Source organism: Paracoccus sp. 22332 (assembly GCF_052045125.1).
GTDB lineage: Bacteria > Pseudomonadota > Alphaproteobacteria > Rhodobacterales > Rhodobacteraceae > Paracoccus > Paracoccus haematequi_A.
This window is the reverse complement of record NZ_JBQEOI010000019.1, coordinates 1-55,393: the sequence shown is the minus strand read 5'-3', so window position 1 is coordinate 55,393 and position 55,393 is coordinate 1. Positions and strand designations below refer to the sequence as shown.

Annotated in this window: 53 protein-coding genes and 1 pseudogene (1 of these 54 cut by a window edge); 20 read left to right on the top strand and 34 right to left on the bottom strand. The window is 67.5% G+C overall.

Annotated elements, in window-relative coordinates; translation table 11 throughout:
* Nucleotides 1-85, top strand: partial view of an MgtC/SapB family protein gene (locus ACTJI6_RS16300; RefSeq protein WP_126155515.1) — the 3' portion only. 431 nt of this gene lie to the left of the window's left edge; the window shows 85 of its 516 coding nt (coding positions 432-516); its start codon lies beyond the left edge, outside the window; it ends in the stop codon at nt 83-85.
* Here ACTJI6_RS16300 and ACTJI6_RS16295 read toward each other — a convergent pair.
* The 3 genes from ACTJI6_RS16295 to ACTJI6_RS16285 form a co-directional block, all read right to left on the bottom strand.
* Nucleotides 79-2,628, bottom strand: a complete 2,550-nt coding sequence (locus tag ACTJI6_RS16295) for a penicillin-binding protein 1A (RefSeq protein WP_440802112.1) — start codon at nt 2,626-2,628, stop codon at nt 79-81. The two genes, ACTJI6_RS16300 and ACTJI6_RS16295, sit on opposite strands and share 7 nt — an antisense overlap.
* A gap of 82 nt (nt 2,629-2,710) precedes the next feature.
* Nucleotides 2,711-3,907: an N-acetylmuramoyl-L-alanine amidase gene (locus ACTJI6_RS16290; protein ID WP_440802110.1), complete on the bottom strand. Its 1,197-nt coding sequence runs from the start codon at nt 3,905-3,907 to the stop codon at nt 2,711-2,713.
* A complete protein-coding gene (locus ACTJI6_RS16285; RefSeq protein WP_440802107.1) occupies nt 3,904-5,040 on the bottom strand; it encodes a pyridoxal phosphate-dependent aminotransferase in 1,137 nt (378 codons plus the stop codon). Before ACTJI6_RS16285 ends, ACTJI6_RS16290 begins: the two co-directional genes overlap by 4 nt.
* Nucleotides 5,041-5,202: 162 nt before the next feature.
* Here ACTJI6_RS16285 and ACTJI6_RS16280 point away from each other — a divergent pair, with 162 nt between their 5' ends.
* The gene (locus tag ACTJI6_RS16280) at nt 5,203-5,943 is read left to right on the top strand and encodes a DsbA family protein (protein WP_126155519.1); all 741 of its coding nucleotides are present in this window, start codon (nt 5,203-5,205) and stop codon (nt 5,941-5,943) included.
* A gap of 5 nt (nt 5,944-5,948) precedes the next feature.
* Here ACTJI6_RS16280 and ACTJI6_RS16275 read toward each other — a convergent pair whose 3' ends face one another.
* Entirely contained in the window at nt 5,949-6,791 is an 843-nt protein-coding gene (locus ACTJI6_RS16275) for an SDR family oxidoreductase (protein ID WP_440802105.1), read from the bottom strand.
* 87 nt (nt 6,792-6,878) lie between these two features.
* On the opposite strand from ACTJI6_RS16275, the gene ACTJI6_RS16270 reads away from it, so the two are divergent.
* Entirely contained in the window at nt 6,879-7,268 is a 390-nt protein-coding gene (locus ACTJI6_RS16270) for a winged helix-turn-helix transcriptional regulator (protein WP_440802103.1), read from the top strand.
* Between the two features lie 57 nt (nt 7,269-7,325).
* Here ACTJI6_RS16270 and betA read toward each other — a convergent pair whose 3' ends face one another.
* Genes betA through betI form a run of 3 tightly spaced genes read right to left on the bottom strand, consistent with a single transcriptional unit; the run spans nt 7,326 to nt 10,965 of the window.
* A complete protein-coding gene (betA, locus tag ACTJI6_RS16265; protein WP_440802101.1) occupies nt 7,326-8,945 on the bottom strand; it encodes a choline dehydrogenase in 1,620 nt (539 codons plus the stop codon).
* Between the two features lie 11 nt (nt 8,946-8,956).
* Nucleotides 8,957-10,396, bottom strand: coding sequence for a betaine-aldehyde dehydrogenase (betB, locus tag ACTJI6_RS16260; protein WP_440802120.1), 1,440 nt, complete (start codon nt 10,394-10,396; stop codon nt 8,957-8,959).
* Between the two features lie 2 nt (nt 10,397-10,398).
* Nucleotides 10,399-10,965, bottom strand: coding sequence for a choline-binding transcriptional repressor BetI (betI, locus tag ACTJI6_RS16255; protein WP_126155524.1), 567 nt, complete (start codon nt 10,963-10,965; stop codon nt 10,399-10,401).
* A gap of 85 nt (nt 10,966-11,050) precedes the next feature.
* Between betI and choX the strand changes: the two genes are divergently transcribed.
* The 4 genes from choX to ACTJI6_RS16235 all read left to right on the top strand — a co-directional run bounded on the left by choX (nt 11,051) and on the right by ACTJI6_RS16235 (nt 15,170).
* The gene (gene choX, locus ACTJI6_RS16250) at nt 11,051-11,992 is read left to right on the top strand and encodes a choline ABC transporter substrate-binding protein (RefSeq protein ID WP_440802100.1); all 942 of its coding nucleotides are present in this window, start codon (nt 11,051-11,053) and stop codon (nt 11,990-11,992) included.
* A gap of 43 nt (nt 11,993-12,035) precedes the next feature.
* On the top strand, nt 12,036-12,884 hold the full coding sequence (choW, locus tag ACTJI6_RS16245) for a choline ABC transporter permease subunit (RefSeq protein ID WP_440802098.1): 849 nt from the start codon (nt 12,036-12,038) through the stop codon (nt 12,882-12,884).
* Nucleotides 12,881-13,897, top strand: coding sequence for a choline ABC transporter ATP-binding protein (choV, locus tag ACTJI6_RS16240; protein WP_440802097.1), 1,017 nt, complete (start codon nt 12,881-12,883; stop codon nt 13,895-13,897). The genes choW and choV overlap by 4 nt, the downstream gene beginning before the upstream one ends.
* 109 nt (nt 13,898-14,006) lie before the next feature.
* Nucleotides 14,007-15,170: an NAD-dependent epimerase/dehydratase family protein gene (locus tag ACTJI6_RS16235; RefSeq protein WP_126155528.1), complete on the top strand. Its 1,164-nt coding sequence runs from the start codon at nt 14,007-14,009 to the stop codon at nt 15,168-15,170.
* A 69-nt stretch (nt 15,171-15,239) separates the two neighbouring features.
* Here ACTJI6_RS16235 and ACTJI6_RS16230 read toward each other — a convergent pair whose 3' ends face one another.
* Nucleotides 15,240-15,623, bottom strand: a complete 384-nt coding sequence (locus tag ACTJI6_RS16230) for a DUF2147 domain-containing protein (RefSeq protein WP_440802095.1) — start codon at nt 15,621-15,623, stop codon at nt 15,240-15,242.
* Nucleotides 15,624-15,760: 137 nt separating this feature from the next.
* On the opposite strand from ACTJI6_RS16230, the gene hisA reads away from it, so the two are divergent.
* Nucleotides 15,761-16,480, top strand: coding sequence for a 1-(5-phosphoribosyl)-5-[(5-phosphoribosylamino)methylideneamino]imidazole-4-carboxamide isomerase (gene hisA, locus ACTJI6_RS16225; protein ID WP_126155530.1), 720 nt, complete (start codon nt 15,761-15,763; stop codon nt 16,478-16,480).
* On the opposite strand, the gene ACTJI6_RS16220 is transcribed toward hisA, so the two are convergent.
* The 9 genes from ACTJI6_RS16220 to gmk form a co-directional block, all read right to left on the bottom strand.
* Entirely contained in the window at nt 16,481-16,804 is a 324-nt protein-coding gene (locus tag ACTJI6_RS16220; RefSeq protein WP_126155531.1) for a 2Fe-2S iron-sulfur cluster-binding protein, read from the bottom strand.
* 103 nt (nt 16,805-16,907) lie between these two features.
* A complete protein-coding gene (locus ACTJI6_RS16215; protein ID WP_440802094.1) occupies nt 16,908-18,464 on the bottom strand; it encodes a Do family serine endopeptidase in 1,557 nt (518 codons plus the stop codon).
* A 176-nt stretch (nt 18,465-18,640) separates the two neighbouring features.
* A complete protein-coding gene (hflC, locus tag ACTJI6_RS16210; protein WP_440802092.1) occupies nt 18,641-19,849 on the bottom strand; it encodes a protease modulator HflC in 1,209 nt (402 codons plus the stop codon).
* On the bottom strand, nt 19,849-21,045 hold the full coding sequence (gene hflK, locus ACTJI6_RS16205; RefSeq protein WP_440802090.1) for an FtsH protease activity modulator HflK: 1,197 nt from the start codon (nt 21,043-21,045) through the stop codon (nt 19,849-19,851). Before hflK ends, hflC begins: the two co-directional genes overlap by 1 nt.
* 104 nt (nt 21,046-21,149) lie before the next feature.
* Nucleotides 21,150-22,547 carry a glutathione-disulfide reductase gene (gorA, locus tag ACTJI6_RS16200; protein ID WP_440802088.1) on the bottom strand — a complete coding sequence of 466 codons (1,398 nt, stop codon included), beginning with the start codon at nt 22,545-22,547 and terminating at the stop codon, nt 21,150-21,152.
* Between the two features lie 3 nt (nt 22,548-22,550).
* Entirely contained in the window at nt 22,551-23,303 is a 753-nt protein-coding gene (gene rpiA / locus ACTJI6_RS16195; RefSeq protein ID WP_440802087.1) for a ribose-5-phosphate isomerase RpiA, read from the bottom strand.
* A gap of 72 nt (nt 23,304-23,375) precedes the next feature.
* Nucleotides 23,376-24,491, bottom strand: a complete 1,116-nt coding sequence (locus ACTJI6_RS16190; protein WP_440802086.1) for a sensor histidine kinase — start codon at nt 24,489-24,491, stop codon at nt 23,376-23,378.
* Entirely contained in the window at nt 24,488-25,009 is a 522-nt protein-coding gene (locus ACTJI6_RS16185) for a gamma carbonic anhydrase family protein (protein WP_440802085.1), read from the bottom strand. The genes ACTJI6_RS16190 and ACTJI6_RS16185 overlap by 4 nt, the downstream gene beginning before the upstream one ends.
* Nucleotides 25,006-25,635, bottom strand: a complete 630-nt coding sequence (gene gmk / locus ACTJI6_RS16180) for a guanylate kinase (protein WP_440802083.1) — start codon at nt 25,633-25,635, stop codon at nt 25,006-25,008. Before gmk ends, ACTJI6_RS16185 begins: the two co-directional genes overlap by 4 nt.
* Nucleotides 25,636-25,964: 329 nt before the next feature.
* On the opposite strand from gmk, the gene ACTJI6_RS16175 reads away from it, so the two are divergent.
* Nucleotides 25,965-26,621, top strand: a complete 657-nt coding sequence (locus tag ACTJI6_RS16175) for a PAS domain-containing protein (protein ID WP_241232847.1) — start codon at nt 25,965-25,967, stop codon at nt 26,619-26,621.
* 45 nt (nt 26,622-26,666) lie between these two features.
* Here the strand turns inward: ACTJI6_RS16175 and rnd are convergent, their stop codons facing one another.
* Entirely contained in the window at nt 26,667-27,836 is a 1,170-nt protein-coding gene (gene rnd / locus ACTJI6_RS16170; protein WP_126155588.1) for a ribonuclease D, read from the bottom strand.
* Nucleotides 27,837-27,945: 109 nt separating this feature from the next.
* Entirely contained in the window at nt 27,946-29,076 is a 1,131-nt protein-coding gene (tgt, locus tag ACTJI6_RS16165; protein WP_440802081.1) for a tRNA guanosine(34) transglycosylase Tgt, read from the bottom strand.
* A 122-nt stretch (nt 29,077-29,198) separates the two neighbouring features.
* Between tgt and ACTJI6_RS16160 the strand changes: the two genes are divergently transcribed.
* The 3 genes from ACTJI6_RS16160 (at nt 29,199) to tpiA (ending at nt 30,887) form a co-directional block, all read left to right on the top strand.
* Complete coding sequence (locus ACTJI6_RS16160) at nt 29,199-29,552, top strand: SUF system Fe-S cluster assembly protein (protein ID WP_126155541.1); 354 nt, start codon at nt 29,199-29,201, stop codon at nt 29,550-29,552.
* 126 nt (nt 29,553-29,678) lie between these two features.
* Nucleotides 29,679-30,050, top strand: coding sequence for a HesB/IscA family protein (locus ACTJI6_RS16155; RefSeq protein ID WP_440802080.1), 372 nt, complete (start codon nt 29,679-29,681; stop codon nt 30,048-30,050).
* Nucleotides 30,051-30,140: 90 nt separating this feature from the next.
* Complete coding sequence (gene tpiA, locus ACTJI6_RS16150) at nt 30,141-30,887, top strand: triose-phosphate isomerase (RefSeq protein ID WP_440802079.1); 747 nt, start codon at nt 30,141-30,143, stop codon at nt 30,885-30,887.
* On the opposite strand, the gene ACTJI6_RS16145 is transcribed toward tpiA, so the two are convergent.
* From ACTJI6_RS16145 to ACTJI6_RS16135, 3 genes are read right to left on the bottom strand one after another with little or no spacing between them, the layout of a single operon-like run.
* Complete coding sequence (locus tag ACTJI6_RS16145) at nt 30,862-31,872, bottom strand: GGDEF domain-containing protein (protein WP_440802077.1); 1,011 nt, start codon at nt 31,870-31,872, stop codon at nt 30,862-30,864. The genes tpiA and ACTJI6_RS16145 overlap by 26 nt on opposite strands.
* Complete coding sequence (locus ACTJI6_RS16140) at nt 31,869-32,384, bottom strand: heme NO-binding domain-containing protein (protein ID WP_126155545.1); 516 nt, start codon at nt 32,382-32,384, stop codon at nt 31,869-31,871. The genes ACTJI6_RS16145 and ACTJI6_RS16140 overlap by 4 nt, the downstream gene beginning before the upstream one ends.
* A gap of 52 nt (nt 32,385-32,436) precedes the next feature.
* Nucleotides 32,437-32,724, bottom strand: a complete 288-nt coding sequence (locus tag ACTJI6_RS16135; RefSeq protein ID WP_440802076.1) for a DUF3572 domain-containing protein — start codon at nt 32,722-32,724, stop codon at nt 32,437-32,439.
* A gap of 99 nt (nt 32,725-32,823) precedes the next feature.
* Here ACTJI6_RS16135 and ACTJI6_RS16130 point away from each other — a divergent pair, with 99 nt between their 5' ends.
* From ACTJI6_RS16130 to ACTJI6_RS16120, 3 genes are all read left to right on the top strand, one after another.
* On the top strand, nt 32,824-34,209 hold the full coding sequence (locus ACTJI6_RS16130; protein ID WP_126155547.1) for a diguanylate cyclase domain-containing protein: 1,386 nt from the start codon (nt 32,824-32,826) through the stop codon (nt 34,207-34,209).
* Between the two features lie 89 nt (nt 34,210-34,298).
* Nucleotides 34,299-34,712: a DUF983 domain-containing protein gene (locus ACTJI6_RS16125; RefSeq protein WP_126155548.1), complete on the top strand. Its 414-nt coding sequence runs from the start codon at nt 34,299-34,301 to the stop codon at nt 34,710-34,712.
* A complete protein-coding gene (locus ACTJI6_RS16120; RefSeq protein WP_440802073.1) occupies nt 34,655-35,392 on the top strand; it encodes a DNA mismatch repair protein MutT in 738 nt (245 codons plus the stop codon). The genes ACTJI6_RS16125 and ACTJI6_RS16120 overlap by 58 nt, the downstream gene beginning before the upstream one ends.
* On the opposite strand, the gene ACTJI6_RS16115 is transcribed toward ACTJI6_RS16120, so the two are convergent.
* From ACTJI6_RS16115 to ACTJI6_RS16070, 10 genes are all read right to left on the bottom strand, one after another.
* Nucleotides 35,389-36,159, bottom strand: coding sequence for an enoyl-CoA hydratase-related protein (locus ACTJI6_RS16115; protein WP_440802071.1), 771 nt, complete (start codon nt 36,157-36,159; stop codon nt 35,389-35,391). The genes ACTJI6_RS16120 and ACTJI6_RS16115 overlap by 4 nt on opposite strands.
* A gap of 62 nt (nt 36,160-36,221) precedes the next feature.
* Entirely contained in the window at nt 36,222-36,677 is a 456-nt protein-coding gene (locus ACTJI6_RS16110; RefSeq protein WP_126155551.1) for a cytochrome c-type biogenesis protein, read from the bottom strand.
* Nucleotides 36,674-38,635, bottom strand: coding sequence for a heme lyase CcmF/NrfE family subunit (locus ACTJI6_RS16105; protein ID WP_440802069.1), 1,962 nt, complete (start codon nt 38,633-38,635; stop codon nt 36,674-36,676). The genes ACTJI6_RS16110 and ACTJI6_RS16105 overlap by 4 nt, the downstream gene beginning before the upstream one ends.
* Nucleotides 38,636-38,736: 101 nt before the next feature.
* Nucleotides 38,737-39,276 carry a holin family protein gene (locus tag ACTJI6_RS16100; protein WP_440802066.1) on the bottom strand — a complete coding sequence of 180 codons (540 nt, stop codon included), beginning with the start codon at nt 39,274-39,276 and terminating at the stop codon, nt 38,737-38,739.
* Nucleotides 39,267-39,878: a holin-associated N-acetylmuramidase gene (locus tag ACTJI6_RS16095; RefSeq protein WP_440802065.1), complete on the bottom strand. Its 612-nt coding sequence runs from the start codon at nt 39,876-39,878 to the stop codon at nt 39,267-39,269. The genes ACTJI6_RS16100 and ACTJI6_RS16095 overlap by 10 nt, the downstream gene beginning before the upstream one ends.
* A 75-nt stretch (nt 39,879-39,953) precedes the next feature.
* A complete protein-coding gene (locus ACTJI6_RS16090) occupies nt 39,954-40,424 on the bottom strand; it encodes a CinA family protein (protein WP_440802062.1) in 471 nt (156 codons plus the stop codon).
* Complete coding sequence (locus tag ACTJI6_RS16085; RefSeq protein ID WP_440802060.1) at nt 40,421-40,918, bottom strand: phosphatidylglycerophosphatase A family protein; 498 nt, start codon at nt 40,916-40,918, stop codon at nt 40,421-40,423. Before ACTJI6_RS16085 ends, ACTJI6_RS16090 begins: the two co-directional genes overlap by 4 nt.
* Nucleotides 40,919-40,921: 3 nt before the next feature.
* Nucleotides 40,922-42,064: a bifunctional 2-C-methyl-D-erythritol 4-phosphate cytidylyltransferase/2-C-methyl-D-erythritol 2,4-cyclodiphosphate synthase gene (locus tag ACTJI6_RS16080; protein ID WP_440802059.1), complete on the bottom strand. Its 1,143-nt coding sequence runs from the start codon at nt 42,062-42,064 to the stop codon at nt 40,922-40,924.
* Complete coding sequence (purL, locus tag ACTJI6_RS16075; protein ID WP_440802057.1) at nt 42,061-44,241, bottom strand: phosphoribosylformylglycinamidine synthase subunit PurL; 2,181 nt, start codon at nt 44,239-44,241, stop codon at nt 42,061-42,063. The genes ACTJI6_RS16080 and purL overlap by 4 nt, the downstream gene beginning before the upstream one ends.
* A gap of 301 nt (nt 44,242-44,542) precedes the next feature.
* On the bottom strand, nt 44,543-45,469 hold the full coding sequence (locus ACTJI6_RS16070; protein ID WP_126155557.1) for a LysR family transcriptional regulator: 927 nt from the start codon (nt 45,467-45,469) through the stop codon (nt 44,543-44,545).
* 148 nt (nt 45,470-45,617) lie between these two features.
* Between ACTJI6_RS16070 and ACTJI6_RS16065 the strand changes: the two genes are divergently transcribed.
* The 3 genes from ACTJI6_RS16065 to ccmE all read left to right on the top strand — a co-directional run bounded on the left by ACTJI6_RS16065 (nt 45,618) and on the right by ccmE (nt 50,377).
* Nucleotides 45,618-49,007, top strand: coding sequence for an indolepyruvate ferredoxin oxidoreductase family protein (locus ACTJI6_RS16065; RefSeq protein WP_440802054.1), 3,390 nt, complete (start codon nt 45,618-45,620; stop codon nt 49,005-49,007).
* Nucleotides 49,008-49,095: 88 nt separating this feature from the next.
* Nucleotides 49,096-49,908, top strand: coding sequence for a glutamate racemase (locus ACTJI6_RS16060; protein ID WP_440802053.1), 813 nt, complete (start codon nt 49,096-49,098; stop codon nt 49,906-49,908).
* A 19-nt stretch (nt 49,909-49,927) separates the two neighbouring features.
* Complete coding sequence (gene ccmE, locus ACTJI6_RS16055; RefSeq protein WP_440802119.1) at nt 49,928-50,377, top strand: cytochrome c maturation protein CcmE; 450 nt, start codon at nt 49,928-49,930, stop codon at nt 50,375-50,377.
* Nucleotides 50,378-50,473: 96 nt separating this feature from the next.
* On the opposite strand, the gene ACTJI6_RS16050 is transcribed toward ccmE, so the two are convergent.
* A complete protein-coding gene (locus ACTJI6_RS16050) occupies nt 50,474-51,031 on the bottom strand; it encodes a TetR/AcrR family transcriptional regulator (RefSeq protein ID WP_440802051.1) in 558 nt (185 codons plus the stop codon).
* An 85-nt stretch (nt 51,032-51,116) separates the two neighbouring features.
* Here ACTJI6_RS16050 and ACTJI6_RS16045 point away from each other — a divergent pair, with 85 nt between their 5' ends.
* Both ACTJI6_RS16045 and ACTJI6_RS16040 read left to right on the top strand, forming a co-directional pair.
* Complete coding sequence (locus ACTJI6_RS16045; protein ID WP_440802050.1) at nt 51,117-52,604, top strand: MFS transporter; 1,488 nt, start codon at nt 51,117-51,119, stop codon at nt 52,602-52,604.
* A 31-nt stretch (nt 52,605-52,635) separates the two neighbouring features.
* Complete coding sequence (locus ACTJI6_RS16040) at nt 52,636-54,087, top strand: TrkH family potassium uptake protein (protein ID WP_440802049.1); 1,452 nt, start codon at nt 52,636-52,638, stop codon at nt 54,085-54,087.
* A gap of 455 nt (nt 54,088-54,542) precedes the next feature.
* On the opposite strand, the pseudogene ACTJI6_RS16035 reads toward ACTJI6_RS16040, so the two are convergent.
* A pseudogene (locus tag ACTJI6_RS16035) lies at nt 54,543-55,303 on the bottom strand (IS5 family transposase).
* Nucleotides 55,304-55,393 lie beyond the last annotated feature (90 nt).

Sequence of the window (55,393 nt, the reverse complement as noted above, 5' to 3'; positions counted from 1 at the left end):
CCTGTGGATGGTGCGGATCATCGCCACGCCGGTCCATCGCAGGCCGGATCCCGGCGACCATCCCGACCCGGAAGGCCGTCAGTAAAGCCCGCCCGAGGACATGGTGCCGAAATCCGTCTGCCGGGGGATCACCCGGCGCTCTCCGGTCGAGGTGGTGATCGATGTGCCGCTTCCCGATTCGGCGCCTGCCTGCCAAGGCAGCACGACCTCTCCGTCGCCGAATCCCGACACGATCAGCGGCGATCCCCAGTCGGGGTCGGTGCCGTCGCGGAAATATTCGGCGACCACGTTCGGGCCGGAGGCGTCGTCCGACAGCCGCTGGCCGGTGCTGCGGTCGATCTTGACCCAGTAGCCGCCGGGGGGGACCGCGAATTCCGTGCCGCCGAATTCCGCCACCGCCTGGCGCATGAAGGCGTTGAAGACCGGCACGCACAGCGTGCCGCCATAGGCGTTCTCGCCCAGGCTGCGCGGCTGGTCGTAACCCAGGTAACAGCCCGCGACGATATTCGACGAATAGCCGATGAACCACACGTCCTTGGCGTCGTTGGTGGTCCCGGTCTTGCCCGCGATCGGCACCGGCAGATCGACGCCGCTGCCCGATCCGCGTTCCACCGCGCCTTCCAGCATCGAGGTCAGCTGATAGGCCGTCACCGCGTCCATCACCCGTTCGCGGTTGGTGTCGATCACCGGCCCCTGCCCTGCCGGCAGCGCCTGCTGGCCGCAGGTCTCGCAGACCCGCTGATCGTGGCGATAGATGGTGCGCCCGCGCCGGTCCTGCACGCGGTCCACCAGCGTGGGCTCGACCCGCTCGCCGCCATTGGCGAACATGGCATAGGCCGCGACCATCTTGAACAGCGTGGTTTCCTGCGCGCCAAGCGCATTGGCCAGGAACGGCTTCAGGTCGTCATAGACGCCGAAGCGTTCGGCATATTCGGCCACGCGTTCCATGCCGATGTCCTGGGCGATGCGGATCGTCATCAGGTTGCGCGACATCTCGATGCCGGTGCGCAGGGGGGTGGGGCCGTAATGCTTGCCCGACGAGTTCTTGGGTTCCCACAGGCCGAAGGGGGTGTTGATGCTGATCGGCTCGTCCACGACGATGGTGGCGGGGGTATAGTTGTTGTCCAGCGCGGCGGCATAGACGAAGGGCTTGAAGCTGGACCCCGGCTGGCGCTGCGCCTGCGTCGCCCGGTTGAAGACCGAGGACTGATAGCTGAACCCGCCCTGCATCGACAGCACCCGGCCGGTATTCACGTCCATCGCCATGAAGCCGCCCTGGATTTCCGGCACCTGCCGCAGGGTCCAGCGGATGAAGCTGCCGTCGCCGTCCTGCGTCATCGCCCGCACCAGCACCACGTCGCCCACCGTCAGCAGGTCGCCCGCGACCTTGGCGCGCGGGCCAAGCCTGCCGTCGGGGCCGCGCTTGCGCGCCCATTGCACGTCGGCCGCCGGGATCCAGTGGCCGTCGGCGTCCTCCTCGATCCCCTCGATGCCGATGCGGGCGTCGCTGGCGCCGACCTCCAGCACCACGGCGGGATGCCAGCCGGGAATGTCGCGCGGCACCTTGGCTTGCCACAACGCGCCGCGCCAGGCTGCCTCGTCCGTCAGCTGATCCGCCGGGATCGTCTCGCGGGTGCCGCGCCAGACGCCGGTGCCGCGGTCGTATTGCTCCAACGCCTGGCGCAGGGCGTCGGCCGCCGCCGATTGCAGGTCCGGGTCCACGGTCGCGCGGATGGTCAGGCCGCCGCCGAAGAATTCCTCGTTGCCGAACTGCGCGGACAGCTGGCGGCGGATTTCGTCGGTGAAATAGTCGCGCGGCGGCAGTTGCTGGCGAAAGGCCGGGTAATCGCCGTTCTGCACCGATTTCAGCGGCAGCTTCGCCTCGGACTGATAGGTCGCCTCGTCGATATAGCCGTTCTGCCACATTTCCCGCAGCACATAGTTGCGGCGTTCCGTCACCCGCTCCTTGGCGGTGACGGGGTGGTAGCGGCCCGGCGCCTGGGGCATCGCGGCCAGCATCGCGGCCTCGTGCGGGGCCAGTTCGGTCAGGGACTTGTTGAAATAGGTCTGGGCGGCGGCGGCCACGCCGAAACTGTTCTGGCCCAGGAAAATCTCGTTCAGATACAGTTCCAGGATCTGGTCCTTGTCCAGCGTCCGTTCCAGCCGAGAGGCCAGGATCAGTTCCTTGACCTTGCGTTCCACGCTGCGATCCGAGGACAGCAGGAAGTTCTTCATCACCTGCTGCGTGATCGTGGACGCCCCGCGCACCGACGACCCGCGCGATGCGACCGCCTGCCAGGCCGCGCCGACGATGCCGCGCACGTCATAGCCGGGATGGCTGTAGAAATTCTTGTCCTCGGCGCTGATGAAGGCGTGCTTCACCAGGTCGGGGATCTCCTCGATGGGGACGAACAGGCGGCGTTCCTCGGCGAATTCGTCGATCAGGCGGCCCTCGCCCGAATAGATCCGGCTGATGGTTTTCGGGGTGTATTGGGCCAGGGTCTCGTGGCTGGGCAGGTCACGCGAATAGATCCAGAAGATCGCGCCCAAGGTCAGGGCGATGAAAAAACTGGCGGTGACGAACCACGAGAAGATGGCACCGAAAAAGGACAGGACGCTGCGCAGCAAGGAAGGGGCCTTTCAGGGACTCGGCCCCGTCTATAGCGGCGCGGCCGGTTCCGGTCAAAACAACACTGGGGGATCGCAACCCTTATTGGCGCAGCATCGCCGCCCGCGCGGCCTCGTCCCGCGCCCAGCCGACCACGGCCTCGGACACGGCCTTGACCATGCGGTCGCGCCATTGCGGGTTCAGCAGGTTGGCCCGGTCGTCGTGGTCCGAGATGAAGCCCAGTTCCAGCAGGACCGAGGGAATGTCGGGCGATTTCAGCACCGAATAGGTGGCGCGCTGCACCGGCCGGTCATGCATCCCGATCCCCATCAGCGACATCCGCGATGTCAGCCATCGGGCGAAGCTTTCCGACCGAGGCTGGGTATCGGTGCGCGCGAAATCCATCAGCACCCCGGCCAGGGCGTCGTCATGGCCGGTCAGGTCCGCCCCCGCCAGCAGGTCGTCGCGGTCGTGGCGCAGCGTCAACTGGTCCGCCGCGCGGGCATCGGCCGCCGGGTTCCAGACATAGATCGTCGCCCCCGCCGCCTGCCCTTCCGGCAAGGCGTCCGCGTGCAGCGAGATGAACAGGTCGGCCCGCGCCTGCCGCGCCGTGGTCATGCGCCGTTCCAAGGCCACGAAGCTGTCGTCGGTCCGCGTCATCTCGACTGTGACGCCGCGCGCCTGCAAGGCCGCCCGCAGTTCCAGCGAAAAGACCAGGACCAGGTTCGCCTCGCTTTCGCCCTCGGCCAGGGCGCCGGGATCGAAGCCGCCATGACCCGGATCCAGAACGACCGTGAAGGCCTCGTCCGGGGGCGGCCCCGGCACGTCTGCCGGTTCGGGCAGGTCGCGCAGGGCGGCCGTGGCCGATGGCCGGGGCGCGAAGTCCTGGGCCGCGACCGGAGCCAGGGCCACGGTGATCTGCGACAGCGCCGCGCGCGCCCGCTGGCCCGCGCTGTCGATACGGTAAGGGCCGGGCAGTTCGACGACCACGCGCGCCCAGTCCCGCCCATACGGACCCCAGCGGATCGCGGGCGACAGGTCGGCGCCGAACAGATCCTGCGGCAGGGCCAATCCCAAATCGGCGCCCTTCAGATCGACGATCAGGCGGGGCGGACCGTCCACCAGATAGGTCCGATAGGGGACCGCCTTCGTCAGCGACAGCCGCAGTTCCAGCGGCTTCGGCCCGCCCCAGCCGCGCCCGGTCGCCACCAGCGACGATCCGCCCAGATCCAGCCGCGCCGGCTCCTCTGCCCAGGCGGGCAACGACAGCAGCGCCAGGATCAGCAGCAGCCATTTCATCGCGCGGCCATGAATCCTTGCAGACGGCGCAGCCCCTCGGCGATGTCGGCGGTGGCGCGGGCATAGGAAAAGCGCAGCGTCCGCGCGCCACGGTCGGGATCGAAATCCAGCCCCGGCGTCACCGCGACGCCCGCCTTGTCCAGAATCTCGGCCGCGAAGGCCACCGAATCCCCGGTCAGATCCGACACATCGGCATAGATGTAGAACGCCCCTTCCGGCGGCGCGATGCGGTGAAAGCCCGCCTTGGGCAGCCCCTCCAGCATCAGGCGGCGGTTCTCGGCATAGACGGCAAGGTTCGCGTCGGCCTCGGCCGCGCAGCCCAGGGCGGCAAGCGCCGCGACCTGGCTGGCATGAGGCGGGCAGATGAACATGTTCTGCGCCAGCCGTTCCACGGTGCGGACGTGATCGGGGGGCACGACCATCCAGCCGACCCGCCAGCCGGTCATCGAGAAATACTTGCTGAACGAGTTGATGACGAACACGTCGTCCGTCACCTCCAGCGCGGAATGGCAGCGGTCGCCATAGGAAAGGCCGTGATAAATCTCGTCCGAAATCAGGGCCATGCCCCGCGCCTTCGCCGCATCCGACAGCGCCCGCAATTCATCCGTGCGCAGCACCGTGCCCGACGGATTGCCCGGCGACGCGAGGATCAGACCCGCGCAACCGTCCGGCAGGTCGTCTGGGCGGGGCTGATAGCGGTCCTCGGGGCGGGTGGGGATGCCCACGGGGTCCAGCGACATGGCCCGCAGGATCTGGCGATAGCTGGGATAGCCGGGATACCCCATCGCCACCCGGTCGCCCGCATCGAACAGCGCCGAAAAGGCCAGGATGAAGGCCCCGCTGCTGCCCGGCGTCACCACCACGCGGGCCGGATCCAGATCGACGCCGTACCAGCGACGATACAGATCCGCGATCCCCTGCCGCAGCGCGGGCAGGCCCAGGGCCACGGTATAGCCCAGCGGCTGTTCCAGCGCGGCGGCCAGCGCGCGCCGCGCGCCTTCGGGGGCGGGGGTGGACGGCTGGCCGACCTCCATATGGATGATGTGGCGACCCGCTGCCTCGGCGCGGGCGGCGGCTTCCATCACGTCCATGACGATGAAGGGATCGACCTGGCCGCGAACGGATTTCCTCATGGTACTGCTCATCCTTGGTTTTCGTCTTTTTTCCTGTCTTACGCGCGCGGGGACAGCGCGAAAAGCCCCCTGGCGCCTTCCGGTCACGCAGCTTTGTCGGACGCTTCCTTGCCAACGGACCGCGCAGACGCCAAGCTGGCGCGAACCAAGACGAGGATCCCGATGAAACGCCTGATCGCCGCGCTGCTTTTGACCGCGACCCCTGCCATGGCCTTCGACATTTCCGCGATGTCGGACGCCGAAAAGGCCGCCTTCGGGGACGCCGTGCGCGAATACCTGATGGCCAATCCCGAAGTTCTGGTCGAATCCATCAACGTGCTGGAAGAACGCCGCGTCGCGTCCGAGGCGGAAAACGACGTGGCCCTTGTGGCCTCGAACCACGAGGCGATCTTCCAGGACGGCCACAGCTGGGTCGGCGGCAATCCCGATGGCGACGTGACGGTGGTGGAATTCATCGACTATCGCTGCGGCTATTGCCGCAAGTTCAACGACCAGGTTCATGATCTGGTCGAGAGTGACGGAAATATCCGCCTGATCCTAAAGGAATTTCCGATCCTGGGACAGGACAGCGAGACCTCGGCCCGTTTCGCCGTCGCGGCCAAGCAACTGGGCGGGGATCAGGCCTATGTGAAGGCGCATGACGAACTGATGGCGCTGCGCGGCGCGCCCTCGCCCGAGGCGCTGAAATCCATTGCCGCCGCTATCGGCCTGGACGGGGACGAGGTTCTGAACACCATGAACACCGAATCCGTGTCCGCCGTGCTGCGCGAGAACCGGCAACTGGCCGAACGCATGGCGATCATGGGCACGCCGACCTTCGTGATCGGCGATACCCTGCTGCGCGGAATGCCCGCGGCGGGGCTGGAAGCCAGCGTCGCCGCCGCGCGCGAAGCCAAAGGCTGATCCGATCAGGCCAGAGCGGCCTTGACGCTGTCGGCCAGCGGCGTGCTGGGACGCCCGATCAGCCGCGCCAGCGTGGCCCCATCGCCATCCAGCGCGCCTTGGGCCGCGCCCGCGTCGAACCCGGCATAAGCTGCCGCCAGACCGGCGGGCAGGCCCGCGTCTTCCAGCGCCTTGGCATAGTCTGCCTGCGGCAGGTCCACATAGGGAATGTCGCGGCCCGACTGGCGCGAGATCTCGGCGGCCAGATCGGCCAGCGTCCAGGCAGGGCTGCCCGCCAGTTCATAGACCGACCCGTCATGACCCGGCGTGGTCAGCACCGCAACCGCCGCCGCCGCATAGTCGGCCCTCGCCGCCGCCGCGATGCGCCCCTGCCCCGCCGAGCCATGGAAGGCGCCGTTCGCCAGCGCCGCGGGGATCGAGCCGGTGTAATTCTCGGCATACCAGCCGTTGCGCAGGACCGTGACGGCAAGGCCGCTGTCCTTCAGCATCGCCTCGGTCTGGCGGTGTTCCTCGGCCAGCGACAGGGGCGAGCGGTCGGCATTCAGCAGGCTGGTATAGACGATGCGCCCCACGCCAGCAGCCTTGGCGGCGTCGATGACGTTGCGGTGCTGGACCGCGCGCTTGCCGATTTCACTGCCCGAGACCAGCATCAGCGTGTCCACGCCGTCCAGCGCGGCGCCCAGCGTCTCGGGGCGGTCGTAATCGGCGACGCGGGTCGGAATGCCCAGATCGGCGGCCTTGGCGGGGTCGCGGACCAGCCCGACCAGATCGGTCCGGCCCTGCTGTTTCAAACCCTGGATGATCAGGCGGCCCAGATGGCCGGTGGCGCCGGTAATGGCGATGGTCATGGTGATTCTCCTTGAACGAATCCTGTGCGGCCTGTTATGGCGTTATCGCTTACGATTCGTAAGTACGCACAGATTTGTAAGTGTCCGATGACCGTTCATGACAAGCCCCAACCCGAAAGCCTGACCGACCGCCTGCAACGCGGCGACGTGCTGGCGGCCGCCTGCCCGTCCCGCGCGGTGCTGCGTAGCGTCACCAGCCAATGGGGCGTGCTGGTGCTGATGGTGCTGCGCGACGGCACGCATCGGTTCAGCGCCCTGCGCCGCAGGATCGGCGGCGTGTCCGAACGGATGCTGGCCGAGACGTTGAAGCGGCTGGAGGGCCACGGGCTGGTGCGCCGGGTGGCCTTTCCGGTGGTGCCGCCGCAGACGGAATACAGCCTGACCCCGCTGGGGACCGAGGCCGCCGAGCGGGTCGCGGCACTGGCCGATTGGGTGGAAACCGCCCTGCCCCGGATGCTGCCCACCGACCGAGACTGAGGCGCCGACGGCACACTCGGAGCCTCCGGCGGGCGTATTTGGACAAAGAAGAAGCGGCTATTCGGCGGCCAGGCGGTCGTGGTCCGGCCGCGCGATGCGGCCCAGGATATGATCGGCGGCTTTCTCACCGACCATGATCGAGGGGCCGTTCAGGTTGCCGTTGGTGATGCGCGGAAAGATCGAGCTGTCCGCGACGCGCAGGCCTTCGACGCCGATGACCCGCAGGTCGGGATCGACCACCGCCATGGGGTCATGGACCGCGCCCATCCGCGCCGTGCCGCAGGGGTGATAGGCCGATTCGGCGTGGTCGCGGATGAAGGCGTCGATCTGGTCGTCGGTCTGGACCTGCGCGCCCGGCTGGATCTCGTCGCCCCGGTATTCGGCAAAGGCGGGCTGGCTGAAGATCCGGCGCGTCAGGCGCACGCAGGCGCGGAATTCGGCCCAGTCGTCGGCATGGGACATGTAGTTGAAGCGGATCTCGGGCGCGGCGGCCGGATCGGCCGAGGCGAGCCGCACGCTGCCGCGCGATTTCGACCGCATCGGGCCGACATGGGCCTGGAAGCCATGGCCCTGCGCCGCCGCCTTGCCGTCATAACGCACCGCCAGCGGCAGGAAGTGATACTGGATGTCGGGATAGTCCGCCGCGTCCGACGACCGAATGAAGCCGCAGCTTTCGAACTGATTCGATGCGCCCAGCCCGGTCTTTTGCAGCAGCCATTCGACCCCGACCCGGCTTTTGCCCAGCAGGTTGTAATAGGTATACAGCGTGATCGGCTTCAACGCCTTGTATTGCATGTAGATTTCAAGATGGTCCTGCAAATTGGCGCCGACGCCCGGACGGTCGGCCAGCGGCGCGATGCCGTGCTGGCGCAGGTGGTCGGCGGGACCGATTCCCGACAACATCAGCAGCTTGGGCGTGTTGATCGAACTGGCCGAGACGATGATCTCGCGTCCTGCGCCGATGGTCTCGGTCCGGCCCTTGCGTTCTATTTCAACGGCATAGGCGCGCTTTCCTTGAAACAGGATCCGGCGAGCCAGGGCGCGGACCAGCGTCAGCCGCCCGGTCTTCAGCGCCGGGCGCAGATAGGCGTTGGCGGCGGACCAGCGGCGGCCCTTCCAGATGGTCGCCTCCATCGGGCCGAAGCCCTCCTGCTGTTCGCCGTTGTAGTCGGGGGTATAGGGCCAGCCCGCCTGCTGCCCCGCCTGGATGAAGGCGTTGAACAGCGGGTTGCGGCGCCGGCCGCGCGTGACATGCAGCGGGCCGTCGGTGCCGCGCCACGGGGACGCGCCACCGTGCCAGGTCTCCATCCGCTTGAAATAGGGCAGCACGTCCTCATAGCCCCAGCCCTCGGCGCCGCTGTCGCGCCAGTGGTCGTAATCCTTGCGGTGGCCGCGCACGAAGACCATGCCGTTGATCGAGGACGATCCGCCCAGCACCTTGCCGCGCGGCGTGGCCAGCCTGCGACCGCCCAGATGCGGTTCCGGCTGGCTGGCGAAACCCCAGTCGTATCGCGGCATGTTCATCGGGTAGGACAGCGCCCCCGGCATCTGGATGAAGATGCCGATGTCGCTGCCGCCGTATTCGATCAGGGTGACGGAATGCCCCGCCTGCGTCAGGCGATAGGCCAGCGCGCAACCGGCGGAACCGGCGCCGACGATGACGTAATCCGCGGTCATGGCTGGTCCCCCTAATACGGCGCCTCGACGGCGCCCATGCCGACATAGACGGTCTTGAGTTGCGAATAATGCTCGATGGCGGCTGCGGAATTCTCGCGGCCCAGCCCGGACAGCTTGACGCCGCCGAAGGGCATTTCCACCGGCGTCAGGTTATAGGCGTTGATCCAGCAGGTGCCGGCCTCCAACGCGGCGACGACGCGATGGGCGCGGGTCAGATCCTGGGTGAAGACCCCCGCCGCCAGGCCGAAGCCGGTGGCGTTGGCGCGGGCCACGGCCTCGGATTCGTCGGCGAAGGTCAGCGTGGTCATCACCGGGCCGAAGATCTCGTCGCGGGTGATCAGCATGTCGTCGCCCGCATCGGCAAAGACCGTGGGCGGGATGAAGCCCCCCTCGCCCAGCCCGCCGCAGACCAGCCGCGCGCCCGCGTCCTGGCCCGCCGTGATCGCCGCGCGGATCTTGCCCGCCTGCGCGGCGTTGATGATGGGGCCGAATTGCGTGTCCGGGTCCAGCGGATCGCCCATGCGGACCTGTGCCAGCCGTTCGGCCAGCCGGTCCAGGAAGCGTGCGGCGATTCCCCGTTGCAGGAACACGCGCGTGCCGTTGGAACAGATCTGACCCGAGGAATAGAAGTTCGCCAGGATCGCCGCCCCCACGGCATCCTCCAGGCTGGCGTCGTCGAAGACGATCAGCGGCGACTTGCCGCCCAGTTCCATGGTGACATGGCGCATCCCCTCGGCGGCGGCGGCATAGACGCGGCGGCCGGTGGGCACCGATCCGGTCAGCGAGACCTTGGCGACGCAAGGATCGGTGACCAAGGCGGCGCCGACCTGGCCGCGCCCCTGCACCACGTTGAAGATGCCCGGCGGGGCGCCCGCCTCGATCAGGATTTCGGCCAGCTTCAGCGCGCCCAGGGGCGTTTCCTCGGACGGTTTGAAGACCATCGCGTTGCCCATCGCCAGCGCGGGCGCGGCCTTCCAGCAGGCGATCTGGCTGGGATAGTTCCAGGCGCCGATGCCCGCGCAGACGCCCAGGGCCTCGCGCCGGGTATAGGCCCAGTCGCGGCCCAGGGGAATCATCTGGCCGGTGACGGTCGCGGCCAGGCCGCCGAAATATTCCAGCGCGGCAGCCCCGGACGGCCAGTCGGCCACCAGCGTTTCCTGGATCGGCTTGCCGGTATCCAGCGTCTCCAGCCGGGACAGGTCGTCGTTGCGGTCGCGGATGATCGCGGCGGCGCGGGACAGGACGCGGCCCCGGTCCGCGGGCGCCATCGCCGCCCAATCGACCTGCGCGCGGGCGGCGGACTGGCAGGCCAGCGCCACCTGATGGGTCGATGCCTCGCGCAGCGAGGCGATTTCCTGGCCGGTATAGGGATAGAGGACGGGCAGCACGGCGCCCTCGCCCTCGACGAAGGCGCCGTCGATGAACAGGCTGGCGGCGGGTTGGGCGTTCAGGGTCACGTCAGGGCCTCGTCCAGGTAATCGAAGATCAGTTTCTCGGCCGTCACCGCATCGACATCGCCCCGCGTCAGCACCGCGCGCAGATAGACCCCGTCGATCAGCGCGCCCAGGGTTTCGGCGACGCGGGCGGGATCGTCGACCAGCGGCCGCAGCGCCAGGATCAGATTCGACCGCAGGCGGCGGTGATAGACCCGCAGCAGGCGCGCAGCCTCGGGGTTGATCAGCGCCAGGGCATAGAAATTGATCCAGGCGCTGACCGTTTCGCGCTGAAAGTTCTGCGGCGCGAAGCTGGCCCCGACGATGGCGTTCAGCCGGCCGCGCGGGCCGTGGCCCGGCAGGCGTTCGGCGACCGAACGGCCATAGACGCGCAGGATATAGCGCATCGCGGACAGGAAAATCTGTTCCTTGGACCCGAAATAGTGATGCGCCAGGGCGGGCGACATGCCCGCGCGCCGGGCAATCTGGGCCACCGTCACGTCCAGGGATCCCGCACGACCCACCTCGAAGATCGTGGCGTTGATTAATGCGGCTTTTCGGATAGGCTCGGCCCCGATCTTGGGCAAGGTGGCACCTGTTCGCAGAAGACGGTTGCTATTCAGGGCCTGTGTATCTTTAATTGACTGACCAATCAAGAACAGGGAGCCTCGCATGATCCGCAAACGCCTGACCCTTTCCGTGGCGATCGCCACCGCGCTTGCCGGACCTGTCCTGGCCGCGGAACCCGACGACTGCCGCCGGGTGGTGCTGTCCGACGTGGGCTGGACCGACATCACGGCGACGACGGCGCTGGCCTCGACCGTGTTGCAGGCCCTGGGATACGAGACCGAGACGAAGCTGCTGTCGGTGCCCGTCACCTATACGGCGCTGTCCACCGACGACGTGGACATCTTCCTGGGCAACTGGATGCCCACGATGGAGGCCGACATCGCCCCCTATCGCGACGCGGGCACGGTGGACACGGTGCGCACCAACCTGACGGGGGCGAAATACACGCTGGCCACCAACAAGGCGGGCGCGGATCTGGGCATCACCGACTTCGCCAGCATCGCCGAACACAAGGACGCGCTGTCCGGCCAGATCTACGGGATCGAGCCGGGCAACGACGGCAACCGCCTGCTGCTGGAGATGGTGGCCGAGGACAAGTTCGGCCTGGGCACGTTCGAGGTGGTCGAATCCAGCGAACAGGGGATGCTGGCCCAGGTCGCCCGCGCCGACGCGGCGGGCCAGCCGGTCGTGTTCCTGGGCTGGGAACCGCATCCGATGAACGCCCAGTTCGAGATGACCTACCTGACCGGCGGGGACGAGATCTTCGGTCCCGACCTGGGCGGGGCCGAGGTGCGCACGAACACCCGCCACGGCTATGTCGGCGAATGCCCCAACGTGGGCAAGTTCCTGCAAAACCTGGAATTCACCCTGCCTATGGAAAACGAGGTGATGGGCAAAATTCTGAATGACGGGCAGGATCCGATGGCCGCCGCCAAGGACTGGCTGTCGGCCAATCCCGATGCCGCGACCCCCTGGCTGGAGGGCGTGACCACCTTCGACGGCAACGACGCTCAGGCCGCCCTGACCGAGGCGCTGTCCGGCTGATCGCCGGGCCGCCCGCCTTTTCCTGACCAGCAAGGACGCGCGCATGGATCAACTGACGGCCTGGGTGACGGATAACAAGATCCCCGTGGGACGCACCGCCAAGGCGATCTTCGACTGGCTGAACGCCAATGCGGCGGGGCTGTTCAATACGATCTCGGGCGCGTTGGAATGGCTGATCGGCGGTATCCTCGCGGGGTTGGAGGCGCCGCATCCGCTGCTGTTCATCCTGCTGGCCGTGGCGCTGACCTGGGTCTTGCAGCGCAACTGGAAGACCTGTCTGCTGGTCGCGGCGGGCCTGCTGTTCGTGCTGAACCAGGGATATTGGGACGAAATGCAGCAATCGCTGACCCTGGTGCTGGCGGCCTGCCTGGTCTGCATGGCAATCGGCGTTCCGGTGGGCATCGCCGCCGCGCACCGCCCGCGCCTTTACGCCTGGATGCGGCCGGTGCTGGATCTGATGCAGACGCTGCCGACCTTCGTCTATCTGATCCCGGCCATCGTGTTCTTCGGCATCGGCATGGTGCCGGGGCTGCTGGCCACGGTGATCTTCGTGCTGCCCGCGCCGATCCGCCTGACCCAGTTGGGGATCAGTTCCACCCCCCCTGCCCTGGTCGAGGCCGCGACCGCCTTCGGCGCCACGCCGCGCCAGCTTTTGTGGAAGGTCGAACTGCCCAGCGCGCTGCCGCAGATCATGGCCGGGCTGAACCAGACCATCATGCTGTCGCTGTCGATGGTGGTGATCGCCGCGCTTGTCGGCGCCTCGGGCCTGGGGGTTCCGGTGGTCCGGGCGCTGAACAGCGTCAACACCTCGCTGGGCTTCGAATCGGGCTTCGTGATCGTGGTGGTGGCGATTCTTCTGGACCGGATGCTGCGGATGGAGGGCCGGAAATGACCATCGTCCCCAATGCCGTCGAATTCGACCGGGTATCCATCGTCTTCGGCGACCACCCCGAAACCGCCCTGCCGCTGATGGACCAGGGCCGGGAACGCGGAGAGATTCGCGCCGCCACCGGCCAGGTTCTGGGCGTCCACGACTGTTCCCTGAACGTCCGCCAGGGCGAGATCCTGGTGCTGATGGGCCTGTCCGGGTCCGGCAAGTCCACGCTGCTGCGCGCCGTCAACGCGCTGAACCACGTCTGCCGGGGCGAGGTCCGGGTCTGGGACGGCCAGGGCATGATCTCGGTCAGCGGGGCGGGCAAGCGCGCGCTGCGCGACATCCGGCTGCGCCATGTGGCGATGGTGTTCCAGCAATTCGGCCTGCTGCCCTGGCGGACCGTGCGCGAAAACGTGGGCCTGGGGTTGGAGCTTGCGGGCATGTCCCCTGCCCAGCGCAAGGTCCGCGTGGATCACCAGTTGGAAACGGTCGGGCTGAAGGACTGGGCCGAACGCAAGGTGGGCGACCTGTCGGGCGGGATGCAGCAGCGCGTGGGCTTGGCCCGCGCCTTCGCGACCGAGGCGCCGATCCTGCTGATGGACGAACCGTTCAGTGCGTTGGACCCGCTGATCCGGTCGCGCTTGCAGGACGAATTGCTGGAATTGCAGGCCAAGACGCAGCGCACCATCATCTTCGTCAGCCACGACCTTGACGAGGCCTTCAAGCTGGGCAACCGCATCGCCCTGATGGAGGGCGGGCGCATCGTCCAGATCGGCACCGCGCGCGAAATCATCGCCAATCCGGTCAGCGATTACGTCGCGGATTTCGTGGCCCACATGAACCCGCTGGGGGTGTTGACCGCGGCCGATGTGGTCCAGCCGGGCGACGCGCCGGGCGATCCGGTGCCGCGCACCATGCCGGTGCGTAAGGTAATGGGGTTGCTGTCGGACCGCACCGCCCTGCCCGTCGAGGGCGGCGGCTGCATCACCCGCGACGCGGTTCTGGCCCGGCTGATCGACCCGCGCGGCTGATCTTCGCCGTGGTCCGAATGCGACAGGCATGTGTCGGTCGCGTGGCAGCTATGGCATCCGCCCATCCGCGCCAGTAAAAGGCGGCAAAGCGGGTATCAAAGGCAGGTTCATGAAGATCATCGTTCTGGGCGGAGACGGTTTCTGCGGCTGGCCGACGGCGCTGCATCTTTCGGCGCGCGGTCATGACGTGGTGATCGTGGACAACCTGTCGCGCCGCAAGATCGACGTGGAACTGGAAGTCAGCAGCCTGACGCCCATCCGCCCGCTGGGCGAGCGGGTGCGGGCATGGCACGAACTGACCAACCACACCATCCGGGTCGAGAATTTCACCGTGGGCGAACATTACCACCGCCTGCTGACGCTGCTGCGCGACGAACGGCCCGACGCGGTGATCCATTTCGCCGAACAGCGCGCCGCGCCCTATTCGATGAAATCAAGCTGGCACAAGCGCTATACCGTCAGCAACAACCTGAACGCCACCAACGACATCCTGGCCGCCATCGTCGAATCCGGCCAGGACATCCACCTGGTCCATCTGGGCACGATGGGCGTCTATGGCTATGGCACGGCGGGGATGAAGATTCCCGAAGGCTATCTGGACGTGCTGGTAGAAACCGAGAACGGCCCCCATCGGCAGGAAATCCTGTATCCCGCCAATCCGGGGTCGATCTATCACATGACCAAGACCCAGGATCAGCTGTTCTTCTTCTATTACAACAAGAACGACGGCGTGCGGATCACCGACCTGCACCAGGGCATCGTCTGGGGCACCCAGACCGAGGAGACGCGCCTGGACGACCGGCTGATCAACCGCTTCGACTATGACGGCGATTACGGGACGGTGCTGAACCGCTTCCTGATGCAGGCGGCCATCGGCTATCCGCTGACGGTGCATGGCACGGGCGGCCAGACCCGCGCCTTCATCCACATCCAGGACACCTGCCGCTGCATCGAACTGGCCCTGACCAACCCGCCCGCGAAGGGCGACCGGGTCAGCATCCTGAACCAGATGACCGAGACCCATCGCGTCCGCGACCTGGCGCAGATGATCGCCGACCAGACCGGGGTCGAGATCGCCTTCCTGAAGAACCCCCGCAACGAGGCCGACGAAAACGACCTGCACGTCGCCAACGACCGTTTCCTGGGCCTTGGGCTTGATCCCATCAAGCTGGAAGACGGGTTGCTGGCCGAAGTCCAGGAAATCGCCCGCAAATACGCCGACCGCTGCGACCGCGACAAGATCCCCTGCGTGTCGCAATGGCGAACGGCGTAACCGCCGTTCCCGTCATCCGTCCTGCGCGTCCGAACAAGCCCAACTGACGCAGGGGAATTTCCTCTGCTGTTACTGCACCCGCGCCCAGGTCTGGCTTTTGCAGATCAGCCCGCCCGCGACGCATCCCGACAGGCTCATCCGGTCGCCCTCGACCGTGGCCTTGCCGTTGTAGATCTTGTCGTTGGCGGGGCGCCACACCTTGCCCGTGTAGTTGCCGCCGCCCTGCGGGGCCATGTCGATGACAATCTGGCGGCCCAGGTTCGGGGATTGGTATTGCGACTGGCCCTTGTAGGTCCGGGTGATGGTGCCGCAGAAGGCCCCGCCGCAAGGCACGATGGTGACATGGGCGAAGGCGCCGTCGTCGGGCTGGGTCTGCCAGACCCCCTCGATCGGGTCGGCGGCGGCGGCGGTGGCGGCCAGTGCAAGAACGGCGGCGGCGATGATGTGGCGCATGGTTTCCCCCCTGATGCTGGCGCGATGCTGCGGGGCGGCCCCTTGTCTGGCAAGCGTGACGTGAGGTCGCGGCGCGCCCTTCCGTTCCGGGCGCCCGCGTGGCAAAGGAGGCGCGACCCCAACCGCCGGAGCCTGCCATGATCCTCTATCCCGCCATCGACCTGAAGGACGGCAATTGCGTCCGCCTGCTGCGCGGCGAGATGGAGGCCGCGACCGTCTTCGGCACCGACCCGGCGGCGCAGGCGCGCGCCTTCCAGGACGCGGGCGCGGAATGGCTGCACCTGGTCGACCTGAACGGCGCCTTTGCGGGCCGTCCCGTGAACGCCGAGGCGGTCGAGGCGATCCTGGCCGCCATCGACATTCCCGCCCAGCTTGGCGGCGGCATCCGCGACATGGCGACCATCGAGGGCTGGCTGGACAAGGGCCTGTCCCGCGTGATCCTGGGCACCGTCGCGGTGGAAGATCCCGACCTGGTGCGCGAGGCCGCAGCCGCCTTCCCCGGCCGCATCGCTGTGGGCATCGACGCCCGCGCCGGGCGCGTGGCGACCCGCGGCTGGGCCACCGAGACGCAGGTGACGGCGACCGACCTGGCCCGCCAGTTCCAGGACGCGGGCGTCGCCGCGATCATCTATACCGACATCGACCGCGACGGCGCCATGCAGGGCCCCAACATCGCCGCCACCGAGGCTCTGGCCCGCGCAGTCGGCATTCCGGTCATCGCATCCGGGGGCGTGTCGTCGCTGGACGACCTGCGCGCCCTGGCAGAGACGCAGGTGATCGCGGGGGCGATTTCGGGCCGGGCGCTGTATGACGGCGCCATCGACTTGGCCCAGGCCCTGGCGCTGCTGAAGCCGTGATCAGATCTGGCGTTCGGGCAGCTGCACGACCAGCCCGTCCAGCGCGTCCGTCACCTTGATCTGGCAGGTCAGGCGCGACCGTTCGGGGTCGGGCTGATAGGCGAAGTCCAGCATGTCCTCTTCCATCGGGTCTTTGGGGGGGATCTGGTCCACCCAGGCCGGATCGACATAGACATGGCAGGTCGAACAGGCGCAGGCGCCGCCGCAATCGGCGTCGATGCCGGGAATGCCGTTGTCGCGCGCGCCCTCCATCACCGTCATGCCGGGCTTCACGTCCACCTCGTGGCGGGTTCCGTTATGCTCGATATAGGTGATGCGGGCCATGGCTTGGGTGTCCTTTGCTGTGCAGGGGGCAGATAGGCCATCGGCCCCGCAATGAAAAGGGGCGGCCCCGCAGGACCGCCCCCCTTTGCCCCAAGGGGCAGGATCAGGATTCGCCGACCGGCAGGGCGACGAAGCGCGGCTCTCCGGCGCGGCGCACCAGCACCAGCAGGGACTTGCGCCCCGCCTCGCGCGCCTCGTCGATGCGGGCGTTCAGGTCGCCGATGGACGCGACCGGCTGCTGGCCCGCCTCGGTGATGATGTCGCCGGGGGCAAGGCCCTTTTCGGCGGCTTCGCTGGACGGATCGACCTCTTGCACGACCAGGCCGCGCGCGTCGTTGGGCAGTCCCATGTCCTGCGCCATCTGGGGCGTCAGCACGGACAGCGTCATGCCCAGGACATCCTGCTGGCTGGGGCTGCTTTCCGAACCGCCGGGCCGGTCGCCCGCGCCTTCGGCGGTTTCACGGCGGCCCAGCGTCACCGACAGGGTGACCGGCCCGTCGCTGCGCTGCACCACGACATCGACCGGCTCGCCGGACGGCGCCTCGGCGACGCGGCGGACCAGGCTGCGGGTGTCCTTGACCTCGGACCCGTCAAAGCTGGTGATGACGTCGCCCGCCCGCATCCCGGCCTCGCGCGCGGGGCCTTCGGGAACATCCGTCACCATGGCGCCGGATTCGGCGGCAAGGCCAAGCGCCTCGGCCATGTCCGGGGTCACGTCCTGGATCTTCACGCCCAGCCAGCCGCGCCGGGTTTCCCCGAATTCCTGCAACTGCTTCACGACGCTGGAGACGACGTTCGACGCCATGGAAAAACCGATGCCGATGGATCCGCCGTTGGGCGACAGGATCGCGGTGTTGACGCCCACGACCTCGCCTTTCAGGTTGAACAGCGGGCCGCCGGAGTTGCCCCGGTTGATGGCCGCGTCGGTTTGCAGATAGTCGTCATAGGTGCCCGACAATTCGCGGTTGCGCGCCGACACGATCCCCGAACTGGCCGAGAAACCCTGGCCCAGCGGGTTGCCAAGCGCCAGCACCCAGTCGCCCACGCGGGCCTCGTCGGAATTGCCGAATTCCACGAAGGGCAGCGGGTCGCTGCTTTCGACCTTCAGCAGCGCCAGGTCGGTATTCGGGTCGGTGCCGACCACCTTGGCGGGCAGGGTCTCGCCGGAATAGAATTCGATCTCGATCTCGTCCGCGCCCTCGATGACGTGGTTGTTCGTGACGATGAACCCGTCGGCCGAAATCACGAAGCCCGATCCCAGGGCGTTGGACCGCTGCGGCATCCGGGGACCACCCGGACCGGGCTGGCCGGGAATGCCCGGAAAGCCGAAATCGCGGAACAGGTCGGAAAACGGGCTGCCTTCCGGGAAGATCGGCGCGCCCTCGCCGCCGGTCGGCTGGGCCACCACGGCGGTGGTGGTGATGTTGACGACGGCGGGCGCGACCTGCTGGACCAGATCGGCGAAGCTGTCGGGCATGACCTGCGACGAGGCCGTCTCGGGCGCGGTCAGCGGTTCGTTGTTGTTCGCCGCCTCTTGCGCCTGCTGGCTGGCCTCGGGCGAGATGTCGGGCTGCGCGTCCTGCGCCGCCGCGAAACCAAGGCCGACGGTCACGGCCAGCGCCGAGGCGGTCAGGAGATGCCGAGGAGAAAAGGTCTTCATGCGGATGCCCTCATCTTGCGCATTCTGCCCTGGGCCGAAGATGGCCGGGGATCAGGTTGGATATGAAGAAGAAATAGGTCGGCGTTGCAAATAAACCACGCTCTCGGGCAGTGAACTGATCGTGACTTTTATTGCAGAAGGGGCGGATGGTGTCCCACCCGCCCCATTCGCGTCGGTCATTCCTGTGCCGGGGCGTCCTGCGGCGCCGGGTCTGCGGCCGCCCCATCGTCCGCCGGCTGTTCCGCCGCCGGCGCGGCCTCGGGGGCCGTCGCGGGGGCGGTTTCGGCGGGGGCGCCGACGCCTTCGGTCTGCTGCGGCGGGGTCGCCAGCATTTCCGGCACGGGGGTCAGGGTAACGCCCGCGCTTTCGCCCAGCCGGTTGCCTTCGCGGTCGGTCACGGTGGGTGTTATCAGGTCTTCCTCGTCGTCTGCGGCGGCCGGCGGCTGGATGGTGCCCGCCGAATTGCCCGCCGGGACCGGGGTCGGCGACGGGTTCGCGCGGCTGGCGCCGTCATCGCGCAGATAGCTGAAGAATTCCCCGTCCGGCTGCAACACCATGGTGCTGTTCTCGCCCCGGATCGCCCGTTCGTACGAGGTCATCGACCGCGTGAAGGCGAAGAATTCCGGGTCGCGCCCGAAGGCGTCGGCATAGATGGCGTTGCGCTGCGCGTCGGCCTCGCCTCGGACGATCTCGGCGCGCTTGGACGCCTCGGATGTCAGTTCCGTCACCGTCCGGTCGGCTGCGGCGCGGACCCGCTGCGCGGCCTCGCCGCCCCGCGCGATCTCGTCGGCGGCCTCGCGCTGGCGTTCGGCGCGCATCCGGGCATAGGTCGCGTTCAGGTTCTGCTCGGGCAGGTCGGTGCGGGTCAGGCGCACGTCGATGATCTCGACCCCCAGCCCTTCCGAGTTCGAGCGCGCCTCGTCGCGGATCTGGTTCATCAGCGCGGTGCGGTCGTCAGACAGCACGCTGGTGGACGGCACGGTCCCCAGCACCTCGCGGATGGCGTTGCGCACGATGGGTTCCAGGCGGCCCTGCGCCCCCTGGATGCCGCCCGCGCCGACCGCCTGGCGGAAGCGGACCACATCGGTGATCCGCCAGCGGGCGAAGGCGTCCACGATCAGGCGGCGGTCGTCAAGGGGCGTGACCTCCAGCGGGACGGTCGGCAGGCCCAGGATGCGGCCGTCGTATTTTTCGACGTTGTCCAGAAACGGCACCTTGAAATCCAGGCCCGGATCCTCCTTCACGTCGACGACGCGGCCCAGGCGCAGCACCAGGGCCTTTTCGCGTTCGTCGACGATGAACACCGAGGACGCGACCAGCACGCCCACCGCGATCAGGGCGGGAATGGCCAGCGTCGCGGCCGTAATTCTGCGAGCGGTGGCCATCAGTTGTTCCCTCCGGTATTGGCGTTGCCCTGGCCGGACCGGCGCAGTTGGTCAAGCGGCAGATAAGGCACGACGCCCGATCCCTGCCCTTCCACGCCGTCGCCCAGAATCACCTTGTCCACGCCGCCTAGGACGTTCTCCATGGTTTCTAGATACATCCGGCGGCGGGTCACTTCGGGGGCCTTCACATATTCCTCGTAGATCGAATTGAAGCGCGCGGCCTCACCCTGGGCGGTGTTGACCGCCTGGGCGCGATAGGCCTCGGCCTGTTCCAGCGCCTGCGCCGCGTCGCCTCGGGCCTGGGCCAGGACGCGGTTTGCATAGGCGTCGGCTTCCTTCTCAAGCCGGTCGCGTTCCTGCTGGGCGGCCTGCACCTCGCGGAAGGCGTCGATCACCTCGGCCGGGGGGTCGGCGCGGTCCAGGTTGACGCGGACCACGTTGATCCCGGACTGATAGGCGTCCAGCGTTTCCTGGACCGAGGTTTGCAGGTCGTTGGCGATGGTGCCGCGATCCCGGTTCAGGATCGGCGCCAGTTCGCTGCGCGCGATGATGTCGCGCATCGAGGATTCGGCCACGGCGCGCATGGTGTCGGCGGGATCTGCCAGGTTGAACAGGAATTTTTCCGGGTCCGAGATGTTCCAGACGACCTGATATTCCATGTCCACGATGTTCTGGTCGCGGGTCAGCATCAGACCGTTGTCCATCTCTCCCTGGCGGCCGGTGCCGATCTCGGTCACGCGTTCGTTGGTGACGGGGATGACCTCGGCGGTGACGACCGGCCAGGGGGCGAAGTTCAACCCTTCCGTGCCCACGGCCACCGCGCGGCCGAACAGGAATTCGACGCTGCGTTCGTTGGTCTGGACCCGGTAGAAGCTGGCGAAGGCCCAGAGGGCCAGCAGGATCAGCCCGCCGATGGTCAGGGTGGTGCGGTTCATCTGGAACCCCGGCGACTGCGGGCGGCGCGGGCCGCCGCCGACCGGACCATTGCCGCCGCCGCGCCCGCCCATCAGCACGCGCAGCCGTTCCTGGCCCTTCTTCATCAGTTCCTCGATCTCGGGCATCTGCTGCGGGCCGCCGGGCCGTTGCGGCCCTCTTGGCGGCTGCTGCTGTCCCCAGGGGCGGTTCGAGGGGCGCTTGTCGCGATCCTCGTCATCTCCTCCGCCGCTTCCGCCGCCCCATGGGCCCTGACTTGCCATCCCTAATCCTTCTTTCTTCTTCGAAATTCCGTTGCTTGAAACTGGGACGGCAGGGGGAAATGTCAACCCGAACAGCCCCTGTCCGTGCCCATCTGTCGCAATTGTCAGGCGGTTGCAGCCTGTGCAGGAACCTCCAGCCGGTGCCGGCGCGTCGGATTGCGCATCGTCACCAGTTCCTCGGCCGCGGTGGGGTGGACGGCCATGGTCGCATCGAAATCGGCCTTGGTCGCGCCCATGGTGATGGGGATCGCGGCAAGCTGGATCATCTCTCCGGCGTCGGGTCCGAAGATGTGGCAACCCAGAACCTTGTCGGTTTCGGGATCGACCAGCAGCTTCATCATCACCTTGGAATTGCTGCCCGCGAACATCGACCGCATCGGCCGGAACACGGTGTCATAGACATCCACGTCGCCGCGCGCGCAGGCCTGTTCCTCGGTCAGCCCGACCGAGGCGACCTCGTGCGGGCGCAGATAGACCGCGCTGGCGACATTGACATGGCTGACGGTGCGCGCCCGGCCGCCGAAGACCGTATCGGCAAAGGCATGACCCTCGCGGATCGCCACCGGGGTCAGGTTCACCCGGTCGGTCACGTCGCCCACCGCGAAGATCGACGGAACCGCCGTCTGCGACCATTCGTCCACCGCGATCGCGCCGTTCGGACGCAGGTGGACGCCGGTGTTCTCCAGCCCCAGCCCGGCGGTATAGGGCGCGCGGCCGGTGGCCCAGATCACCGCGTCGAAGCCGTCGCGGCTGCCATCAGTGAAGGTGACGCCGATCCCGTCGCCCTGCCGTTCCAGCGCGGTGGGGTTGACGTTCAGGCGCAGGTCGACGCCGATTTCGGACAGTTGCAGCGTCGCCATGTCGCGGGCCTGCCGGTCGAAGCCGCGCAGCACCGCGTCGCCACGATAGGCCTGCACCGTCTCGCAGCCCAGCCCCGCCAGGATCGTCGCGAATTCGCAGGCGATGAAGCCCCCGCCGACCAGCAGCACCCGGCGCGGCAGCGATTCCATCAGGAACAGGTCGTCGGAGATCAGGCCCAGTTCCTCGCCCGGAATGCCGGGCAGCGCGGGACGGCCGCCCACCGCGATCAGGATGTGCTTGGCGGTCTTTTGCGTGCCGTCGGCCAAGGCGACCGTATGGGGATCGACGATGGTGGCGCGCTGATGAAAGATCTGCACGCCCGACTTTTCCAGGTTCGCGGTATAGATCAGCTCCAGCCGGGTCAGTTCCGCGTCCAGCTTCTGGCGGAACACCGTCCAGTCGAACCGCCCCGCCTGTGCGCCCTCCCAGCCATAGCCGCGCATCTCTTGCGCCATCAGCCCGGCCTGCGAGGCGAAGATCATCAGCTTTTTGGGCACGCAGCCCCGGATCACGCAGGTGCCGCCCATGCGGCTTTCCTCGGCCAGGGCGACGCGGGCGCCGTGTTCGCCCGCCGCGATGCGCGCGGCCCGCACGCCGCCGGAGCCGCCGCCGATCACGAACAGGTCATAGTCGAAAGTCACAGCTCAATCTCCTTCGCCGGCCAGCATGTCGGCGTCTATGTCAGCATTGCGGTCAAGCCGGACAACCGTGCCGTCGGGCTTGCCGATGATCGCCAGGTGGCACATGCCCAGGAACAGCCCGTGCTCCACGACACCCGGTATGGCCGACAGCGCGCGCGCAAGCGCCACCGGATCGGGGATCGCGCCCAAGTGCAGATCCAGGATCCAGTTTCCCTCGTCGGTGATCCATGGGTTGCTGCCCTTCAGGCGGTGCAGCACGTCCCGGTCGCCCAGATCCAGGTCGGCCAGGGCGCGGCGGATCAGGGTTCGGGTGGTCTCGAACCCGAACTGCACCACCTCGACCGGCAGGGGAAAGGCGCCCAGCTGTTCCACGACCTTGCCGGGATCGGCGATCACCACCATCCGCTGACTGGCCGCCGCGACGATCTTCTCGCGCAGATGCGCGCCGCCGCCGCCCTTGACCAGATGCAGGTCGGGATCAACCTCGTCGGCGCCGTCGATGGTCATGTCCAGCCAGCCGATGTCATCCAGGCTTTCGATGGACAGGCCCAGGCCTTCCGCCAGTTCGCAAGTCGCCTTCGAGGTTGCGGCGCAGCGCAGCGACAACCCCTCGGCCCGTGCGCGGGCGGCCAGTTCGCGGACCATGACGCTGGCGGTCGATCCGGTGCCCAGGCCCAGTTTCATGCCGTCCTGCACCAGGGCCACGGCGGCGCGCGCGGCGGCCAGCTTGGCGGGATCGGGTTGAGGTTGCGACATGGGCGGTCTCCATCCTGGGGCGTTGCGAAAGGTTATAGGCGACCGGCCTGCCCCCCGCCACCGGCAAAACCCTTATCCCCGGCTGACGCCTTCCGGCAGGATCACCGTGAAGCTGCTGCCCTGCCCCTTGGCGCTGTCGATGCGCAACCGGCCGCGATGGCGGTTGACGATATGCTTGACGATCGCCAGCCCCAGCCCGGTGCCGCCCTGCGCACGGGATCGGTGGGTGTCGACACGGTAAAAGCGTTCGGTCAGACGGGGGATGTGCATCCCCTCGATCCCCTCGCCCTTGTCGCGGATCTCGACGGCCCAGGCCGGGCCGCGCAGCATCGGTTCGTGGTCGATCCGGCGCATTGAGACGCCCAGATAGCCGCCCGACCCGCCGTATTTGATCGCGTTCTCGATCAGGTTCTGGAAGACCTGCACCAGTTGGTCGGGATCGCCCGGCACCGGCTGGCTGCCCGCGATGCCTTGGGTTTCGACCGCGACGCCTGCTTCCCGCGCGGCCTGGTCCATCGTCGCCAGGACGCCGCGCAGCAGCAGGGGCAGGTCCACGCGGCCCGCCGGGCGGCGGCGCTCCTCGGCCTGGACGCGGCTCAGCGACAGCAGGTCGCTGACAAGGCGGTTCATCCGGGCGGCCTCGCGTGCCATGATGTCCAGGAAGCGGTCGCGGGCCTTGGCATCGTCTCGGGCGGGACCGCGCAGCGTCTCGATGAAGCCGATCATGGCGGTCAGCGGCGTCTTCAGTTCGTGGCTGACATTGGCCACGAAATCGCGGCGCATCTGTTCGGCTTCCTCGGTCACGGATCGGTCCAGCACCGCGATCGTCGCCCCGCGGCCCAGGGCCGAGGGCAGCCGCGCCACGGTGATGTCCGCCGCGATGTCGCGCCCGTCGGCCACCACCGCCGCCGACAGCCGCACCACGCCGTCGACCTGCGCGGGACCGGCCATGGGATCGGGCAAGGGCGCGGGATGGTGGTCGGGATCAAGCACCCAGTCGACGGCCTCGACCACGGCGGGATGGCGCAGGACGGTGACGAAGGGCCGGTTCAGCAGATCGCCGCCGCCGAACAGCGCCACCGCCGCGCGGTTGGCACCGATGGTGCGCGCCCGGCCGTCGACCGCCAGCATCGGGACGGGCACGCCCTCCAGCAGGTCCGAGGCCCAGCGATGCCCGTCGCGGATCATCCTGCCTGCCGCAGCCCGGCGCGGAACCGCGCGGCATTGGCGCGGTAGCGTTCGGCCGACCGGCGCAGCCCTTCCAGGGCCGCGTCGTCCAACATCCGCACCACCTTGCCCGGCGCGCCCATGACCAGGGCGCCGGGGGGGATCTCTTTGTTCTCGGCGATCAGCGCCCCGGCGCCGATCAGCGCCCCGGCCCCGATCCGGGCGCCGTTCAGGACCGTCGCGCCCATGCCGATCAGCGCGCCGTCGCCGATGGTGCAGCCGTGCAGGATCGCGCGATGGCCGATGGTGCAGTCCGCGCCGATCGTCAGCGGACAGCCGGGATCGGTGTGCAGGACGCACAGATCCTGGACATTGCTGCCCCGGCCCACGCGAATCTCCTCGGTGTCGCCGCGCAGGACCGCGCCCCACCAGACCGAGGCGCCGTCCTCCAGCACCACCTTGCCGACCAGCTGCGTGTCGGGCGCAACCCACGCATCCGCCGCCAGGCGAGGGGCGTGTCCTTCCAGTTCCCAGATCATGCGTGTTCCTCCATCAGGTTCTTGACGAAGCGGCCCAGCCCCCCCTGCCGGTCGCGGCGCAGCCGTTCGGCGGTCAGGATGGCGCGCAGGTTCAGCTCGGTCCGGTCCAGGTCGTCGTTGATCAGGACGTAATCGTATTCGGCCCAATGGCTGATCTCGGCGCGGCTTTTTGCCATCCGGCTGGCGATCACCGCCTCGCTGTCCTGGCCGCGCGCGCGCAGGCGGCGTTCCAGTTCCGGCAGCGACGGCGGCAGCACGAAGATCGACACCACATGCCCCCCCAGGGCGGATGCGCGGATCTGCTGGCCGCCCTGCCAGTCCACGTCGAACAGCGTGTCGCGCCCGTCGCGCATCGCGGCCTCGACCGGGGCGCTTGGGCTGCCATACAGGTTGCCGAACACCTCGGCATGTTCCAGCATCTGCCCCTGTTCGACCATCTGGTGGAAGGCCCCGGCGGTGGTAAAGTAATAATGCTGCCCGTCCACCTCGCCCGGACGCGGCGGGCGGGTCGTGGCCGAGACCGAGAAACGCAACGAGGGATCCCAGTCCATCAGCCGCCGCGCCAGCGTCGATTTCCCTGCGCCCGATGGCGATGACAGGATGATCAGCAGGCCGGTTCTGTCCATGGGGCGCCTTTCCTTGTGCCTTTGCGCGCGGGATGGACCAGCCTTGCCGGGCGGTCAAGGCCCCGGACCGGGGCGCGCGGCGGCGGGCGCCCTGCAAAGTCTTAACCATTTCTAAGGAAAACGACTCGGCAGGGCGCGAAGTTATGTTTATCATACCGTTGGAGTGTATGGCGTGTCCGTGTTCCAGGATGCGCGCTGGTAACGAGGGAAAGACAGTGTCGGAATGGCAGGAGGACCAACGGCCGCATCCGCCCGGGGCGGATCGAACCGGACAGATTTTGCAGCTCGCGGATTTCAATCCCGCGCAACCGGCCCGGATTCTCGCCGATATGCGTGCCTATTGGGACAGCCTGCGGCGCGGCCGGGCCGTGCCCGCCCGTTCCGACATCCAGCCCCAGGGCATCCATCGCGCCCTTGATTACGCCTTCATCCTGGAACGAATCGCCCCTGGTGCGGCCCGCTTCCGTCTTGCCGGTCAGCACCTGATCGACCTGATGGGGATGGAGGTGCGCGGCATGGCCTTCTGCGCTCTTGCCAATCCCACATCGCGCGGCCGCTGGTCCGATGTGCTGGAATCGGTGTTTCGCGGCCCGCAACTGGCGCAGATGACGCTGCACGCCAAGGCCGAATATGCCCGGCCGGAACTGACGGCGCGGTTGCTGCTGCTGCCGCTGACCTCGGATCTGGGCGACGTGACCCGCGCGCTTGGCTGCATCATCGCCGAAGGCCAGGTCGGCATCGCGCCGCGCCGCTTCGACCTGGTATCGGACGAAGTGATGCCGATCGTCGAAGGGGGCAAGACGCTGGAGCCGTCGGCCTCGGATTTCGGGCGCGACAGGCGCGGGACCGCGCCGGCCAGGCTGGTTGAGGCACCTGCCGAACGACCGGCGAAGCGGCCCGACAGCGCCGAGGCGCGGCGGGCCAAGTTCCGGGTGATCACCCTGACGCCGGCCACGCCGAAACTGCCCTCGGGCGCCACAAGCTGACGCCGGGCGCGGGGGCGGCAGGACCAGCCCCCTGATGCGCTGCCCCTATCCCACCGTCACGACGCGCACCGCGCCGCCCTTGGCCGACAGCGCGATCTCTCCGTTCGCAAGGCGCAGGGCATCGTTGCCGAACACCTCGGCCCGCCAGCCTTTCAGCGCGGGCAGATCCCGCTCGCCCGAGGCGATGGCGTCCAGTTCGGCGGACGAGGCGATCAGCTTGGGCGCCACGCCCGAGACATCCGCCTTGGCCTTCAGCAGCACCCGCAACAGGTCGGACAGCGCGGCATTGCCGGGCCTGCCGGGTTCGTCGCCCTTGGGCTGCGGCAGATCCTTCGATTCGACCCCGGCCTTCACGGCGGCCAGGATGCCATTGGCGATGTCGCCCTTGCGCGCCTCGCGCAGCAGCAGGCGGGACCGGCCCAGATCGGCCTCGGTCAGCGGCTTGGTCGAGGCGACCTCGATCATCGCGTCGTCTTTCAGCACCCGCGACCGGGGGATGTCGCGGTCCTGGGCATAGGCCTCGCGGAAGCGCGCCAGTTCGCGCAGGATCGCCAGGAAACGCGGCGAATTGGTCCGGGTGCGGATCTTCTGCCAGGCTTCCTCGGGGCGGGTGATATAGGTCTCGGGGTCTTCCAGGACCGCGATCTCCTCGGCCAGCCAGCTTTCCCGGTTGTTCTTGCGCAGTTCGGCCGACAGGAATTCATAGATGACGCGCAGATGCGTCACGTCGGCCAGGGCATAGGCGGCCTGGGCATCCGACAGCGGGCGGCGCGACCAGTCGGTGAAGCGCGACGACTTGTCCAGATTGGCCTTGGCGATCTTGCGGACCAGGGTTTCATAGCCGACCTGTTCGCCGAAGCCGCAGACCATCGCCGCGACCTGGGTGTCGAACAACGGCTGCGGGAACAGGCCCGCGTCGTGAAAGAAGATCTCCAGATCCTGGCGGGCGGCGTGGAACACCTTGACCGTCCCGGTATGGCGGAACAGGTCGTAAAGCGGCGCCAGAGACAGGCCTTCGGCCAGGGGATCGACCAGCACGGCCTCGCCCCCCGGCATCTTGGGGGTCGATGCGGGCGGCAGCGCCAACTGGATCAGGCACAGCTTGGACCAATAGGTCCGTTCGCGCAGGAATTCGGTATCGACGGTGACATAGGGGGCGGATTTCGCCGTCTCGCAGAACAGGGCGAGATCCTCGGTCCGGGTGATGATGGTGATGTCGTCGCTCATATGGGGCTTTCATGCCGGGCGGTTCGTCCGCCAATTGGGAACCGATAAGCCCAAGCGATCCCGTTGAAAAGCGTTTTTGGTCAGCGGGACTGACGGATCACAGAGGTTCGATATCCCCCTGCGCGCGGAGGGCATGGAAATCGGCGACGAAATCGTCCAGCCGCCCCTGGGCGATGGCCGCCCGCAGACCCGCCATCAGTTCTTGGAAGTAATGCAGGTTGTGCCAGGTCAGCAGCATGCCCGAGATCATTTCCCCGGCGCGGAAGACGTGGTGCAGATAGGCGCGGGAATAGCCGGTGCAGGCCGGGCAGGTGCAATCGGCGTCCAGCGGGCGCGGGTCGTCGGCGTGGCGGGCGTTCTTGATGGCGACGGGGCCGCGCCGGGTCCATGCCTGCCCGGTCCGCCCCGACCGCGACGGCAGCACACAGTCCATCATGTCGACGCCGCGCTGCACGGCGCCCACGATGTCGTCGGGCTTGCCCACGCCCATCAGGTAGCGCGGCTTGTCGACGGGCAGGAAACCGGGGGCATAATCGAGGACGCCGAACATCGCCGCCTGCCCCTCGCCCACGGCCAGGCCGCCGATGGCATAGCCGTCGAAACCGATGGCCTTCAGCGCCTCGGCCGATTCCTCGCGCAATTCCGGCGTGACGCCGCCCTGCATGATGCCGAACAGCGCGTGGCCGGGGCGGTCGCCGAAGGCGTCGCGCGACCGCCGCGCCCAGCGCATCGACAGCCGCATGGACTGTGCCACGGCCTCCTCGGTCGCGGGCAGAGCTGGGCATTCGTCGAAGCACATCACGATGTCGCTGCCCAGCAGGCGCTGGATTTCCATGCTGGTTTCGGGCGACAGCAGATGGCGGGATCCGTCGATATGGGACGAAAAGGTGACGCCATCCTCGGTCAGCTTGCGCAGCGCGGCCAGCGACATCACCTGGAACCCGCCGGAATCGGTCAGGATCGGCCGGTCCCAGTTCATGAAGCGGTGCAGGCCGCCCAGCCGCGCGATCCGTTCCGCGCCGGGGCGCAGCATCAGGTGATAGGTGTTGCCCAGCAGGATGTCGGCCCCCGTCGCACGCACCGATTCCGGCAGCATCGCCTTGACCGTGGCGGCGGTGCCGACCGGCATGAACGCGGGCGTGCGGATGTCCCCCCTGGGGGTGTGGATCGTGCCGGTCCGGGCGCGGCCGTCGGTCGCATGGAGGGTAAAGTGGAAACGCTCGCTCATGGGGGGCCTGTCGCTGGAACCGGGCGTGTCTAGCGAAGCGGGGCGGAATTCGCAATGCGCCCTTCTCTGGACGGCGGCGGGGCAGACGCCTATATAATGGCCAAATCTGACAGGAACACGCCATGACCGACTTGCAGGAAGGCGCCCCGCTGATCGCGCCCTCGACCACCGACCATCCGCTGTATGACAGCATCGTCGAGGCCTGCAAGACCGTCTACGACCCGGAAATCCCGGTGAACATCTTCGATCTGGGGCTGATCTACACGATCCAGGTGAACCCCGAGAACGAGGTTCGGATCGTCATGACCCTGACCGCGCCCGGATGCCCCGTCGCCGGAGAGATGCCGGGCTGGGTCGCCGACGCGGTCGAGCCGCTGCCGGGCGTCAAGCAGGTCGATGTCGAGATGACCTTCCAGCCGCAATGGGGCATGGACATGATGTCCGACGAGGCGCGGCTGGAACTGGGCTTCATGTAAGCCGCCTTTGGCGGCGGTGGCCGGACGCTTCGCAGCCCCTGGGGTATTTGCACCAAGGCAAAAGGACCGCGACTTGATGGGCGCGGGCCGCGGCATTATCTTTCGGACGAACAGAAGGAACGCGCCATGTTTGCCATCCCCGGATCGGTGCCGGTCACGATCACCCCTGCCGCCGAACGCCAGATCGCCCGGCTGATGTCGGGCAAGAACGCCTTTGGTCTGCGGATCGGGCTGAAGAAGGGCGGCTGCGCGGGCATGGAATACACCATGGACCTGGTCGAGGCCGCAGAGCCGAGCGAGGAAGTCGTGGAACAGGGCGACGCGCGGATTCTGATCGCGCCGCGCGCGCAGATGTTCCTGTTCGGGACCGAGATCGATTACGAGAACGGCCTGCTGGAATCGGGCTTCAGGTTCCGCAACCCCAACGTCACCGACGCTTGCGGCTGCGGCGAATCGGTGCGGTTCGAGCCGCTGGACGGCAGCCGCGCCGCCGGGTGATCCGAATTGCGCCGGGTTTCGGCGCTATCATGATTGCGAAGCCGCCGCCCTGACCCTAAGCCGACGCAAACGCTTGCAAGGGGGAATGGCATGGCACCGCGCAAACTGGCCGCCGGAAACTGGAAGATGAACGGCGATCTGGCCGCCCTGGCCGAAATCGACGCCCTGGTTGCGGCCCATCCGACGCCGGGTTGCGACGTTCTGATCTGTCCGCCCGCAGTGCTGATCCATCCGATGAAGGCGCGGGTCGGCAGGGCGGCCATCGCGGTCGGCGGGCAGGATTGTCATGCCAAGACCTCGGGCGCGCATACCGGCGACATCGCGGCAGCGCAGCTGCGGGACGCCGGTGCGACCCATGTCATTCTGGGACATTCCGAACGCCGCGCCGATCACGGGGAAACCGATGCGGCGGTAGCCGCCAAGGCGGCGGCGGCCCATGCCGCCGGTCTGGTCGCGATCATCTGCGTGGGCGAAACCGAGGCGCAGCGGGATGCCGACCGGACGCTGACGGTCATCGCCTCGCAACTGGACGGGTCGATCCCCGAGGGCGCGACGGCTTCCAATACCGTCATCGCCTATGAGCCTGTCTGGGCCATCGGCACCGGGCGCACCCCCACCGGCGACCAGATCGCCGAGGTCCATGCCCTGATGCGCGAGCGGCTGTCAGGCAAAGTGGCGGATGCGGCAGGGGTCCGGCTGCTGTACGGAGGCAGCGTCAAGCCGGGCAACGCGGCCGAGATCTTTGCCATTCCGCATGTCGACGGCGCCCTGGTCGGTGGGGCCAGCCTGAAAGCCGTGGATTTCGGCCCGATCATCGCGGCGCTGTCAGCGGCCTAGGACCGCCCTCCAGCGGCAGGGGCGCGACCGAGACGCGGCCCTTACCCATCCGCTTGGATTGATAAAGCGCCACATCCGCATCTTCCAGCATCCGGTCGATGGCGTCGGCGGCATAGCCCGCCGACAGCACGATCCCCAGGCTGGCCGAGATCCCGCAGCCCTCGGGCGAGGCTTCCTCGATCCCGCGGATGATCCGGGTGCCGATGGCGGTCAGCGCCTGGCAGGACCAGGATCCCCCCAGGATCAGGACGAATTCGTCGCCGCCGATCCGCGCCACATGATCGCGCGACCGCACCACCCGATCCAGCACATGCGCGACATCGCCCAGCAGCCGGTCGCCCGCGGCATGGCCCAGCCGGTCGTTCACCTGCTTGAAATTGTCGAGGTCCAGATGCACCAGGGCAAATCCCTCCATTCCCCCGCGCGGATCCAAGGCGTTGCGCAAGGCCGCCTGCAAGCCCCTGCGGTTCAGCAGGCCGGTCAGAGCGTCGGTATGAGCCTCGCGTTCGGCATCCTGGCGGGCCAGCATCAGGTGACGGTTGAAGCGCGCCAGTTCCTGCTGGACCGCCCGGTTCGCTTCCTGAAGGAACATCAGCTCCAGGGCCAGTTCAGTGGGGGCGAAGTCCGATTCGGTCAGGCCGAACGCTGCGACCGCATCCGACAGCGACACGCCGAAGCCGAAATTCAGCAGCAGCCCGCCGAAGCCGGGCGTCACCACATGGCCGCGCAGCATCAACTGGCGGCGATGGCGCAGGCGCAGGGCCAGCCGGTCCCCGGGCGCCGCCCCGCGGATCGCGCCGATGACATGGCCCGAGGCGGCACCCCGCGCCTCGACGAAGATGTCCTCGACCCCTTGCGCGCAGGGCGGCATCAGCTTGCGCATGGTCGGCCCGGCGAAATGGATCAGCCCGCACTGGGCAATGCACAGGTGCATCGGCATCAGGCGATCAAGCGCATCCTGTCCCAGGGTCAGGGTATGGGTCATGGGGCATGGGCCTTGGACGAAAGATGAAAGGTGCGCGCGGCGGCAAAGGATGAATCCGACACGTCGATGCAGAGGCCGCCTTCCCCCGGCGTGATCACGCACAGCGCGCCGTAATCGTCGGCCATCGCGCGCAGCAGCCCGCTCAGCAGGGCGGTCCAGGCCGCCGGTCCGTCCGACAGCGTGACCCACAGCAACCCGTCATCGCTGCGCGACAGGGCGATTTCAGGGACGCTCAGGTCGTCGGTGACCAGGCGGATGCGTTCGGGCAACTCGTCCAGGCGCAAGAGGAAATCCAGAAAATCGCGCCCGCAAAACCGCAGAAGCCGCCAGATTTCGTCCTGGCGGACCAGCCAAGCGCCCAGATCCTCGATCAGTTCATCGACGGGCTTGCCCAGGTGCAGCGCCGCATCGCGCAGCATCTGACCCGGCGACAGCATGTCCGCGCCGGCCTGCAAGGGCACCGATTCCGCGTCCAGGAATTTTTCGATCGTGCGGCTGACAAGATCGTGCATGCGTCACCTCCGCCGCCCTTGATAGGGGCAAGAAATGAACAAATCGCAAAGCTCAGATCTCCCAGCCATAGCTGCCCGGCCCGGCAAGCGCGGTCCGGGCGGCCATCAGATCGCCGGGCCTGATCTCCAGATCCCCGGCGGCGTCCAGTACGCGGCGGTCGTCCTCCAGCAGGAAATCCAGGATATGCAGGGCGATATCGGGATCGCCCGCCGCCCGACGCAGATCCTGCGGCTGAAGCCCGGAGGCTTCCAGGAAGCCGCCGATCAGGTCGGGCCGGTCGGCCATGTACAGCAGGACGGTCATGGCCAGATCCTGGGCGGATTTTCGCGTATATGTCATCGCTTGTCCTTCGATCAGGCCGCGGGCCGCCTGTTTGGAAACCCTTTGTTAAGGAATCAATGCCACTCTGCAAAGATCGTCGAAAGGGGGGCGTTATCGGTGACTGCGCGTATCCTGATCGCGGAAAGCAGTGCGACCAGCCGAATCAGCCTCAAGGTCAGGCTGTCGGGCGCCTGTTACGACGTGCTGACCGCAGCCGACGCCGACGAATTTCTGTCGCAACTTCGCCTGGGACGCCCCGACCTGATCCTGCTGGGACCGGGGTTCACGGGGCTGCGGCTGGCCGACACCTTCCAGCTTGTCTCGATGGAACGGCCCCGCACGCCGGTCCTGGTGATGGCCGACGGCGAACGCCGGGTCGAGGCGTTGGAGGCCGGTGCCGCCGCCGTCCTGGATCCCAGGGTCGAGGAACAGATGCTGCTGGCCCGCGTGCGTGGCCTGCTGCGCGATGCCGAGGCCGACGACGCCCCCGACTTTTCGCTGGCCGAGGATGCGGGCGGGTTTGCCCATGCGCCTTCGGGCAACGTGGTGCTGGTGGCCGACCAGCCGGGGCGCGCGCAACGCTGGCGCCATCTCCTGCAACCGCGCCTGAACTGCCGCTTCGCCATCGCCAGCCCGGACGAGACGCTCAGCGCGGCGGCCCAGGGCGATGCCGCGGATCTGTACATCATCGCCGCCGATATCGACCGCAAGGGCGACGGGCTGCGCCTGCTGTCCGAACTGCGGTCGCGCAACGGATCGAAAGAGGCCGGGTTCGCCGTCCTGGTCGCCCCCGAGCGCGAGGAATTGTGCGCCATCGCCCTGGATCTGGGCGCGGGCGAGGTGCTGCCGCTGGATCCGGCCGAGGACAACAACGCCGAAATCGCCGCCCTGGCGCTGCGTAACCAGCTTGACCGCAAGCGCCGCGCCGACAGCCGACGCGAGGAAATGAAGCGCAACATGGCCTGGGCCATGTCCGACCCGCTGACGGGGCTGCACAACCGCCGTTATGCCCTGCCCCGGCTGGCCGAGATCGCGCGCGGGGCGATGAAGCGGCAGGACGGGTTCGCGGTGATGGCGCTCGACCTGGACCGATTCAAGACGATCAACGACAATTTCGGCCATGCGGCGGGCGATGCGGTCCTGTGCGACGTGGCCCGCCGGGTCGATTCCATCGTGTCGAACCAGGGCCTGACCGCCCGCCTGGGGGGCGAGGAATTCCTGGTCGTGCTGCCCCACGCGACCGAGGCCGAGGCCCATCGCATGGCCGAGGAAATCCGCCGCGCTGTGGAAACGCGGCCGACGCTACTGCCCCCCATCTCGGGCGGGGGCGAGGTCCAGGCCACGCTGTCGATCGGCGTCGCCTTCGAACAGGCGCCCTTCCATATCAGCCGTCCCGACATCCTGGCCGAGATCGCCTTGGAGCGGGCCGACCGGGCGATGATCGCGGCCAAGTCCCTGGGGCGCAACCGCGTGCTGCTGGCGCCGACCCAGCCGGTCCATTGATGCGACAAAAGGGGCAGGACAGAGGGGCTGGCAACGGGGCGGCGCAGCCCCTACATTGGCATCGCCCGCCAGACTTTCCGGAGATTGCCATGCCCTCGACCGCAGCCCCCCTCGATTCGTCCGAACGCCCCACCGGCCAGGCGATGCTGCGGGGCGCGTTGGGCCGCTGTCCCCGCTGCGGCGAGGGCAAGCTGTTCCGGTCCTTTCTGAAGGTTGCCGATCACTGCCCCGCCTGCAACGAGGCGCTGCACCATCAGCGCGCCGACGACGGCCCGGCCTATCTGACGATCCTGCTGGTCTCGCATCTGGGCGCGCCGCTGCTGCTGGCCTGCTATGTGGCGTGGCGGCCCTCGGCCATGACGATGATCTGGACCTTCGGCCTGGGCGCGGTGATCCTGTCGCTGCTGCTGCTGCCGCGCATCAAGGGCGCCTTCGTGGGCCTGCAATGGGCACGGCGGATGCACGGTTTCGGCGCGGAACCAAGGCCCCTGGCATCATCGTGACCGACCCCACGCCCATCCGCGACGCGGCGACGGTGATCCTGCTGCGCAGGACGGCGGGCGGCGCCTCGGTCCTGATGGGGATGCGCGGGGCGGGGGCGGTGTTCATGCCGTCGAAATACGTCTTTCCGGGCGGCGCGGTCGATGCCGAGGACGCCTTTGTTCCGCTGGCCGCGCCGCTGGTCCAGCCGCATCGCGGCCGCCTGGCCCAGGAACCGCGTCCGGGCCAGCGGCCCGATCCCGACGCCATCGCCGCCGCCGCCCTGCGCGAGCTGGCCGAGGAGACCGGCCAGTTGATCGGCCGCCCCGGACCCTGCGGCTGGCCGGGCTTTGCCGAGGCGGGGCTTGCCCCCGATGCCTCGGCCCTGACCTATCTGTTCCGCGCGATCACGCCGCCGGGCCGCCCGCGCCGGTTCGATGCGCATTTCTTCGTGGCCGACGCCGCCAGCCTGGCCACCGATCCCTACGATTTCAGCCGCGCCTGCGACGAGCTTTCGCACCTGCACTGGGTGCCGCTGCCCCAGGCGCGGGCCCTGGACCTGCCCTTCATCACCGAGGTGGTTCTGGCCGAATTGTCGGGCCTGATCGCGGGCCTGCCGCAGGACGCGCCGCTGCCGGTGCCCGAGACGGTGCCGTTCTTCGACAACCGCACGCCGGCCCCGCGCTTCGCCCAGATCGCCTAACGCCCGGTAAAGCGGGCCGGGCGCTTTTCCAGGAAGGCCGTCACCCCTTCCACGAAATCCGCCGTTCGCCCCGCCGCGCCTTGCAGCCGCGCCTCCAGCGCCAGTTGGGCGTCCATGTCGTTCTGGGTCGAGGCCTGCACCGCCTCGCGGATCGCGCGATAGGCGGCGGTCGGGCCTGCGGCAAGCTGGCGGGCGCGCCGCGCCACGCCGTCGGCAAAGGCGTCGTCGGGCAGGGCGTCCCAGATCAGGCCCCAATCGGCGGCCTCCCGGGCGGTGACGGGTTCTGCGAACAGCATCATCCCCATCGCGCGGGCCGCGCCCACCGCGCGCGGGATGATGAACGTCCCGCCCGCGTCGGGAACCAGGCCGATCCGCGCGAAGGCCTGGATGAAGCTGGCGCTTTCCGCCGCGATCACCACATCCGCCGCCAGCGCAAGGTTCGCGCCCGCCCCCGCCGCCACGCCGTTGACCGCCGCGATGACCGGCGCGCGGCAGGCGCGGATCGCCCGCAGCATCGGCTCGTATTCGTCCCGCAGCGTGCCCTCCAGATCCGCGGCCGCCGCGCGGTCGGTCAGATCCTGCCCTGAACAGAAGCCGCGCCCCGCGCCGGTGATGACCAGGCAGCGCGCGTCGTCGGGCAGGGTCGACGCGGCCTCGGTGATCTCGGCCCGCATCCGGCTGCTGAGCGCGTTCATCACCTGCGGCCGATTCAGGGTCAGCGTGGCGATCCCCTCGCTGACGGTGAATTCGATGGTCTCGAAACTCATGATTGCCCCCTTTTGCGGGACATCATGACCGAAACGACGGCTTGGAAAAGGGCGACCCGGCGTCAGTCGCGCATGATCTGATCCAGCCGGTCGCGTTCCGCCTGGGTCAGGACCTGCGCATCCTCGGGGCAGGCCGTGGCGCGGGACCGCAAGAAGCGCCAGGCGCCCAGCAGGGCCAGCAACAGCGCCAGCGGTCCCGCCAGCCACAGCACCAGGTTGCCTCCCTGGGCGCGCGGCTCGAACAGCACGAATTCGCCGAAACGGTCCACCACCGCGTCGATCACCTGGTCATTGCTGTCGCCCGCCACGATCCGTTCCCGCACATACAGCCGCAGGTCGCGGCTGATGGGGGCGTTCGATTCGTCGATATTCTCGCCCTGGCAAACCGGGCAGCGCAGCTTTTGCGAGATCTCGCGTGCCCGCGCCTCGGCTGCCGCATCGGGCAGAACCTCGTCCGGTTGGACAGCGAAGGCCGCGACCGGCAGCAGCAGGGCAATCAGCAGGACAAGCCGCCTCATTCCGCGGGCACCGTCTTGGCCGGCGCGCGGCGGGCGCCCGCGGCCACGCGATAACGGCGGTCGGACAGGCTGACGATGCCACCAAGCGCCATCAGCAGCGACCCCGCCCAGATCCAGTTCGCGAAGGGCTTGATATAGATCCGCACCGCCCAGCCGCCATCCGCCTGCGCGTCGCCGATGACCAGATAGATGTCGCGGAAGATGCCGTTGTCGATGGCGGCCTCGGTCGTGGGCATGGCCTGGACGGGATAGACGCGCTTTTCGGGATGCAGGGTGGCGACCGTCCGACCGTTGCGCGCCACCTGCATCGTCGCCATGGTCGAGAGATAGTTCGGCCCCTCGACCTCATCCACGCTTTGCAGGGTGATCTGGTAATCGGCGACCGTGAAGGGCTGTCCGACCTGCGCCACGCGGATATCCTCGACCTGCCAGGCGGTCAGCAGGGCGACGCCGATGAAGGTGACGCCCAGTCCGGCATGGGCGGTGGCCTTGCCCCAATCGGCGCGCGGCAGGCGCAACAGGCGCGACAGGCCCGACTGGCCGGTGCGGTGGATCAGTTCGGCGATGGCGCCGAAGATGATCCAGGCGCCCAGGCCCGCGCCGATGACGGCAATGGCCGACCGCCCGGTCGAGACCGCCCAGACAAGCGCCATGACCGCGCCGGTCAGCGCCAGCGCGGGCCACAGCGGCCGCATCGCCCGGCCCAGAACCGCCCGCTTCCAGGGCAGGATCGACCCCAAGGGAAGCACCATGGCCAGCACGATCATGAACGGTGTGAAGGCCTGGTTGAAGAAGGGTGCGCCGACCGACAGCTTGCGGTCCCACAGCAGTTCCGCGATCAGCGGCCACATCGTGCCGATAAAGACCACGAAGGCCGAGACCGCCAGCAGGACGTTGTTCAGCACCAAGGCCCCTTCGCGCGACACCGGCGCGAAGACCCCCTTGGCCGTCATCTGCTGCGCCCGCGCGGCATAGAGCGTCAGCGCCCCGCCGGTGAAGACCACCAGGATGCCCAGGATGAATACGCCCCGCGCCGGATCGCTGGCGAAGCTGTGGACGGATGTGATCACGCCCGACCGGACGATGAACGTCCCGATCATCGAAAAGCCGAAGGCCATGATCGCCAGCAGGATGGTCCAGCTTTTCAGCGCCTCGCGCTTTTCCACCACAACGGCGCTGTGCAGCAGGGCGGCGGCCAGCAGCCAAGGCATGAAGCTGGCGTTTTCCACCGGATCCCAGAACCAGAAGCCGCCCCAGCCAAGCTCGTAATAGGCCCACCAGCTGCCAAGCGCGATGCCGATGGTCAGGAACATCCAGGCGGCCAGCGTCCAGGGCCGCACCCAACGCGCCCAGGCGGCGTCCACGCGCCCCTCGATCAGGGCGGCGACGGCGAAGCTGAAGGCCATCGAAAGGCCGACATAGCCCAGGTAAAGGAACGGCGGGTGAAACGCCAAACCGGGGTCTTGCAGCAGCGGGTTCAGGTCGCGCCCGTCGAAGGGCGGGCTTGCCAGCCGCAGGAACGGGTTCGAGGTGAAGATGATGAAGGCATAGAAGGCCGCGCCGATCGCCGCCTGCACCGCCAGCACCCGCGCCCGCAGCGCCGGCGGCAGGTTGTCGCCGAAAGCCGCGGCCGCCGCGCCGAACAGCGCCAGAATCAGCACCCACAGCAGCATGGATCCTTCGTGGTTCCCCCAGACGCCGCTGATCTTGTAGAGCATGGGTTTCGCGGTATGCGAATTCTCGTAAACCAGCTTCAGCGAGAAGTCGGACGAGACGAAGGCCATCGTCAGCGCCGCGAAGGACAGCCCGACCAGCAGGAACTGCGCCACGGCGGCGGGACGGGCGCTGTCCATCCACGGCCCCCATCCCTTCGACGCCCCGATCATCGGCACCACCATCTGGAACAGCGATACCGCAAAGGCGAGGATCAGGGCGAAATGGCCGAATTCTGCTGTCATGGCTTGGATCCTTGGGTTCCGCCGATCATAGGGCCACAGAAAAAGGGGGGAAAGTCCCCCCTTGGTCGCCGTCATCAGTTTTGCGTGTCGCGCGCTGCGGCCTATTCGCGCAGGGTCGCCACCCAGTCGCGCAGCGCCGCGTTGTCGGCGAAATCGTCGTCGGGACGCTGGGCCGGCACCTGCCCGGTCGATGCCTGCCCCGCCGTCGCCGTGACGCTGGTCTGCACCTGCGCGGCGGGCCAGACGCGGTGGCGGAAATGATGCGCCTCTCGCGCGCCGAAATAGAAGCCGACGATGGCCCCCAGCAGCCACCACAGCGGTTCGGGCACCTGTTGCAGCCCGACCATGCGCAGGCCGAAGCCCTGCGGCTCGACCATGGCATAGACGAACAGGCCCATCGTCCCCAAGGCCAGAAGCGGCCGGGGAAGCCTGTTCAGGCCGTTGACGAAGCTGTCGAAAAAGCCGGGGCGGACGGTCTGGAATTCCTGTCCCAACTGGGTGATGGCGCGGGCATAAGCCTCCTCCTCAAGCTCCATCTTGCGGGTGGCGTTCTGGGTGAAGACCTCGGCCATGCCGGTCGCGGCGCTGCCCAGGGCGGTGACGCCCTGCCCCAGCCCGATGAAGCGGTCGATCATGCCCATTTGGCGGTCCTTTCGCGATGCTCGGCCTCGGTCAGGTGATAGCGGGGGCTGATGAATTCCTCGGCCCGGATGATCCAGCCGCCCTTGCCGCCCGCCTTGCTGCGCGCATATTTGCGGCTGGCCGGGCGCTGATCGGCCAAGGCATAGTAGTAATTTCGCCGGGCGATCCCATAGGCATCGGCCAGGTGATCGGGCGCCGCAGCGGCGGCGTCGCGCGCGGCCGCGACGGTCTGCGGGCCGATCACGCCGTCCGCCGTGGCCGAAAAGCCCATGCGCGCGACCAGCCGTTGCAGGATCTTCACCGCATTGGTCCCGGCGTTCACATACATGTCGAAGACGCTGGCCTGCACCGCCTCGGGCAATTCCGACAGGCGCGGGCGGCGGAAATAGTGTTCGACGAAGATCTGCTGCGCCTGGCCACGGGTCAGCGACCGCACGTCGGTCGCGTCGATGCGCCCGTCGCGGTTCAGATCCAGGCCCAGAGCCTTCATCGTCCCGATGGTCACGCCGAAATTCGTGGCGCCGCCCGGATCGTCCGGGTCGTTCACATAACCGCCCTCGCGCCCGACGATCTGGGCCGCGACTTCCTCAACGCTTGGCATGAATACCCCCGTCCTGAAACCAGGGCGCAAGGGTGGCGGGGGCGCGTTAACGGGCTGTTAACCCGTCGCGCGTTGCTAGCCGCGCAACGCGTCCAGCAGCATCCGCAGCGCGTGGTCCACGGTCGCGGCGCGGATCTGGCTGCGGCCGATGGCGCCGAATTCCACGGTTTCCGTGCGGGTGCCGAAGGGCTGGGCGATGCCGAAGCAGACGCGCCCCTCGGGCTTGTGTTCCGACCCGCCCGGCCCGGCGATCCCTGTCACCGACACCGCGATCCCGGCATCCGAGTTGCGCAGCGCGCCCAGGGCCATTTCCGCCGCGACCTGTTCGCTGACGGCGCCGTGGGCGTCCAGCGTTTCGGCGCGCACGCCCAGCATCTGCCGCTTGGCGGCATTGGAATAGGTGACGAAGCCCCGATCCACAGCGTCCGAGGATCCCGGCACCTCGGTCAGCGCGCCCGCGATCAGCCCGCCGGTGCAGCTTTCGGCGGTGGCGATCATCACGCCGCGCGCGCGGGCGGCATCCAGAACGTCAGAGGCAAGGGTCACAGCATCGGCTCCAGCACGGCATGGTAAAGGCCCGCCAAGGCGACGGACCCGACGCCCGCGAACAGCCCGGCCCACAGGTCGTCCATCATCACGCCCACGGCCCCGCCCTGCCGGTCGGCGCGGCCCACCAGCCAGGGTTTCCAGATGTCGAACAGCCGGAACAGCAGGAAGGGCACGACAAAGCCCGGCCAGGCGTCGAGGATCGAGATCCCGTGCCGCCACAGCGGGATGACGGTAAAGGACATGGCCAGCCACTGGCCCGCCACCTCGTCGATGACGATCCAGGACGGGTCTTCGTCGGTGGTCATGCGCAGCGCCTGCGGCACCGCCCAAAATCCGATCAAGGCGGCAAGAACCGCGCCCAAGGGGATCAGCAGCGCCCCCCCGGCCTGATAGACCAGCACCGCCAGCAGGACGGCGGCGGCGGATCCCCAGGTGCCGGGCGCGGGACGCAGGCGGCCGATGCCGAAAAAGGTGACGATCATCGCGATCATGGGTCAGGCCTTCATCAGCGCGGCGGTGGCGATGGCGGCGATGCCTTCGCGCCGCCCGGTGAAGCCCAGCCGTTCCGAGGTGGTGGCCTTGACGCTGATGCGCGCCGGATCGACGTGCATGATCTGCGCCAGACGTGCCTGCATGGCCTGCGCGTGTGGGCCGATTTTCGGCGCCTCGCAGATCAGCGTCACGTCGGCATTGCCGAAGGTGAACCCCCGTTCGCGGGCCAGGTCGGCCGCATGGGCCAGGAAGATGGCGCTGTCGGCGCCCTTCCATTGCGGATCGCTGGGCGGGAAATGGCGGCCGATATCGCCCTCGGCCAGGGCGCCATAGATGGCGTCGGTCAGGGCGTGCATCCCCACATCGGCGTCGGAATGGCCGACCAGGCCCGCCTCATGCGCGATCCGCACGCCGCAGAGCCAGACGTGGTCGCCCGGCCCGAAGGCGTGAACGTCGTAGCCGTTGCCAAGGCGGATATCCATCGCGACCCCCAGAATGCGTTCGGCCCGCGCGAAATCGGCGGGAAAGGTGATCTTCAGATTGTCCTCGGACCCTGGCGTGATGGCAACCGGGATCCCGGCCTTGAGGGCCAGTTCCACATCGTCGGCGGCGTCGTCCGGGTGCAGGCGATGCGCCTTGGATATTTGGTCCAAGGCAAAGCCCTGCGGGGTCTGTGCGCGGAAAAGACCGTCCCGAGAGGCGGTCCCAGTGACGATGTTGTCCCGTCCGCGCCACAGTGCATCCGTCACCGGCAGCGCCGGGGCGGCAGCCGGCGCACCCCCTTGCAGCGCGTCGACGACGCCCCGGATCACCACATCGCTGACAAGGGGCCGCGCGCCGTCATGGATCAGGACGTGGGTAGCCTGTCCTTGCAGCGCCTCAAGTCCCGCCAAGACGCTGGCGGCCCGAGTCTCGCCTCCGGTGACGATGGTCACGCCGCCTGCGAAACCGGCGACGGCGCGGGCCATGTCGTCGGGATGGACCACCAGCACCACACGGTCGAAGCCCGCGAAGGCGTCCAGGGCGCGGGCCAGGACGCTGCGGCCCGCGAGGTCGCGCCATTGCTTCGGCTCGCCCCCCGCGCGGGTGCCGCGTCCGGCTGCGGTGACGATGGCGGCGTAACCGGCCGGGGCCTTGACCGTCATGCGTGATCCGGCATGTCGCCCCGGATCGCCTTGGCAAAGGCGGTGCGGTAAAGCTGCGACAGGTCCGCCAGATCGCCCACGTCATCGCCCATCTGCACGGCCAGGCCGCCGAAGACGCCCGCTTGCGCGGCGGGAACGCCTGCCGCGTCGGCGGCCTTCAGCAGGGCGTCGGCGCCTTCCGCCGTGCAGGCGACCAGATAGCGGGCCTGGTCCTCTCCGAACAGCTGCGCGATGTCGCCGCTGTCCAGCCGGATGCCGATGCCCGCCGCCTCGGCCATCTCGAAGGCGGCAAGCGCCAGGCCGCCGTCGGACAGGTCGGTCGCCGATGTCACCAGCGCGCGGTTGGCGCGCAGGAATTCGCCATGCTTGCGCTCGGCGGCCAGATCGACAGGGGGGGCGTCGCCTTCCTCGATCCCGAAGGCCTCGGCGGCAAGGGCCGACTGGCCCAGGTGGCCGCGCGTCTCGCCGATGACGACGGCCACGTCGCCTTCCGACGGCAGGCCCGCGATCAGGTTCGACAGGTCGTCGATGAGGCCCACGCCGCCGATGGTGGGCGTGGGCAGGATGCCCTTGCCGTCGGTTTCGTTGTACAGCGACACATTGCCCGACACGATCGGGAAATCCAGCGCCGCGCAGGCTTCTCCGATGCCCTTGATGGCGCCGACAAGCTGGCCCATGATCTCGGGCTTTTCGGGATTGCCGAAGTTCAGGTTGTCGGTGGTGGCCAGCGGCAGCGCGCCCACGGCGGTCAGGTTGCGATAGGCCTCGGCCACGGCCTGCTTGCCGCCCTCGAAGGGGTTCGCCTTGACGTAGCGGGGCGTCACATCGCTGGTAAAGGCCAGCGCCTTGTTCGTGCCGTGGACACGGACCACGCCCGCGCCCATGCCGGGGCGGCGGATCGTGTCGGCGCCGACCTGGGTGTCGTATTGTTCCCAGACCCAGCCCTTGTGGGCATGGTTGGGCGAGCCGATCAGCGCCCGCAGCGCCTTGATGGGCGTGATCGGCGGCAGGATCGGCGCGGGACCGGCGGCAGGGGTTTCCACCCAGGGCCGGTCGTATTCCGGCGCGCTGGAGGACAGCTTGGACAGCGGCAGGTCGGCCTTGACCTCATTGCCATGCAGGATCAGGAAGCGGTCCTCGGCGATGGTCTCGCCCACGATGGCGAAATCCAGATCCCATTTCTCGAAGATCGCGCGGGCTTCGGCCTCTTTCTCGGGCTTCAGCACCATCAGCATCCGTTCCTGGGATTCCGACAGCATCATCTCATAGGCCGTCATGGCGGTTTCGCGCTGCGGCACGGCGTCGAGGATCAGCTTGATGCCCAGCCCGCCCTTGTCGCCCATCTCGACCGCCGAACAGGTCAGCCCGGCCGCGCCCATATCCTGGATCGAAATGACGGAATCCGTCTGCATCAGTTCCAGGCAGGCTTCCAGCAGGCATTTCTCGGTGAAGGGGTCGCCCACCTGCACCGTGGGACGCTTTTCCTCGATGGAGTCGTCGAACTCGGCCGATGCCATGGTTGCGCCGCCCACCCCGTCGCGGCCGGTCTTGGCGCCCAGATAGACGACCGGCATCCCGATCCCCGAGGCCGCCGAATAGAAAATCTTGTCCGCATCGGCCAGACCCGCCGCGAAGGCGTTGACCAGGCAGTTGCCGTCATAGCTGCGGTGGAAGCGCACCTCTCCGCCCACGTTCGGGACGCCGAAAGCGTTGCCATAGGCGCCGATGCCCTCGACCACGCCCTTGACCAGATGCGGGGTCTTGGGATGTTCGGGGCGGCCGAAGGACAGCGCGTCCATGGCGGCGATGGGCCGCGCGCCCATGGTGAACACGTCGCGCAGGATGCCGCCCACGCCGGTCGCGGCGCCCTGGTGCGGCTCGATATAGGAGGGGTGGTTGTGGCTTTCCATCTTGAAGACCACCGCCTGGCCGTCGCCGATGTCCACCACGCCCGCGTTTTCACCGGGGCCGCAGATCACCTGCGGGCCGGTCGTCGGCAGGGTGCGCAGCCATTTCTTGGACGATTTATAAGAGCAATGCTCGTTCCACATCGCCGAGAAGATGCCCAGTTCGGTGAACGTGGGTTCGCGCCCGATGATGTCCAGGATCCGGTCGTATTCGTCGGGCTTCAGCCCGTGCGCGGCGATCAGGTCGGGGGTGATCGTCGGTTCCTGCATCGTGGTGCCTTCCTGCCGAGGTTTCCCGGCCTTTTATGGCCAGATGCCGCGCATGGGAAGGCCCGCCCGAGGCCCGCCCCCGAGGCACGGCCAAAAAAAAGCCGGGCACGAGGCCCGGCCTAAGTCCAACAGGGAGGTAGAAGGTGATGAGCGATTACGCTGACCATCGCCTTCGACGCTTGATTTATGGGCAGGTTGTTAACGGTTCAAGACCAATGGCACCGCCCCGCCCGCATAGCCGCCATGCAGTGGCGGAATGGCGACACGCGGAAGTTGCAGATATGTCGCGCGACTTGCGACCTTAGTCGGTCGCGGCGGCCTCGGACAGCAGCAGGGCTTCGCTCTGGCGGCGGCGGAAGGCCTGGATTTCCTCCAGCACGAAATCGCGGAACACGGTCACGCGGCGGGTTTGGCGCAGTTCCTCGGGATAGGCCAGGAACACCGGCACCTCGCCCGAATCCAGATTCGGCAGCACCCGCACCAGCCGCTTGTGGTCGGCAGTCAGGTAATCGGGCAGCACGCCGATCCCCAGATTGGCCAGAACGGCTTGCAGGACGCCGAAATAGTTGTTGACCGTCAGCGTCGATCCGATGTTCTGGGCCATGATTTCCTGCACCAGCCGCGCGCCCGCCGCGACCTGGGGTTGGTCGGGCTTCTGGCAGATCAGCCGATAGGGCGACAGGTCGGCGATGGTTTCCGGCACGCCCGCCTTGTCCAGATATTCCTGGGTCGCATAAAGGCGCATCCGCACGGAGAGCAGGCGACGGCGGATCAGATCGGACTGGCTGGGTTCCTTCATGCGGATCGCCACGTCGGCCTCGCGCATGGGCAGATCCAGCACCCGTTCCTCCAGCATCAGGTCGATCTTCAGGTCGGGATACTTGTCGTACAGCTTGACCAGCTTGGGCGCCAGCCACAGCGTGCCGAAGCCGACCGTGGCCGTCACCTTCAATTCGCCGAAGACATGCTGTTCACTGTCGCGGATTCGCGCCGAGGCTGTGTCCAGCTTGCGCGCCATCGAGGAGGTCGCCTCGAACAGCAGTTCGCCCTGCTCGGTCAGAATCAGTCCGCGCGCGTGGCGATGGAACAGGGTGGTTCCCAGCGATTCCTCCAGGGCGCGAATCTGCCGGCTGACCGCCGATTGCGACAGATGCAGCGTGTCGCCGGCATGGGTCAGGCTGCCCGCATCGGCAACCGCGTGAAATATTCTGAGCTTGTCCCAGTCCATGCTGTTACAATCCTGCCGTGCCTGCCATGCAATTTTTGCAGACCTATCCTGAATGCAGCATTCCGGCAAGCGAAAGCCGCACACGCACATTTTCCTTCGTCGGTCAGCAAACCTGACCTATAATGCGGGTGGTGGAGGAGACGTTTCAATGAGCAAGCAAGAATTCTCGCTAGCCGACCGCTTTGACCTGACCAAGCCGCAGGTGCTGCTGAACGGCACTCAGGCCCTGGTGCGGCTGATGCTGATGCAGGCGGCGCGCGACAAGGCGGCGGGGCTGGACACGGCGGGGTTCGTGACCGGCTATCGCGGATCGCCGCTGGGGGGCGTCGATCTGGCGATGATGCGCGAAAGCAAGCGGCTGTCCGCATCGAACATCCTGTTCCAGCCCGGCCTGAACGAGGATCTGGCCGCGACCGCCATCTGGGGCAGCCAGCAGGCGGAACTGCGCGGCGAGGGCAAATACGACGGCGTCTTCGCGCTGTGGTATGGCAAGGGGCCGGGCGTGGACCGTTCCGGCGACGTGATGCGCCACGCCAACATGGCGGGGACATCGCCTCATGGCGGCGTCGTGATGGCGATGGGCGATGACCATACCGGCGAAAGCAGTTCCGTGCTGCACCAGTCGGACTGGGCGATGATCGACCGCTATATCCCGGTGCTGTCGCCTGCCGGGGTGCAGGAGATCCTGGATTACGGGCTGTATGCCTTTGCCCTGTCGCGCTTCGCGGGGGTCTGGACCGGCCTCAAGACCATGAAGGACACGGTCGAGGCGACCAGCGTCGTGAACGGCGATCCGTTCCGGCTGTCCTTCGTGACGCCCGACTTCCAGATGCCCGAGGGCGGGCTGAACATCCGCCTGCACGACACGCCCGTCGCGTCCGAGGCGCGGATGATCGACTATAAACGCTGGGCGGCCGAGGCGTTTTCGCGCGCCAACAAGATCGACCACAAGGTCTGGGGCAAGCCCGGCGCCAAGATCGGTTTCGTGGCGGCGGGCAAGAACTGGCTGGATCTGGTCCACGCCCTGTCCCTGCTGGGCATCGACGAATCCGAGGCCGAACGGCTGGGCCTGACCACCTACAAGGTCGGGCAGACCTGGCCCTTGGACATGAAGTCCTTCCAGGAATGGTCGGAAACGCTGGAACTGATCGTCTGCGTCGAGGAAAAGCGCAAGCTGATCGAGGTTCAGTTGAAGGAAGCGATCTTCGACAACCGCCACGGCCGCCGCGTCCACGGCTGGAAGCACGACCGCACCGGCGCCGAACTGTTCCCGACCCGATACGCCCTGGATCCGGTGATGATCGCCCAGAAGATCGGCGAGATCCTGATCGAGGAAGGCCGCGGCACCGACCACATCAAGGCCGGGCTGACCCGCCTGTCCGAGGTGCGTCGCGCCGACAATGCGCCCGAAATCGCCACCCGCACGCCCTGGTTCTGTTCGGGCTGCCCGCACAACAGTTCGACCAAGCTGCCCGAGGGCAGCCGCGCCTATGCGGGCATCGGCTGCCATTACATGGTGCAGTGGATGGACCGCGAAACCACCGGCTTCACCCATATGGGCGGCGAGGGGGTGAACTGGGTGGGCGAGGCCCCGTTCAGCAAAAGAAAGCATGTGTTCCAGAACCTGGGCGACGGCACCTACAACCATTCCGGGTCTCTGGCGATCCGCGCGGCCATCGCGGCGGGCACCACCATCACCTACAAGATCCTGTTCAACGATGCCGTGGCGATGACCGGCGGCCAGCCGAACGAGGGCGGGCTGACGGCCCAGCAGATCGCCGAGGAACTGGTCGCGATGGGCGTGAAGCCCCTGGTCGTCGTCTATGACGAAAAGGAAGACATCGACCGCAAGCAGTTCCCGGCGGGCCTGCGCTTCGAGGAACGGGCCGAGTTGATGACCGTGCAGCGTGAACTGGCGGAAACCCAGGGCGTCAGCGCGATCCTCTATATCCAGACCTGTGCCGCCGAGAAACGCCGCCGCCGCAAGCGCGGCACCTTCCCCGATCCCGACCGCCGCGTCTGGATCAACCCCGAGGTCTGCGAGGGCTGCGGCGATTGCGGCGTCCAGTCGAACTGCGTGTCGATCGTGCCGCTGGACACCGAACTGGGCCGCAAGCGCCAGATCGACCAGTCGTCCTGCAACAAGGACTATTCCTGCCTCAAGGGCTTCTGCCCCAGCTTCGTCACCGTCCAGGGCGGCAAGCTGAGGAAACCCCAGGCCGAATCCTTCGACATCCCCGACCTGCCAAGCCCCGCCCTGCCCGCGATCACCGGCACCCATAACGTCGTCATCACCGGCGTCGGCGGCACCGGGGTTGTGACCCTGGGCGCGGTGCTGGCCCAGGCCGCCCATATCGACGGCAAGGGCGCGGGCATGATGGAGATGGCGGGCCTAGCCCAGAAGGGCGGCGCGGTCCATATCCACCTGCGCCTGGCGAACCGCCCCGAGGACATCAGCGCCATCCGCGTCGCCGTGGGCGAGGCCGACTGCATCATCGGCGGCGATCTGGTGGTCACGGCGGGCGCCAAGACCATCGGGCTGATGACCACGGGCCGCACCGGCGCGGTGGTCAACGATCACGAAATCATCACCGGCGATTTCACCCGCCTGCGCGATTTCCGCGTGCCCTCGGACCAGTTGAAGGTCGCGCTCCAGGCGCGGCTGCGCGACCGCGTGGCGTTCTTCGACGCCAACGACCTGGCGCTGCGGCTGCTGGGCGATTCGATCTATGCCAATATGCTGGTCTTGGGCGCGGCCTGGCAGCAGGGCCTGCTGCCGCTGTCGCTGGAGGCCATCATGCAAGCCATCGAGCTGAACGGCGCCAAGGTCGCGGAAAACCAGCGCGCCTTCCTTATCGGCCGCTGGGCCATGGCCTTTCCCGACCAGACCCGCAAACCGGCCGAGCTGACGCAGCTTCCCCCGGACCCGGTGGCCTATCGCCAGGCGCGGCTGGTGGACTATCAGGGCAAGCGCCTGGCCCGGCGCTTCCGCAAGCTGGTCGATGCCGCCCCTGCCCCGCTGCGGGAAAGCGTCGCGCGCGGCTATTACAAGCTTCTGGCCTACAAGGACGAATACGAGGTCGCGCGGCTGCACCTGACCACCGCCGAGCAGATCGCCGCGCAGTGGGAGGGTGAGACGAAGCTGACCCTGCACCTCGCCCCGCCGATCCTGCCCGGCAAGGATGCCGACGGGCGCCCGAAAAAACGCGAATACGGCGAATGGATGCTGGGGGCCTTCAAGGTTCTGGCGCGGCTGAAAGTCCTGCGCGGCACGCCCTTCGACCCCTTCGGCTATACGGCCGAGCGCCGCCACGAACGCGCCGCGATCCGCGAATACGAATCCGACATGCGCGAGGTTCTGGCGCGTGTCACCGACGCCACGATGCCCATCGCCATCGAGCTTGCGGAACTGCCCCTGACCGTGCGCGGCTATGGCCCGGTCAAGGAACAGGCCGCGGCGCAGGCGGCCGCCCGGCGGGCCGAACTGCTGGCGCAATTCCGCAGCGGCCAGGCGCCCTTGCAGCAGGCCGCCGAATGACGACTTTGGTCGGCGACCTGATCTAAGTCATTCCAAACCGTCGCGATGCGCCTTAAAACGGGCGTCGCGACAGGCGGGGAATGGCATCATGGCGGTAGGCGTTTTCGATTCGGGTCTTGGCGGGCTGACGGTCCATCAGGCCATCGCCGCCCGGCTGCCCGACCTGCCGCTGGTCTATCTGGGCGACAACAGCCACACGCCCTATGGCACGCGCACCGCCGACGACATCTTCGACCTGACCTGCGCGGGCGTGGAACGGCTGTGGCAGGAAGGCTGCGACCTGGTGATCCTGGCCTGCAACACCGCCAGCGCCGCCGCGCTGAAGCGGATGCAGGAAACCTGGCTGCCCGCCGACAAGCGCGTGCTGGGCGTCTTCGTGCCGATGATCGAGGCGCTAACCGAACGCCGCTGGGGCGACAATTCGCCGCCCCGAGAGGTCGCGGTCAAGCATGTCGCCCTGTTCGCCACCCCCGCCACCGTCGCCAGCCGCGCCTTCCAGCGGGAACTGGCCTTCCGCGCGGTCGGCGTCGATGTCGAGGCGCAGCCTTGCGGCGGCGTGGTCGATGCCATTGAAATGGGCGACGAAATCCTGGCCGAGGCGCTTGTGGTATCCCATGTCGAGGCGCTGCTGCGCCGGATGCCCCATCCCGAGGCGGCGATCCTGGGCTGCACCCATTACCCGCTGGTTCAGGACGCGTTCCAGAAGGCGCTTGGCCCGAACGTCAAGGTTTTCAGCCAGGCGGGGCTGGTCGCCGAAAGCCTGGCGGACTATCTGAAACGCAGGCCGGAATTCCTGGGATCGGGGACGGATTCGAAACATCTGACGACCGGCGACCCGGTTCGCGTGTCGGGCAAGGCCACGCAGTTCCTGCGCCGCCCGATCCGCTTCGAGGCAGCATGAGGTTATCGCCATGGCAGGCATGAAATCCCTGAAGAAACGCCGCCGCATCCAGGTGATCGTCGCGGCCGCCGTGGCCCTGGTGATCGCGGTCGGGCTGATCGGATACGGCTTTCGCGACGGCATCAACCTGTACCGCTCGCCCATGCAGCTGGCCGAGACCGCGCCCGATCCCGACGAATATTTCCAGCTGGGCGGGCTGGTGAAGGAAGGCTCGATCGTCAACCGCGACGGGGTAGAGTTCGATTTCGTCATCACCGACGGCGCGGCGGAAATTCCCGTCAGCTATGTCGGCCGCGACCCGCGTCCCGACCTGTTCACGGAAGGCCAGGGCACCATCGCCAAGGGATATTATCGCAACGGCCGCTTCGAGGCCCGCGATCTGCTGGCCAAGCATGACGAGACCTATATGCCGAAAGAGGTCATGGACACGCTGAAGGAAACCGGCGTGTATCAGGATCCGAACAGCTAGGGCGACATCGGCGGGGCGGACGCTGGCCGGGCGTTGAAGGCCCGGCGGTTTGCGACGGAAGGCGCATCGTTCGGCGAAGGCGAGGGCCTTCGCGCGTCAACTGTCAGGACAGCCATCGCTGTCCAACAACCCGCCGATATCCGCGAACACCGCCTGCCATTCCGCATCCTCCAGCGGCATGAAGCGCAGGAAATGCAGCAGGAACGCCCCTTCGCAGGCCAGGAAGGCCAGCCGCGCGCGACGTCCCTGGGGCGTCTCGACATCCAACCCCGCCAAGCGGTCGCGATACCAGTCCTGGGTCGAGGCCAAGTGTTCAGGGGTCTGCATCAGCCCGGCCATCAGGCTGGCGGCCTTGGTCATCGACACCTCGTCCGCTTGGCGCGTTGCGGCGACATGGGCGCGCAGCCGCTGCCCCGGATCGGCGCCCGGACCGGCGAGTGCGTCGAATTTCGCGTCATAGTCGCGGTTCCAGCGCGTGAACATCGCGTCGATGATGTCGTCCTTGGTCCCGAAGGCGTATTGCACCCCGCCCTTGGTGATCCCGCAGGCGCGGGCCAGCGCGTCGATGGTCAGCGCCGAGGCTCCCTGGTTGCGGACGATCTCCTCGGCCGCGTCCAGCAGCTTTTCGCGGTCGATGCTGCGCGGTCTTGCCATGTCGCCCCTTCCGTTTCCATACGATCGTATTTAAACTGACCGCCTGCGACTCGCCACCCCGTCGCGCTTCATTTTCAGGTGAGACATGACCGCCCGTTCCCCCTGGCTTGTGCTGGCCATCGTATCGACCGCGCTGTTCCTGATCGTCATCGACATGACGGTGCTCTATACGGCGCTGCCGACATTGACGCGCGACCTGGACGCCTCGGCCACGGAGAAGCTGTGGATCGTCAATGCCTATTCGCTGGTGGTGGCCGGTCTGCTGCCGGGCGCGGGGGCGCTTGGCGACCGCTTCGGGCATCGGCGGATGTTCATGATCGGGCTGGTGATCTTCGGGCTGGCCTCGCTGGCGGCAGGGTTCGCGCCGTCCTCGGCGATGTTGATCGCGGCGCGCGCGGCCCTGGCGGTGGGCGCCGCGGCGATGATGCCCGCCACGCTGTCGATCATCCGCCACAGCTTCGACGACCCCGATCAGCGCGCCCTGGCCATCGGCATCTGGGCGGCGGTGGCATCCGGCGGGGCGGCGCTTGGCCCGGTGATCGGCGGCGCGCTGTTGCAGCATTTCCACTGGGGCGCGGTATTCCTGATCAACCTGCCGGTGGTCCTGGCAGCGCTGCCGCTGACGCTGGCCTTCGTCCCCAGGGGCCAGGCCCACGGGCACCATCCCTTCGATCCGGTCGGATCGGTGCAGGCCCTGGTCGGGCTGGTCGGGCTGACGCTGGCGATCAAGGAAATCGCCAAGCCCGATCCTTCGGTCCTGGTGCTGGTCCTGTCCGCGACGGTGGGCGCGGCGGCCCTGGCGCTGTTCCTGCGCCGCCTTCGCCGCAGCGCCAGCCCGATGATCGACCTGACGCTGTTCCGCGACCCGCGCTTTTCGGGCGGCGTGATCGGGGCCGTCGTGTCCGCCGCAACGCTGCTGGGGGTCGAACTGGTCATCACGCAGCGCCTGCAACTGGTCCAGGGGATGACGCCGCTGCAAGCCGGGCTGTTCATCCTGCCTATCCCGCTGGCGGCTTTCGTGGCGGGGCCGGTCGCGGGCCTCCTGCTGGGCCGGATCGGCGCGGGCGTCCTGCTGTCCGCGACACTGGCGATCAGCGGGGCGGGCATCCTGATCTATTGGGCGGGTTTCGGCCAGACCTGGGTCGAGCTTGCGAGCTTCGCCATCATGGGCGCGGGCATCGGGGCGGCGATGACGGCGGCATCGTCCGCGATCATGCTGAACGCGCCCGCCGACCGGGCGGGCATGGCCGCCTCGGTCGAGGAAGTGTCCTATGAACTGGGCGGCGCGCTTGGCATCGCCATGCTGGGCAGCCTGATGGCGGGCGTCTACAGCGCCAGCTTCGCGGCAGCAGGCGGATCGGGGGCGCAGGCGCGGGATTCCCTGGACGGCGCCCTGGCCCTGGCCGCGACCCTGCCCGCGCCCCAGGCGGACACCCTGCTGGCCCTTGCCAATGCCGCCTTCGACCGCGCCACGGGCTCGGTGGCCCTTGCGGCGGGACTGGTGCTGCTGGGGGCAGCCTTGTGGATCGGCCGCATCAACCGCGCGGGCAGGACGATCCAGCAGAGCGCTTGACGCCCGGCAGGGCGCGGGGCAAGCAATCCCCATGATCGACCTCCGCCCCGTGGCCCATCCGATCGGCAAGATCATCGTGACCCTGGGGGTTTCGATGCTGTCGCCGATGCTGGTGGACTGGTGGCACGGCGATCCGCATTGGGTCGTCTTTCTGCAATGCGCGGCGCTGACCACCGTCGCGGGCACGCTGGTCTCGGTCGCGACCTGGGGCGATTACAAAAGCCTGTCGATCCAGCAGGCCTTCCTGCTGACCTCGGGCCTGTGGGCGGTGCTGCCGGTCTTCGGCGCCCTGCCCTTCATGCTGGGTCAGCCCGACGCCAGCTTCACCGACGCCTATTTCGAGGCGATGTCGGGCGTCACCACCACCGGCACCACCGCCTTTCCCGAACTGGACGGCCTGCCCCGCGGCACCCATCTGTGGCGCGCCATCCTGCACTGGATCGGCGGCTTGGGGATCGTCGTCGTCGCCATGGTGTTCCTGCCGATCATGAAGGTCGGCGGGATGCAGTTCTTCCGGTCCGAGGGCTTCGACACCCTGGGCAAGATCATGCCCCGCGCCGGAGAGATCGCGGCCGAGATGACGCGGATCTACATCATGCTGACCGGCTTCTGCACGATCACCTATCTGCTGCTGGGCATGAACGGCTTCGACGCCATCGTGCAAGCCTTCGGCACGGTGTCCACCGGGGGGTTTTCCAATTACGACGCCAGCTTCGGAGCTTTCCTGGGTCCGCTGGAATGGGCGGCGTCGTTCTTCATGATCCTGGCCTCGATCCCCTTCATCCGGCTGGTCCAGGGGATGCGGGGGGATTTCACGCCGATCTGGCGGGATCTGCAAATCCGCGCCTATCTGCGCTGGATCTTCTATGCCTGCGCGATCATCGTCGCCTATCGCGTGATCTTCCTGCGCCATCAGGGCAACATCGTCGACATCACGCGCGAGACGGTGTTCAACACGATCTCGACCTTTTCGGGCACCGGGTTCTTTTCCACGGACGTGATGACCTGGGGCCACCTGCCCATCGCCATCCTGATCATCTGCGGGCTGATCGGCGGCTGCACCGGCTCGACCGCCTGTTCGGTCAAGGTGTTCCGCTATCTGGTGCTGTTCCAGGCTGTGCGCGCGCAGTTGCGCCGGATGCATTCGCCCCACCGCGTCTATGCCCTGCGCTATGAAGGCCGCCCGCTGGACCAGGACGTGATCGATTCCGTGATGGCCTTCTTCACGCTGTTCATGCTGACCTTCGGGCTGCTGATCGTGGGCCTGTCGCTGACGGGCCTGCACCCCCGCACAGCCCTGACCGGTGCCTGGACCGCCATCGCCAATATCGGCCCCGTCTGGGGACCGGAGATCACCGCCAACGGTTCGGTCGCCGAATTTCCCGAAGCCGCCAAATGGCTGATGACGCTGGGCATGTATCTGGGCCGGCTGGAACTGGTGTCGGTGCTGGTCCTGCTGCTGCCGCGGTTCTGGCGGGGCTAGGGGTTCGCCGTTTTTGAACCTTGTGCGGACGGTCAGTGGTCGAGAACTTCCATCATAGAATGTCGTGTTCCTCGAAGTCTCACCTACTTTTCCGGGCAATGTTCCAAGCCGCCTTGATTGCTAAGGCTACTGAAAAGAAAAACATGATCATGTTAATGATTCGCATCCGGCCAATGACCCCATGATCAATTGCCAAGAATGATGCAAATATTGCAGTAAGTAGAAGCGTTATCAGGAGATTATATTTAACCAAGCTTCCCCTTGCCCTGGCTACTATCGTATTTTGTTTCCCGAGGATCTTCTTCTGAAAAATTAGACACAAAACTTCGTAGATCAGAAAGCAAACGGAACCAAATAACAGAGCGAAAGTGACATTTCGGAACGGTTGCACAGTATTGCTATCAATTTCTAAGAGCGAAGCGAAAAATAAGGACAGCAATATCCCAATCACTAGGTCATGTTGACAAATGGCGGAGCCAGAGGCGGATCGACGTGATGTCGATGAAGCCCAGGAAGCTTTCGGCGGTCTTGTCGTAGCGGGTGGCGACGCGACGGGCATTCTTGAGCTTGTTGAAGCACCGCTCAACGAGATTGCGCAGGCGGTAGAGCCTGCGGTCAACGGCGACCCGTAGCTTCCGGGTTTTGCGCATGGGGATGACCGGCACCACGTCGCGCACCTCCATGGTCTTGCGGATGTTGTCGGAGTCGTAGCCGCGGTCTGCGAGCAGAACGCTTGGCTCGGGCAGGTTGTCAGCCATGACCAGATCGAAGCCGAGGTAGTCCGATGTCTGCCCGGCCGTGATCTCGGTTCTCATGGGCAGGCCTGCCGCATTGACCCGCAGATGGATCTTGGTCGTGAAGCCACCTCGCGAGCGGCCGAAACCTTGGCGCGGAGTCCCCCTTTTGCGCCCGCTGCCTGATGATGAGCGCGAACCACGGTGCTGTCGATCATCTGCAGCGCATCCGGCACGATCCGGCTCTCGTTCAGCGCCTCCAGGATCTGTTCCCACAGCCCCGCCAACGTCCAGCGCCGGAACTGCCGATAGACAGACGACCATTTGCCGAACTCTTCCGGCAGGTCGCGCCAGGGCGACCCCGTTCGGGCGATCCAGAAAATCCCATCCAGAACAAGCCGATGGTTCGTGGGCTTGCGGCCGTTCGGAGAACGGACAGCCAGGATGAAGCGTTCAAAGAACGCCCACTCGTCGTTCGACATCAGGTTTCGTGCCACGCTGGTCTCCATTGCAGATACCAGCTTGAATCACGATCACCGCGCCCGGTGAATCCCTTTTGTCAACACGCCCTA

Excerpts from the sequence above, each read along its gene's own strand:
- purL (WP_440802057.1), bottom strand. The coding sequence starts at position 44,241 with ATGCAGGAACCGACGATCACCCCCGACCTGATCGCCGCGCACGGGCTG.
- betA (WP_440802101.1), bottom strand. The coding sequence starts at position 8,945 with ATGACCGCGGATTACGTCATCGTCGGCGCCGGTTCCGCCGGTTGCGCG.
- ACTJI6_RS16100 (WP_440802066.1), bottom strand. The coding sequence starts at position 39,276 with ATGGGCATGATCGACCGCTTCATCGGGCTGGGGCAGGGCGTCACCGCC.
- ACTJI6_RS16105 (WP_440802069.1), bottom strand. The coding sequence starts at position 38,635 with ATGACAGCAGAATTCGGCCATTTCGCCCTGATCCTCGCCTTTGCGGTA.
- choX (WP_440802100.1), top strand. The coding sequence starts at position 11,051 with ATGATCCGCAAACGCCTGACCCTTTCCGTGGCGATCGCCACCGCGCTT.
- ACTJI6_RS16190 (WP_440802086.1), bottom strand. The coding sequence starts at position 24,491 with ATGATCCGCGACGGGCATCGCTGGGCCTCGGACCTGCTGGAGGGCGTG.
- ACTJI6_RS16155 (WP_440802080.1), top strand. The coding sequence starts at position 29,679 with ATGTTTGCCATCCCCGGATCGGTGCCGGTCACGATCACCCCTGCCGCC.
- ACTJI6_RS16040 (WP_440802049.1), top strand. The coding sequence starts at position 52,636 with ATGATCGACCTCCGCCCCGTGGCCCATCCGATCGGCAAGATCATCGTG.
- ACTJI6_RS16270 (WP_440802103.1), top strand. The coding sequence starts at position 6,879 with ATGACCGTTCATGACAAGCCCCAACCCGAAAGCCTGACCGACCGCCTG.
- choV (WP_440802097.1), top strand. The coding sequence starts at position 12,881 with ATGACCATCGTCCCCAATGCCGTCGAATTCGACCGGGTATCCATCGTC.
- ACTJI6_RS16220 (WP_126155531.1), bottom strand. The coding sequence starts at position 16,804 with ATGGCCCGCATCACCTATATCGAGCATAACGGAACCCGCCACGAGGTG.
- tgt (WP_440802081.1), bottom strand. The coding sequence starts at position 29,076 with ATGAGCGAGCGTTTCCACTTTACCCTCCATGCGACCGACGGCCGCGCC.
- ACTJI6_RS16275 (WP_440802105.1), bottom strand. The coding sequence starts at position 6,791 with ATGACCATCGCCATTACCGGCGCCACCGGCCATCTGGGCCGCCTGATC.
- gmk (WP_440802083.1), bottom strand. The coding sequence starts at position 25,635 with ATGGACAGAACCGGCCTGCTGATCATCCTGTCATCGCCATCGGGCGCA.
- ACTJI6_RS16050 (WP_440802051.1), bottom strand. The coding sequence starts at position 51,031 with ATGGCAAGACCGCGCAGCATCGACCGCGAAAAGCTGCTGGACGCGGCC.
- ACTJI6_RS16175 (WP_241232847.1), top strand. The coding sequence starts at position 25,965 with ATGCGTGCCTATTGGGACAGCCTGCGGCGCGGCCGGGCCGTGCCCGCC.
- ACTJI6_RS16125 (WP_126155548.1), top strand. The coding sequence starts at position 34,299 with ATGCCCTCGACCGCAGCCCCCCTCGATTCGTCCGAACGCCCCACCGGC.
- ACTJI6_RS16160 (WP_126155541.1), top strand. The coding sequence starts at position 29,199 with ATGACCGACTTGCAGGAAGGCGCCCCGCTGATCGCGCCCTCGACCACC.
- rpiA (WP_440802087.1), bottom strand. The coding sequence starts at position 23,303 with ATGTCGCAACCTCAACCCGATCCCGCCAAGCTGGCCGCCGCGCGCGCC.
- ACTJI6_RS16070 (WP_126155557.1), bottom strand. The coding sequence starts at position 45,469 with ATGGACTGGGACAAGCTCAGAATATTTCACGCGGTTGCCGATGCGGGC.
- ACTJI6_RS16290 (WP_440802110.1), bottom strand. The coding sequence starts at position 3,907 with ATGAAATGGCTGCTGCTGATCCTGGCGCTGCTGTCGTTGCCCGCCTGG.
- ACTJI6_RS16115 (WP_440802071.1), bottom strand. The coding sequence starts at position 36,159 with ATGAGTTTCGAGACCATCGAATTCACCGTCAGCGAGGGGATCGCCACG.
- ACTJI6_RS16065 (WP_440802054.1), top strand. The coding sequence starts at position 45,618 with ATGAGCAAGCAAGAATTCTCGCTAGCCGACCGCTTTGACCTGACCAAG.
- ACTJI6_RS16145 (WP_440802077.1), bottom strand. The coding sequence starts at position 31,872 with ATGACCCATACCCTGACCCTGGGACAGGATGCGCTTGATCGCCTGATG.
- ACTJI6_RS16110 (WP_126155551.1), bottom strand. The coding sequence starts at position 36,677 with ATGAGGCGGCTTGTCCTGCTGATTGCCCTGCTGCTGCCGGTCGCGGCC.
- ACTJI6_RS16095 (WP_440802065.1), bottom strand. The coding sequence starts at position 39,878 with ATGCCAAGCGTTGAGGAAGTCGCGGCCCAGATCGTCGGGCGCGAGGGC.
- choW (WP_440802098.1), top strand. The coding sequence starts at position 12,036 with ATGGATCAACTGACGGCCTGGGTGACGGATAACAAGATCCCCGTGGGA.
- ACTJI6_RS16230 (WP_440802095.1), bottom strand. The coding sequence starts at position 15,623 with ATGCGCCACATCATCGCCGCCGCCGTTCTTGCACTGGCCGCCACCGCC.
- ccmE (WP_440802119.1), top strand. The coding sequence starts at position 49,928 with ATGAAATCCCTGAAGAAACGCCGCCGCATCCAGGTGATCGTCGCGGCC.
- ACTJI6_RS16235 (WP_126155528.1), top strand. The coding sequence starts at position 14,007 with ATGAAGATCATCGTTCTGGGCGGAGACGGTTTCTGCGGCTGGCCGACG.
- ACTJI6_RS16135 (WP_440802076.1), bottom strand. The coding sequence starts at position 32,724 with ATGACATATACGCGAAAATCCGCCCAGGATCTGGCCATGACCGTCCTG.
- hisA (WP_126155530.1), top strand. The coding sequence starts at position 15,761 with ATGATCCTCTATCCCGCCATCGACCTGAAGGACGGCAATTGCGTCCGC.
- hflK (WP_440802090.1), bottom strand. The coding sequence starts at position 21,045 with ATGGCAAGTCAGGGCCCATGGGGCGGCGGAAGCGGCGGAGGAGATGAC.
- ACTJI6_RS16215 (WP_440802094.1), bottom strand. The coding sequence starts at position 18,464 with ATGAAGACCTTTTCTCCTCGGCATCTCCTGACCGCCTCGGCGCTGGCC.
- ACTJI6_RS16085 (WP_440802060.1), bottom strand. The coding sequence starts at position 40,918 with ATGATCGCGATGATCGTCACCTTTTTCGGCATCGGCCGCCTGCGTCCC.
- ACTJI6_RS16045 (WP_440802050.1), top strand. The coding sequence starts at position 51,117 with ATGACCGCCCGTTCCCCCTGGCTTGTGCTGGCCATCGTATCGACCGCG.
- ACTJI6_RS16120 (WP_440802073.1), top strand. The coding sequence starts at position 34,655 with ATGGGCACGGCGGATGCACGGTTTCGGCGCGGAACCAAGGCCCCTGGC.
- ACTJI6_RS16060 (WP_440802053.1), top strand. The coding sequence starts at position 49,096 with ATGGCGGTAGGCGTTTTCGATTCGGGTCTTGGCGGGCTGACGGTCCAT.
- ACTJI6_RS16185 (WP_440802085.1), bottom strand. The coding sequence starts at position 25,009 with ATGATCTGGGAACTGGAAGGACACGCCCCTCGCCTGGCGGCGGATGCG.
- ACTJI6_RS16080 (WP_440802059.1), bottom strand. The coding sequence starts at position 42,064 with ATGACGGTCAAGGCCCCGGCCGGTTACGCCGCCATCGTCACCGCAGCC.
- hflC (WP_440802092.1), bottom strand. The coding sequence starts at position 19,849 with ATGGCCACCGCTCGCAGAATTACGGCCGCGACGCTGGCCATTCCCGCC.
- ACTJI6_RS16280 (WP_126155519.1), top strand. The coding sequence starts at position 5,203 with ATGAAACGCCTGATCGCCGCGCTGCTTTTGACCGCGACCCCTGCCATG.
- ACTJI6_RS16140 (WP_126155545.1), bottom strand. The coding sequence starts at position 32,384 with ATGCACGATCTTGTCAGCCGCACGATCGAAAAATTCCTGGACGCGGAA.
- ACTJI6_RS16285 (WP_440802107.1), bottom strand. The coding sequence starts at position 5,040 with ATGAGGAAATCCGTTCGCGGCCAGGTCGATCCCTTCATCGTCATGGAC.
- tpiA (WP_440802079.1), top strand. The coding sequence starts at position 30,141 with ATGGCACCGCGCAAACTGGCCGCCGGAAACTGGAAGATGAACGGCGAT.